The organism is Ensifer sp. CCNWLY38, from assembly GCF_037120565.1.
Taxonomy (GTDB): domain Bacteria; phylum Pseudomonadota; class Alphaproteobacteria; order Rhizobiales; family Rhizobiaceae; genus Ensifer; species Ensifer adhaerens_H.
Genome location: NZ_JBBBBO010000022.1, coordinates 1 through 56,101, shown reverse-complemented (window position 1 = coordinate 56,101; position 56,101 = coordinate 1). Strand labels below are relative to the sequence as shown.

Here is a 56,101-nt window from a genome sequence, read left to right as displayed (position 1 = left end):
GAGTAGCAGCCGCCAATTTCGCCGGGTCGGCAGCCCGTGTGGCCGTTGCGGCTCCGGTATCGGTCATCAGCGGCGATGCGCGTGAAGTTTTGAAACGCGAACTTTCTCCCTCGAGCGGGCAGATCGTGGATGGGAGGATCGCGTATTGATGACAAGGTCTGCTAGGCAGACCTGTTTTCTGCCTAGCTGCGGTTTGGCGCCCCTTTGCTCGCACGGTCGAGATCATCCAGTCGATCTGCGGCATGGAAGCCTGCAGACGCTCCCAAGCAGGAAACGACGTCGGTATGCGACGTCGTTTCCTGCAGCGAGGATCAAAACGAATACCCCACTTTGAAGGCGGCGCTGACGAGATCGTTGTCCGTAAAATTTCCAAACGAACCCGACGCATCACCGAACTGGTGGTAGCTGATGGCAGCGGTTATTTTCATCCCGTCCTTCGTATAGATGGCCCCAAGCGTGGCGCCCCACAAGCCGTCGGTTGCGTCGAGCGGCCCTTCAGCCGATACGTCGGTCGAGGGCTCATATGTCAGAGTTGTGAAACCCGACCATTGTTCACTGAACATCTGTGCCATGCCGAGCGTGTAGGTCGTCGTGTCGTTGAAGTGGACGAGTGATCCCAAAGGGTAGCCCGGCGGATTGATCGTGTGTTCGCTCCAATCGGCCCAGCGAACTGTCGCGAAGAGCAACGTGGAAAGGCTGATCGGCGCCTGGAGATGGACGTTGACCGATTGCGGGGTCTCGACATCCGTGGTCCCTTGATAGGCACCGGACGTGTCGAAATCGTAGTCGATCGCGGAATTGTATGTGAGTGCGATCCGGACACACCTCTCCGGGATTTCAAAGGCCGCCCCAACCACGTAGCCCGCCGCCCAGGTGTCGTCAAAGGTGACATTGCCAATACCGGCGGGCACGCCGCCTGCGAAAACTGAGATATCGGTGTCGCCACCCATACGTTGCAGTCTGGGTCCGCCGAAGACGCTGAAACGATCCGTGAGCTTGTAACGCAGTAAACCTGTGACTGCGATCGACTCGACTTTTCCCGACAGGCCGGACAGCGGCCCGCTATCATACTCGACCCTGCGCCCATAAGGATTGTCTACGATGACCGCTCCTGAGAATTGTTCGTTGATATCGCCCTTGAGGGCGCCATTGTAGAATGGAACCGAGGGCGCCGTATCGCCCGAAGCAAACGGGGGCCCGACGGCAATGATTTGTCCCCCCACGTTCGGACTGCCAAAGCCGAGCCCGAATTCGACATAGCGTCCCGTCTCGAAAAGGGCTTCATTCGGCTGCCCCAGGAGATCGAAGCCTCCTCCCATCGCCGGTGTGACGAAAAGACAGCTGAACAATCCGGTCAACAAATTATTAGATTTCATGCGGGTCTCCCTCCTCCGAGACGTGTCGCCTTTCCGCAAAGCCCAAGGAAATGCGCATTGCTCTCCTTGCCTGCAGCCCCCCTGCGCGTTGCCGGCTGCTCCAGGTCAAGGGTCTAGACCAGGAGGTGACACTCGAGCCCTTCACACCTCCGCCGATTAGGCTGTGGTGCGAGCGGCGAGGGCGTGCGCGTCCTGGTCTCGCCGAGATCAGGCGTCCAAGATTTCGAGCAACTGCCTGCCAAAATCGACGGCGCTGTCATCGGTGCGCATTTCGGCGCGCATAATGTCGCCCGGTGCGAGGTAACGTCCGTGCGCGGTCGCTTCCTGGATGATCGCTTCCTTGCGCTCCGAATCCTTGAAAAGCTTGGTCGTCAGGATTTGGGCGAGGGGGGCGCTAGCTTGCAGGATCACGCCGCCCGGCGTCCCCGTCAGGACCAGATCGCCCGCAGCCAGGTCCATCAGAGACGCAATGTCGTTGAGGCAGGTTTCCGGGCGAAAGACGAAGTCCCGGGAATGGGCCGACTGCCGCAGTTCGTCGTTCAGCCAGAGACGGATCTCAATCCTGTCGAGCAGATCCGCCACCTCGTCCGCTTCGGGAATGACCAGCCACGGGCCACAAGGGCAGAAGGTACGGGCGCTTTTGCCGCGGAACCACTGCAAGAAAGCTTCACCGAACATGACGTCGCGGGCTGATACGTCGTTGCACAAGACGAGTCCGCCGATGAAATCGCCGAGGGTCTCTCGGGTGACGTGGTCGCCTGCAGTTAGTGGTCGCTTCAGGACAAGACCAAGTTCCACTTCGTAGTCGAGCATCTGACATCCTGGCGGCCGGATGACGGGATCGAACGCTCCGGACAGCGACGAGGCGGCCTTCATGAAGAGCAGGTTCTTCTGGCGTGGCGCATGCCCCGATTGATCCGCGTGATCTGCATAGTTCAGACCCTGGCAGACGATCTGCGCCGGCGCTGTGACGGGGCTCAGAATGGTTGCAGAGCTGATCGGCAACCGTTCAGCGCCTGCCCGCTTCTTGAGCTCAGCGGGAGGAAGGCGCAGGATGTCGGCAGTTGAGACGAAGGTGCCCTCGAGCGGCGCGATCTCTTCTCCGTCCAAAATTCCCCACAAGGGTTCTCCGCCGATCGTAAATCGGGTCACTTTAACTACCATTTCATTTTCTTTCTCTGGAAGGGCCCCTTCGAAGCGGCTCGAATGTCCGCTCACGGCGCCTTTGAAGGTCGGTGCGGCGTTAGGCGCGGTCCTTGCCCTTGAGGTCCCCGTATCGCGCGCGATAGTTCTCGATTGTGTCCATCGCCCCGCAGAATTCGACATTGTGCCAGTCGGGGTCGTAGAGATAGCAGGCCACGTTGCCGCCAGTCTCGCCGTCACCCAAAGGCGGTTCGCTGTTGTGGCGGACTGGACCGTAGTTCAACTGGAATCCCTCGACCTGCTGTTGCTTGGCAAAGGCCAGGACATCCTCCAGTTGGTTTCCCTTCACCTCGAGCGCGAAATGGAAGAAGCTCATGCCCGAAGGTACGGTAATCCTGCCTGAGGGATCGTATTCCTCGACGAGCACGAGGCATTCCTCATGGTCAGTTGCACTCATGTAGCAGCAGCGAATGCGCCACCCTTCCTTGAACGGATGCGGCTCTGGCTCGCAGGTGCGGCTATGGATCATGCCGGCAACTTTCTCGTACCAGGCCCGGCTTCGCGCGATGTCGCGCACATAGATGGAGAGCTGCCCGATATGAGAAACGAGCGAAGGCTTGAAGACGCCGTAGTCCTCAGTCTTGTTGGAGAATCGCCGCTTCGTCAGCGTCGGCCACAACAGCACCATCTCGCGAAACCATTTCCGTTTCAGGAGGCCCGCGAAGCGTAGCTTGAATGGGGGAAGGACGTTCGGGGGAACGAAAGCGGTACCGCTCATCTGCTGGGCTCCTCAATGATCTCGATCCAGTGCCTGTCTGGGTCCTGGAGGCAAAAAGCACGCGATACAGGGCGCGCGGAGGCGACCATGCGCCCCTCGCGGATCGCTAAGTCCATGTCTCGTGCGCGGCGTCTGACCTCGTCGAATGCCTCTGCGTCCTTCACGGCTAGCGTGAAGTGCAGCATGGAATTGTTGTCCATCTTCAGCTTGTGATGCTTCACCAGGCAGATGTCGTGATGGTGGAAGCCGAACGAGAAGAAATGCATTTCCTGCTGCGACAAACGCATCGCGGCGCTGCTGTCCGGATGGTTGAGGGCGGAGAACTGCAGGTCGAAGACTTTGATATAGAAAGCCTTTGAGCGTTCCAGGTCGGTAACGTAGAAGACGTGGTGTTGAAGGTTGGTGACGGGGATCCCCGTTGGAGCGTTCATGACTGGTTTCCTGGCTGCTGGTTTACCCACGAGAGTGCTGGCGCCCCGATCTCGTAACGGGCAAAATTGATCGCCATGACTGGATTCCTTTTCTTCTCGCGGCTTCAGAGGAATTGCGCCTTAAAGGCGTAGCGACCCAGTTTTTCGCGGAGCGGTCCTGGATCGCCCTCGGCTGCAATTCTCGCAAGCAGCCCCAGCCGTGCGTCTTGAACGACCGAGAGCGATTCGAGCTTCACGCCGGCCGACGCCGCCTCCTGACGTACGACATCCTCGATCTCCAGCATCGACAATGCTGGCTTGAAGATCTTGCCGACGGGTGTGACGGGCAGCGCGGCCAGAATCCGGACCGATTTGGGATGCGCAGCGCGCTCGGGAATACGGCCGACGGCGTGGGCAAGCAGATCCGCCTCCGTTGCGGTCGCCGCCGGCTTCAACTGAACGTAGAGCACCGGCAGTTCTCCGGCGCGCTCATCGGGCCTTCCCACCGCTGCGGCGAGTTGTACCGCCGGGTGATCTTGCACTGCATTTTCGATAAGCTTGGGATCGATGTTATGGCCGCCGCGGATAATGAGCTCCTTCTTGCGACCCGTCAGCCAGAAGTAGCCATCGGTGTCCCGGCGGGCGAGATCGCCGGTGTTCAGCCAGCGCTCGCCGTCTATCTCAAGCCAGAGCCCCTTGTTGTGTTCGGCATTGATGTAACCGGCAAAGACATTTGGACCGCGGATCGCGAGCACGCCGACCTCGTCCGTCCCGGCGAACTCGGTGAAGCCTGCCGAATCGTCAAGTCTGACCACTGCCATTTGCTGGTAGGGGAGGCGTAGGCCGATCGAGCCGACACGTCGCTCGCCTTCCGGCGGATTGACGCTGGAAACACAGGCGCCTTCCGTCAGGCCGTAGGCCTCCAGAATGCGGATTCCGATCATCTCTTCGAAATTGCGGAACAGTTCCACGGGCATCGGAGCCGCGCCGCAAAAACCGTAGCCGACGCTCGAAATGTCGCGGCCGCCGACCGGCACCTGCAGCAGTGCCGAATATACAGTCGGAACGCCCGAGAAGGCCACGACACGATAGTGTTCGACGATCTCCCAAAAGGACGGAATAACTCCCTCTCCGCGATAGCCCTGCGGCGTGCCCATGACGACATGCCCGCCTTGCGACCACGGGATGAGGCCCGTCACAAGCTGTCCATTGACATGGAAGAGGGGCAGGCCGCAGAAGATGGTCTTGCCCGGCGCTAACACACTTCCGAGGAAGGCTTGGGTGGACCAGGCGTCGAACACTTCCGACAAATGGGTGCGCGCGGCGATCTTGGGCAGTCCGGTTGTGCCGCCCGTGCAGAAGTATGAAGAGATATCTCCGGGATTGGGCATCTCGAAGGTCAACCCGTCGCCGCGTTCCCCGGCAATTTCCTGACGCAGGCTGAGAACGGGGATAGAAAGGCTGCCGACATCCGGAGCCTGTGAGCGTACCTCAGTGGCTTCCTCAGCGGTGCCGCGGAGATACGGGGCGAAACTGACGGTCAGAATTCCTTGCAAGTCCGGCGCATTCGCCGCCGCCTTGATCACCTTCTGCCAGATATCGGTTCCGGGAAAGGGGGCCAGAGTGACGAGCCATTTTGCCTTCCCGGCAATGAGGAGCTCGGAGATCTGTCCCGCTTCAAGCAACGGATTGATCGCGAAGGCGATGCCCGCGGCCTCCCCGCCCCAGATCACGAAATGCGCTTCGGGCAGATTGGGCAGCACGAAGGCCACGACATCATCGCGGCCGATGCCCAGCCGCCGCAGGGCATTGGCTGTCCTCGTGATGTCAGCGAGGAGCTCGGCGTGCGTCCAGACGACGGGATCACGGAAGTTTTCAGACCGCAGAAAGAAGGACAGGGCAAGCTGATCCGGCGCGACAGCGGCGCCGTGCGCAAGCATCTCATAGGTGCTTGCCGGGAGGCTACGCTCCAGCAACGGGATTTGCTCGAATGCCTCAACATCGGGCAATGTGGCAATGGGGCGACCGCCGCCGCCATGGGTTTTCGCGAGCATAGTGATCTTCCTCCCTGTAGGTCCGCCGGCTCACTTGGACAGCGGCGGCAACTCTCAATTGGCGATGCGACGAGCTTCCTCCGGCTCGATCTCAAGTGCCTGGAGCACGAACTCCGCCGCGTCGGAGCCGCCATCCGCCCAGGTCTTATGGCCCTGCAGCACCAGTGGCACTGCAGCGAGACTGGTGCCGGCAATTGTCGCCAGCATTAACAAGGACCCTTCCGGAGGGCATCAACACCGAAGGAAATCAGGACTTCGGGTGTGATGAGCGGGTGCCTGAGATTGAAATTCTTTATCGCTTTGGGTTCCCAGAGTGCCGCAGTTGACGCGCAAAGGCATTCAGCGGCCCGAAGACTGTCCTGTTGTCGAAATTCCTGTGCATCAACGCCCTGTTCGACAAGTTCAGCGACGATGCCCTTAACGCGTTGTGCGTGTGCCTCGAAAGCGGGCCAGCGCTCATCATCGGCGATCGCTAGCAGCTCGAATATTTTGTCCTCATCCCGCATGAGAGCAAGGGCCCGTCCATGCAGCCCCAGCATGAACTGTCGGAGCGTTTCGGCACTTGTAAGGGTTCCGGAGTCGAGTTGGATGACAGGAAAATTGTCTTCGAGCACCCGCGCAACAAGCCTGTCATATATCGCCAGTTTGGAAGAGAAAAAACGATAGACGTTTGCTGGCGACATCTTGAGGTAGCTGGCGATGTCGCACACGTTCGTTTTCCTGGAACCATAGAGGGCGCACAATTTCTCTGCCGCGCTGAGAATACGGGCAACATTCATTCCTCGGCTCTCTTGCCGGCTTGTTCGCCGGTGGGGCATGCCCGAGCGGCAGTTATCACTCTCAAGCATCGGCGCCCCCTCGCGAATCTGTGTCGCCGGGACGGGTCAACCTCAGTTCGCCCAGATAGACGCTCTCGGACAGGACGCAGTCGCGCCAGACGCTGCCATGGGCATGGGACGCTTCGACACGATATGTGCTTCCGTCACCCCGCAAACCGTCGAAGCCAAAATCGCCGAAGCTGTTCGTCGTGGCACTCGCGAGACGCTTGCCTCCCTGGGATAGGGTCACCTCCGCCCCTTCGAGACATTCCACCGCCCCGGCGATGTCGGCGCTGACGCTGCCGCCGATGAAGCATGTCTCCCACCGTTCCAGACCCCGGTACCAGATGCGGGGTTTGGTTCCGAGCTCGGGCTTCTGCACCTTGAGCGCCTCGGTGGCCGCCTTTCGCTCCATGGCGGCGTCATCGAGTTTCACCGCCTCGAAGACGTCCGTCGGACAACTCTGTTGGCAGCGAGGTCGTTGCCAGCCCTGATCGAGCAGGTGGGCATCGAAGATCCAGGTCTGCGGCACCTGCTGCTCCTCGTTCCAGACGATTGCCCGGTACGGGCACGAGCCGAGAATGTCCTTGCGACCCTTAGCCTTCTCTGGATCGATGATAACGATGCCGTCGTCGCGTTTGCGGATGGCGTCGCCCGCATATCGCATGCAGGGCGCGTCATCGCAGTGGTTGCACATCACTGGCAAATAGGTGGTCTCCACCATCGGCGCACTGCCCTGTACGCGGCGCAGGATACGAATCGGGCTCTCTCCCACGGCAGCAGCCGGCGCCGCGTAGCCCGGAAAGTCGTTGCCGACATGTTCGTCCCGGTCCGCGATCACGCAATTGTGGCAGTTCTCGCAGCGGCCGACGTTGATGATCAGATTCCATTTGCTCAAGACTTCCTCCTACGCCGCGCAGCCATCTTGAAGGCGTCCGCGTTCTGCCACTTCTCGATTTGCACAAGGCAGGAATTGGGAGCCATGCTGCTGGTTCCGCGGGTCTGCGACCGGTCCGGGGTAAGGATGTTCAAGCAGCCGCCGACCTCTACGGTCTCTCCTTCAACTTCGATAAGCTGGAACTCGGCGCTGGCCTCATAGGACTTGACGACGCGCGGGGTCACCAGGGCCGAAATGTCGGCGGCGCAGATCACGGCTCCGCGATCGTTGAAGATTTTCACCAGGTCACGATGACCAATGCCGCGGGCGGCGGCATCGGCCGGGTTGATCCGCAGCAACCAGAAGCGATGGCCTGCAACCAAGGCACGGTGGTCCTCGACCTGATTGACCGCGCTGTTCTTGCCATCCATGCTGGTGTGGAAGCTGTAGCGGCTGTGCGTGGCGATCATCTGAAGCGGATAGCGCTCCGTCAGCTCTGTGGTGCGCAGCCCTTCCCAGGAGGGAATGTAACGATTGACCGGCGGTCGATCCGGATTGTCCGCCGTGTTCCGCTTGAGGATCTCGGGCACGAATTCGAGTTTGCCGCTCGGCGTTTGCAGGCCCATGCCGAACTCTTCGGCATACTGGGATGGCATCGGAAGTGGTTCCGGCAGATCCTTGCGCCTGCCCTCGGCGAACCAGCGCATGTCGACGGGCTGGCGCAGTTCCGGCTTTTCGGGCGGCACGACGTAATAGCCCTTGCGGCAGAATTTCTTCCAGGAAATTTCGCCGGGCAGATCTGACGAATCGAAAACCCGCTTAGCCCAGTCGAGTTCGCTGCAGCCTTCGGTGAAGACAGCGCCCAGGCCCAGCCGGGTCAGGATTGCTGTGAATATGTCGTAGTCGGACTTCGACTCGCCCAAGGGCTCGATGCACTTGTGCTGGAGGGTTATGACGCGATGGTTGACCACATTGACGCCGTGGTGGGCGTAGCCTCCGGAATTTGCCCATTCGCCGATGTCCCAGCGCTCCAATGAAGTGCAGGCCGGCAGGATGACATCGGCAAACTGGGCCTCGCCCTCCATCCAGATGGACTGGTTCACCACGAACTCGATGCTCTCGTGCCGATAGGCGTCCACCCAGCGTCCAGATCGTGTCACGGTGCCCAGGGACGATCCGCCGTAGCGGTAGATCATGTGAATTGGCGAGTAGCCCGGCATGGGATAGCTGAAGGGCGCGAACTGGGCCTCCTGAGCCAAGCCGTCCCAGAGATAGCCGGTGGCGTGGCCGTTGATGATCGCGTCGGGCAGTTGCTGGCGCGGCACCATCTGCTTGACGGGATTCATTGTCAGAATGTGCGGCATGCGCTGATAATTGTTGACCGCATTGCCGGTCCACGCCAGGTCCCCGGAAATCCCTCCATCTGCATAGCCCGGAAAATAGAAATGCAGGTCGTGCGGGACCCCGATCTGGAGACCGCCGAAGTTGATGCCCGGCTTGCCCCAGCCCTGCATCGCCATCATCATCACCATGCAGCGCGCCCATTGCGCACCGGTCGCGCCACGGCCTGCGCCGCCGAACCCCGTACCGGTCATGCCGACGGCTAGATAGACCTTCCTGCCGCCCCACTTGCGGGCCAGCGCGCGCACGTCCCTGGCAGGGATGCCGGTCTCGGATTCCTGCCATTCAGGGGTCTTTGGAACGCCATCGGTTTCGCCCTGCAGGTGCGCTTTCCATTCATCGAAGCCGGTGGTTCGGGTCGCGACGTACTCCTCGTCATAAAGGGCTTCCGTGACCCAGACATACATGATCGCCTGGGCCAGAGCCGCGTCGGTCTGCGGCCGGACGGGAAACCAGCGTCCGCCCAGCAACTGGGCTGTCGGATTGCAATGCGGGTCAACATGAACGAACTCGATGCCGAGTTCCTTGGCCCAAAGACGACGCGTCGTGCCCTCGAATCCTGCATAGGCTCCATTGGTGCTTTCGGGATCGCAGGACCAGAAGACGATCATCTCGGCTTCCTTGAGGCAGTCCTCCACCCCGCCATAGCCCGCAGGCACGCCGACCCGCATCGAGTTGCCGAAATGATGCATTGCGCCCCAGTACCAGCCTTCCCAACTGTCCGGATTTGCCGCGACCCGGGTGAAGCCGATCAGATTGGCAAAGCGCATCAGCGAGCTCAGGTAGTAGCCCACGTTTCCCCACTGGTGATGGGACGACATCGGGAACGTGATGGACCCGGGCCCGTGGACGCGCTTCTGCCGGTTAATCTCCGTGGCAACGATGTCCAGCGCCTCATCCCAACTGATCCGCACGTAACCGGATTTGCCGCGGTTATGGGGATTGCGTTCGCCATTGGGATCGAAATCCACCCGCTTCATCGGGTAGAGGATACGCTTGTCCGAATAGACCAGCGATTTCATCGTCAAGGCGTGCGGCGCCACCAGCGCCCGGCGAGGCGGACTGAATTTGCGGCCGCGAGCCTCGATCACCCAGGTGGACGGATCGGTTGCGTCGAACTCGATCGGCGTAACCCGCAGAATGCGTCCATCCTTGACATAGACGAACAGGGGACCGCCGTTGGTGCAGGTGGTGTAGCGGCGGCTGCCATCGGCCATCGGCATCCCCACGGGCAGGCCGGCGGTCTCGCTCATGTTGAGAGTCTGCATGAACCAGACAATCAGTTCGTCAGGCCCGGTGGTCACCACCTTAAAGTTCTTGGCCGCGTGGATGATCTCGCCCTGATCGCGATTGGGCAGCAAGAGTTTCAAGGCGGTCGCCACGTCCTTGAAGCACATGACCACTTCGCCCTCGGCCGCCGTGCCCGGACGGGAGCGGAATTTGCCTCCTCGGATTTCCACGATGCGGCCGATGCTGCCGTCCTGTAGGCCGATCCATACGATGACGTCGCGCTGCCTCAGCCGCTCCCGGAACGCAGGGGCGCGGGAGGCTGTGTGGTTGAGCACTTTGGGCAGGGCAACAAGGATGGTCCTGAGAACCTGCCGGTTCATCCTGGATTTTATGGCTGACATGTTGTGGCGGTCCGCGAGTCGGAATGTTCGATTTCGACGCCGTAGAGAAACGCCTTGATCGCAACACCGCGCGAAGCTTGCAGCTTCATTGGTTGTTCTCCTCCACTCCCATTCCCCGATATTGACCATAAAATCATAATGACTATAAAGTCAATTCGAAAATGTGATATCGAACGGAACTGGAGGGATGAGGGCGTTAGCAGGCCAATTGGTCAGGGGCACGCCAGGCTCGCCACTCCCTGCGTCGTCGCAATCGCTGAAAGCTATGCCGGCGTTTTCCAGGACCGAGCGAATGTCAGGGCGGCTGATCGAGGCCGGCGATCGAGAGGTTCAGTTCGAGCGGAACGTTGCTTATGTTGTTCCGTTTTTTGCGGTGGAACGCGCGAGCAACGAGCATATGACTGAGAAAATTGTTCCTCCGCCCAAGAAGGGCGCTACCAAACCACGGCCCGTCCGCCGTCCTCAGGACGCGACGCCCACGTCCGATGAGCGGATACATCCGCCGCGGGGTCGACAGTGGCTGCTGATCGCAAATTATTCGATGTTCATGCACGAAGTCGACTCGTAGACGAGCGATGACCCCGTTATGTGCTTCTAGCATCGCATAATGTATCGAATGGAACGCCCTAACCGGATCGACCCTCTTTCCTTTCTCCACGACGCGGCGAGGGCCAGGCGCGACCTCGCGTACAAATTCTTGGCCCTCGAAAGGCTCAGCGGATTCTAGTCCAGGAGAGGCAGAAGAGCATCGATGCTCTTCTTCGCGTCCCGTAGAAAGGCCCGGGATCGATGTTTCGGCGCCGGATGTGGCGGCGGCGGTTACGGCGGCGAAGACCGCCTCTACAACCGCCTTGCTCTGGACTTTGGTCAAGCCATGTTCGGTCGCGATCTTTTCTGCAATCTCAATGGTTGTTGTGAATGTTCTCCCCTCATGGTGAGGCGAGAAGTCTCGCCCGACGGGATCCCTTCTGTCATCTGGCGACCCAGCGAGCCGGGCCTAAATCCTGACGATTTCCACAGCGCAATCGTGGCCTATCGTCGAAGTTGTTCCGTCGGCCCTTTTGGGGCGTTCTTGGTCGATCGACGCAGGGACATTCAAAGGTGTCTGGTCATCTGGTGCAGCAAGGTATCGCCCGCCAATTAGAATGGCGAGCGTTGAGCAAAGTCGAATTCCCATCCACCACGAGCCACAGCTCGTTGCCCAAGGCGCGGACCGTGAGGGGTTTCCGTTTCTCCTGATTGCCTTTCGCCGCCGCCACCATATGACGGTTCGCATTGACGATGCCTCTTTCGCGCGCACGCGCGTTGACCAGCTGCTCGAGCGGAATAAGGAGGTGTGGTTCGCCAAGGTCGAAGTAGAGCGCAGGATCATCCGGAAGCCTCGCGAGCGCCGCGACGATTTCCTGGTTCAACTCACTCTCCCCAACAGCGCCGTTAGGCCGAAGAGTTGGATACTTTAGCGACACTTCTTCAGGTTTCATGCAGTGCCTCTGGGAGAATTCGTGATGCCTGGCTTTACACCGATGGCACTTCGCGCCCAATCCACGGTTTGAGCGGTGTGGAACGCGGCACGCCAATCGGCATCGGGACCGCGCTCTCATATGGGCATTTGATGCCTTCGTCGTTCTGGGTTGCTCAGTACCTATGTCGAAACGCACTGTCGGGCGCTGCGCAGATAAGATCCGACGATTGCGGTGGTTGGTTCGAGATCGAACTCAACTTCGCGCCAATGTGTTTTGCTTGCTGCTCGGTCAATCTGAACTGCAGTGACGACACGTCTGTTCGGTCCGGGTCGACGCTGAATTCGATCCTCAAGAAGACGTCACCGCTCCCGTCTGCGGTGACAGCCTCTGCCTTCCAATCGATGACGGCTGATGCTCGAATAATGCCTCGTCCGTCTGTGCTCCAATCGTTTATATGCAAGTTGACCCCCCTCTCGCTGCGCAAGCTGCTGGCAGAAACACCCCGCTGAGCGCGTAGCTCTCGTTCGGTGCCGACCACGCGCTGAGTGAATTGGTGCATACCAGTTCAGTGGTACTGGTTAATTTTTTGTCTGGCATTAAAATTTGCAAACCAGCGCATTAGCAAAACATGAAATCCTCTCCGGCCTTAGCGATCACGAAGTCAATCTCGTTGCCATCAAACGCTGATTTGTTCTCATATCCCTGCGCTCAACGACTGGTAGTCGTTGGCAACAACTGCCGAGGAGAGAGTTGGTCAATCAGCCCCAATCACCAATCGTTCGTTCCTCCTCCGTCATCGCTGCGTCTGCGCATGCTAGGAACGTAAATGCCGATGCCGCTAGTCCCGTGTCGGATGATCACTTGGACTGGCCTGTGAGGCGCGTGACCCATTTGCCTTGCTGGCGACCTTCGCAGAGAAGCGTGTCTTTGACGTTGCCGTGCTCAGCCTGACACGGGCTCTTCCCTCCGGAGATCGCTGAGAACCTCTATCAGGCGCGGGGCCACGTCACGGATTTCGGTCAGTTAAATGGTGCTCATGGCCGCAGCACTTCGTCAGCCTTGGCGGTAAGCGCAGACGTCTGGCGGCGCTTGTCGTTCGCATGGGCTCATAGTCGGCTCCCAGCGCCTGCGGAAGGGAACAAAGCTGCATTCTCGACGGTTGATGGGTCGACTGCACAGTGGAAACGAAGGCGTTGGATTGGACCGTTCACATGGAGGCGCCACCACTTGAAAGAAAGCTTGCAGCGATCCTTGCGGCCGATATCGAAGGCTATTCCCGCTTGATGAATGCCGACGAAGAGCAGACGCTTGCGACTTTGACGTCGCACCGCACTATTGTCGACGGCCTTATCGAAAGCGCCCATGGTCAAATCTTCGGGACCGCCGGCGACAGCGTGTTGGCGGAATTCCCATCAATCGTCCATGCCTTCAACTGCGCAGTCGCCATTCAACAAGCGATGTGGCGTGCCAACCAGGCGCTTGCCGACGACCGGAAGATGAACTTCCGCATCGGGATCAATATCGGCGACGTTCTGGTGAAGGACGGTGATATATTCGGCGATGGTGTCAATATCGCCGCCCGGCTCGAAGGCCTCGCCGATGCCGGCGGCATCTGCGTGACAAGAGGGGTACGAGATCATCTGCGCGATCGCGTCGATACCACTTTCGAGGATTTGGGTGAGCACCAGGTCAAAAACATTGCGCGCCCGCTCCGGGTCTTCCGTGTCCTTTTCGACCCCAAGGCCGAACCAAGCCTGAATGCGGAGCTATCGTCCGTCGACACCCCCGAGCGATCCTCGTCTGTCGAAGAGCCCTTCTCGGTAGACCGTGACAAAAATGACGAGGTGCGTCGGGTCGAGGTGGCCTTTTGGGAGGCGGTACAGGAAAGCGACGATCCGGCGGAGTATCTCCTTTACCTCAAGCGGTTCCCGGCGGGCCAGTTCGCCGAACTGGCAGCCGCGCGTGTTGCCCAAGGCGGGTCTGGCGAAGCCGATCCCGGTGTCGAGGTCTCATTCTGGGAAACAGTGCGTGAAACCGGTAACGTCGAGATGATTGAAGCGTATTTGTCAAAGTATCCGCAGGGCCAGTTCGTCGATCTCGCGAATATTTTGCTGGCAGACATTCGAGCGAAATCAAACGCATAACGATCCTCGCAACGACTTCACCCCCGCCAAACCGGGAGAATTCAGCCCTACGCGCCCGATCAAGATCATAGCGTTGGCCCAGTTGGTCGACGCTCAGTTGATGGCCGCGAACCGACAAACCCTCAACGCGACCTCGAATGATTTTTCGAATGCCTCGCACCGGCTTACAGCGCCTTAGCTATTGACCACCTTAGGGCACGGCTGCAGCTCTTCGGCTTCATTGCTGGCTGTTCGCAGTACATTCAAGACTCCGCTCTTTGATGTTCAAGACTCGTGCTCTTAAGCTGCGGGGTAGGTGGATGGAGACGCCACCCCGCCCAGGGGCTTTGCCGGACCTGCTGCTATCGCGAAGTAACCACGGGGGGCTTTGGAAGGACGGTGGCGATCGGACGGCCGCCGTCGCTCAAAACGCCCCCGACCAGCAGGTAAGCAGCGATTACCGCCATTGATAGAAGCATTACTCCGATTGGGAGGGCCGTCGTAAACTTCCTTTGTGGCGTTCCGTAAGTGTGTCGTTCGTACATTCGCAAATCCTCAATCGTCCAATCGGGCAACGACATCAAAGCTGGTCCTTGCTGACTGCAAGGGGGCGCTCCGGCGCCGTTGCCCGCCCAAGACAGTTAAGGGCTGTGCTGCTTGGGCTAAGAAAAAAACTAACGCGACGGTAGGGTGCGACAACGAACCTAAGACCTTTGCGTTGCCCGTCTGGGACTGAGGTCCCATGGCGGAACCTTTTGCGCCGCCCTAGGTTTGGATATGTCTCGATCCTCGACCCGATCGAGGCGCCTCCAGGCCCCGCTGCCATTAGTGTCCCCGCTAGATGTGGGGCCCATCGAGGTCGTTAATGCTCGCAATTCTTGACCGGCTCGCGAAAGCCGGGCGCTGGTTCACCTCAGGTCCCGCCTCAGCGGGGCCTTTTTTTACCCAGAATGGATGAGTTGTAGGCTGACCGCTGAGGTAGCATGGGAGAAGCGGCTGCATTCATCTCTTGCAGCCGCACTCATGCAGGAGCTCGGTTTCGGATGCACATTCAACTATCGGCCGATCGATCGCGGACAGGTGGTGATCTCCTGCCATAAGGATCGCGGTTGCCGTACTTCTCTGAAGGATCGGGAGCCTCGCATGTTGCGGGACAACCCGGTCGTCAACGCTGTCTCTTCCACTCGGGAAGGGACAGCCGCCCACCGCCCGAATTTACCCTCGCTGCAGCGGTCACACCCAAGCGGGCAGCAAGACTGGCGCCACCCGGTAGCGACCTCACGCAACCACGAGACAAATAGGTACTCGTTGGCAATTCCTGCCCACCGCGAGACGTAGGGCATCGTTCGTCCCGGTTGGTAGGTGCGGGCGGACCTCCACGCCAAGCTCCCGCAGGCGGATACCACATTGAAGCTATCGCGCCTGTTCAAGTCACTAGGAACCGAGGGCTTACAGCTCGTTGAAGTCTGGTTCGTCGAACAATCCGGACTGCGCCCGTATCAAAGGAACAATGATCATATTCGCTGGTTTGAAGTTCAATGGATCGGGCTCGCGTCTGATCGAAGAGGAGGCGCAAATGATCGACGACCCAAAGGACCGTAGACCACAGCAACAAAGCTTTTCACCGTCCGAGGAGCGCGGTCGATACTCGGAAGGTTCTGAAAATCGTTCTGCCGGGTGGCTGGATGAAAGCCAGGCTGGTGAAAACTCCCCCGGTGATGAGCAAGCCAACCAAGCGAAAAGAGCCGCAATGCGGGCTGTGGATGACGAAAAGAGCGCGCTGGCCCGCCAACTGCGCGGTCTAGCAGGCGCCATGGAAAAGGTCGGATCCGAGCTCCGCCAGTCGGAGCAACCGGCGCTTGGGCGCTACACGCAGCACATTGGGCACTCGATCGGACGGCTGGCGCGCGATTGTGAAAACCGAGAGCTCGGAGAAATAGCGGCTATGGCGGAAGATTTCGGGCGAAAGCAGCCTCTGGCCTTTCTCGGAATCGCAGCAATTGCTGGACTGGCGGCAAGCCGATTCCTGTCTGCCTCGGCCGAACGGTCCCACATCACCCCGAATGTTGCCCAACCGAATTCCACCGCGACACACGGCAAGGAAGGCGACTGGGACTTTGAAAAGGAATTGCGCGATGCTTGACCCTCGTGATGACCGCTCCTTATCCGACCTCATGACAGGATTGGTGACAGACATAGCCGGGCTTTTTCAAAAGGAAATCGACCTCGCGAAGGCCGAAGCAGGCGAGAATCTAAATCGAGCTATCGGCAGCATCGAGACGTTGGTCGTTGGGCTTATCTTCGCAATAGCGGCCGTTGGTGTACTCTTGGGCGCGGTCGTGCAAGGGCTCGGCGCCTTCCTCATTGCGCAAGGAATAGAGGAAGCGAACGCTGATGCCCTATCAGCGGTCGTCGTCGGTCTCGTCGTGGGTCTTCTCGCATGGGTGATGATCTCGCGTAGCCTCGCCAGGCTCGGAAACCGCAGCGTGCGCTTCGACAAAACGACGGCGTCCCTCCACCGTGACCTCGAAGTGGCTAAGGAGACAGTACGATGACCGTGGACACGCATTCGCCTGCTCAGTTGCAGCGCGAGATCGAAGCCGATCGCCAAAGGATCGAAGAAAAACTTCACGCTATCCAGGAACGGATGTCGCCTGGCGAATTGATGGATGAGTTTCTTGCCTATGCGAGGAGGAGCGGAGGAGCAGAATTTCTCAAGAACCTCGGCGGCGCGATGAAGTCGAACCCCATTCCGGTAGCCCTGACGGGCATCGGCCTTGCGTGGCTGCTTGCGGATCCTGCGTCCCGTGCACCGCAAGCTTCGGCCTCCGATAACGGTGTAGACAACTATCCACTCGCTTCCGTGAACGGCAGTCTTCGGCGTATTGGGCCGGTCGAGGCAAGTTTTGGCGAACGATACAGCCATTTCGAAGATCAGGGAGGCAGTCGCTTTCGCGCCCGAACCGATGCGGCCGGCCACAGGGCCGGTCATTTCGTGGATCCGAGTGGCGCCGTCTATCGCGGCTTCGCCGACGCATCCGGATCACCGATCGAGGACATCCGTGATGAAACGGGAAGGTCGTTCGACGAAGCCTCCGGCTGGGGGTCGGCTACCTGGCGAGAGATGAAGGGCGCAGCAAGCGGCATTTCCGAAACGATTGCAGAAGCCGGCCGATCGGCGGCGGAAGGTGCTCGAGGTGTCCGCCAGATCGCTCAAACTCAAGGAGCACAGCTGAACGCTGCCATCCTCAAGAACTTTCGCGACCAGCCTCTCGTTGGCGGTGCGCTTGCGTTTGCGATCGGTGCAGCCATTGGAGCAGCGCTGCCTGCAACGGCGCTGGAGGATGTTACCGCCGGCGAGGCCTCGGACCGCGTGCGCGACCATCTTGCGGCTACGGCGGATGCCGCCGCAGAAGGAGCGATCGAAGGTGCCAAGGGAGCCTTGGACGAGACCCGCAGAACGACGCCAGGCGAGACGCCGAATGGATGACGCCCCGGTTGCCGAGCATCTCGTCAGCGCGCAGTTCTGGTTCTAGTCTTTCCAGAACTGGCAAAGTGAGTTCCTTTCGACAGCCGTTATCGTCGTTTTCTCGATCTTCCTGAGATTCCGGGGCTCACCCGAATCGAAACCGGTCGCTGCGCCCCACGCGAAAACGGGGTCCGGTGCTTTCTGAGCAACCTCGCAAGATATCAAAGGCGGGCCTCGCAATTAATCAAACTCAATCCCCCCGGCGGTTGAGGGCGCTTCATTTCATCACTTGCTTATATTCAACCGGTGGGCGATCCTGCTGCCGGTGGATCATGGAGGGGGAATTGAGTGGCTTCACCGACAAGGAGATAGCGGCTGAGCTAAAGCGCCGTGCTGATGCAATGCAAGCGCCAGACCAACGCCAGAGAGCAGCGGCGCGCAGTGCCGAGCCACAACGGATGGATCTGATATGTCTCCACTGTCGCAACCCAATGCCCTCATGGGAAGCAACCGACCCAGAGAACCCGATCTGCGATACCTGCATGGGCTGGTGAAACATTGTCGTTGGAGGCGGATATGGAAAACCACTGGGCGTCACTTGAGGCGGAATATCAGGGCAACGACATTGAAGTGATCTCTACGGATCCGCTGCTTGGTCGCCTTCAACTCATAGCCGAGCAAGAAGAAGTCGTTGAGGTTATGCTGGATCGCGCGACGGCGGAACAACTCCTATCTGCTCTGGTGCAGTTCCTCGCCCACGGAGAGGGCGACGACGCCCCCAGCTTCTCCGCGGCGCAGTAGTAACATTGGTTCAGGCCCACCGCTCGAACGTGCGACGTTGGTACCAAAAACCGATGCCTTTCCGCTTGGCTAAGCCTGAAGAGATGGCAACTTGATAATGCCGGATGACGTAAGAAGTGAGAAAATGAGGGCTGCCACCCTGTCCGGGTAATCGTCGCGCGCCGGTGCCTCGTTATGCCCACATTCAAGGGCTGAGGTAGGCCATGGACAAAGCCGGCATCGCCTTCCTCGTACTCATCTGCATTCTCGTCGCCCTGGTATTGAGCATTCTGGCGCTCCGACCGGAAGTGGAGCCGGCACCACCGGAGGCGCCGGCAATCGTTCCTGGCTACTAGAGCCTCTCACATTCCCGGTCCCACGACGGAACAACGAGACGTCGAAGGTGTTGCTGTAGATCGCAACGACCACCGGAACAGCCGCATGCGTATAGTCGTGATTGCAATTGTCGCCTCGATCATGAGCATACTTGTTTTCAAGTATGTCGACGGCACGTTCGGCAACTCCGAGGTCGCAGCTACGGCAGAGCAACTTTCGGAAGATTAAACGCCCAGCAAAAAGGCCGAAGCGATCGCTTGCGGCGCGGACTTCGCCCTCACCCGGTTGACCTGTTCATCTCCGGTTTTGGTTGCCGTGATACAATTCGCCAGTCGGATGCACCCAAGAGGAGCCAAGCATGAGCCGAAATACCGTCCTTGGAATAATTCTTGCCGTGGTGGTCATCATCCTCGTCGTCCTCCTAATGCCAAAGAAGGAAACGACCCCGGAGACCGCAACACCGCCCGCGACCACGACTGAGCCGACGACATCGCAACCGTCGACGACCACGCCATCGACAACTACCCCGTCGACGACAGCACCGTCGACTGCTGAGCCGTCAACCACCCAACCGTCGACGACCACACCGTCCACTACGGAGCCGTCAACGACGACACCGTCGACTACTCAGCCGTCTACGACGCAACCTTCAACTACGACGCCTGCTCAATAGAGCTTTTTAGGGTCGCGACCACCCTGCGCATAGACAGCGTCCTTGCGTGGTCGCGCTTACCCAGTTGGGACGAACCTATCTGAAGAGCGCCTCGCCGACCTCGACAACGACCGGCCACTCCAGGGCACGTTGGAAGGAGCTGCTGGAAATCAGCCGAAAGAACCTGGTCCAGCGTCGGCGAGGGTCCGGTCTGCCTAACGCCTTCCGGGCGCGAATCCTGTTGGTGCCAGGGTTGAGGAATTGTGGGTGGGAACAAAGGTCAGCTCAGCCTGTTCGGCGCCTACAGCGACGAATGCGAGAGGAGAAAGCTGATGACCAAGGCTGAAACGACCCAAGATCATGACGAGATTCGACATTGGGCAGAGGCACGCAACGGGCGGCCAACCCGAGTGAAGGGCGGCGATGAAGGTGGGATTTTACGGATTGATTTTGGCGAACGGGATGAACAACTGGAGCCGATTTCATGGGAGGAGTTTTTCAGGATATTCGACCACAATCGATTGTTTTTTCTGCACCAGGACAAAGTCGCCGATGGCAGCTTGAGCCGGTTTAACAAGTTTGTTGATCGCGCCTAGGTCAGATATGAGCCGGGCCCGGCTGTGCAGGCTTCCGCGCCCACCAATAAAAATCGGCCCCGAGGGGGGCCGAAATTGAGTTTTAGGGGCTGGGTAATAAACGCTTCGCAGCCTCCCGGTTCCGGTCAAGGCCTGTAGCGGAGACGCTCTTTCTCGATCTCCTCGGGAGTGTAGGGATCGAGGTCTTCGTCGAAGCGTGTCCAGCCCTGCTCGAGGTAAGCTGCGCGGCGTTGTTCGGGATCTACCCAGCTGCCCCGGCGTAGGATGGCCTGGGCGTCCGCGTATAGGCTCTCGTCAACCCGGGCGGTGACAACAGCTCCGCCGCGGCGCACGCCCTCGGCATAGACATGGGCATGTTCCTCTGGGACGCCGGATTCGGTCATCGCGCCGATCAGTCCGCCCGCAGCGCCACCGGCGACTGCGCCAGCTGCTGCACCTGCTGCCGTTGCGGCAAGCCAGCCCGCCGCCACCACAGGACCGACGCCTGGAATGGCCATTACGCCAAGCCCGGTCAAGAGGCCCCCGATACCGCCAACTGCAGCACCTAGACCTGCGCCTGTGCCTGCGCCCTCGGCAGCATTGCTGTCTTTGGAGTACCAGTCACCGACATTGTTGGAAACGATACTGATATCGTCAGACGGCACGCCGCGATCTTCAAGCGCACTCACCGCCGCGCGGGCATCGGAGTAATCGTCAAAAAGTCCACTAACGGTTTTCATTGGGGTTCCTCGCTGCTGGGATTAGTTGGCGACCACGTTGCCCTGGTAGTCGACTGCGATCTGGACAGACTTTCCGTCCTTCATGGCGCTGCCTCGCCAGACGCCCTCGCTGTCGAGTTTGAGGCCCGCAACGTCGGTGTAACCGGCTTCAACGATGCGTTTCTTGGCCTGTTCTTCGGTGAAGCTGTTTGCCCCGGCGACCGGGGCGGTGGGATTGGTGGAGTCCGGCGTCGCGACGGCCGGCGTGTCACCGTTCGTAGTGGCCGGAGGCGTAGAAGTCTGCGCGAGCGCGCCAAAGGTCGATGCGCCGAGGAATACCGCGGCGAGCAGCAGTTTCTTCATGATGTCTACATCCTTGTTTTCAGCCCGTGGAAGGCACTACCCTCAAACTTCGCTCGAATTTTTTGGTTCCCGAGTTTTTTACCGTTCACGCAGTGGTTTCGACTTTTCGAAAAATACGTGTCGGCCTAGGGGCACGCGATGTGTTCATGTTCCCACCCCATCGCCACGTTCCATGATGCGGCTCTAGCGGCTGCGCTCCGGTCATCAGTCCAGGTGCTCTGGCATTTCTTTCAGCTGATCCTTCGTCCAGGTGGTGATGGCGTGAACGTCGCCGTCATCGTCGCGCATGAAGTCGAGATCCGCCAACGGCACGGCGACCGGTTTCGCGCCAATCCCGAGGAAGCCGCCAACATCAATGATCGCAGTGCTGCCGTGAAGGTGATCCACCGTTCCGACCTTGTCATCGTCTGCGCCGTAAACGGTCGCGCCTTCGAGGTTTGCCGGTATCAGTTCCGAAGGATCAAGGCGCACGTGATTGGTATGGTCCATATCTTTGGTCTCCGGTTAAGTCGGACTGAAAGAACCGGCTCAGCGGTAAACGGTTCCATTGATGAAGCTGCTTTCTGTCGGCCTCGGCCTGAGAGAGGTCTCCTCTGCCGCGATCAGTCGCCAGACGAATCGGGAAGGTGACCTGCGTCCAGGGCGAGGTCGCGCAACCTCAGCGAAATGCAAACAGTTCGCTGTCCGGATCGTGGTGCCCCAATATTGCTGCCGACACGATCTCCGCGGCGATCTGGCTGTAGGTGATGCCGTTTCCGCCATATCCCATCACAGCGTAAACGTTGTTGAGCCCTGGAACCGGACCGATTATCGGAAGCCCGTCGGCGGTCACGCCGAAGGCCGCTGCCCATTGATAGGCTGGCTCGGCGATCGGTAGTTTCAGGAGCGCAGACAGCTTCGCCCGCAAGGTCTCGGATTTGAACTTGAGTTTGATGGGGTCCTGAAATGCTGTGGGGCTTTCTTCGTCCTCACCTCCGACGATGAGGCGGCCATCCGCAGTCGAGCGAAAATAGAGGTAGGGGTCCGATCCCTCCCATAGCACATAATCCTTGAGCCAACGCGGCCTCGGATGATGCGGCTTGGTTGCAAGCGCCCAGGTGGAGAAGATCCGATGCTCTTGGTTGGCCACGACATCGAGCAACTCGTAGCCGGTACAAAAGACGACATGCCTGGCCTGTATGATTTCTCCTTTTGATGTCGCCGCGGCGTTCCAGTCATCGAGGCTGCGAATGTCGGTGATCTCAGTATCTCCTACGATCGCCACACCGTCTGCCTGCACCTTGCCCCACAGGCCGGCGGTTAATTGTGCGGGATTTGCGGACGCGGAGATGGCGGACTCGATCGCAGCGGTCCGCTCCAGTCCAAACTTTACGCGCAGTTGCGCGGCATTGAAAAACACTGCTGAAATGCCAGCCTTTTCGCGTGCCTCCGCCTCTGTGGCGAGCGCTCTTGCACCATAGGCATTTCCAGCGAGGTAGAGCGAATTCTTCCGCTCGAGATGGCAGTCGATCCCAAGATTATCGACAAGCGAAGTTAGCGTTTCCACGGCCTTGGCGGAGCGTTGCCAAGCGCGCCGCGCTTTTGCTTGCCCAAGCATCGCCGTGAGCCTATGCAACGGCATGTCGATCTCATGCTGGATCATCGCGGTGCTGGCCAGAGTGCTGCCTTGAACCGGTTGCCGTCGATCGACAACGAGGATTGTCATGTTTCGTTTGGCAAGGGACAGCGCCATCAGCGCCCCTCCAATGCCGGCGCCGACAATCAGCACGTCGACGACGTTGGTAGGGATCCGCTGTTGCGCCGCGACCTGGATATTCCGAGTGGTTGCCCACAATGGCCGGAAGGACCGCAGTTTGCGCTTGCGCGTAATTGTCTCCAACTCGTTGCTCTCCCATGTGCGTTGTACTTCGGGCAACAAGCGGCCACGATCAGCCATGAATTCTCCCCCATGCCGCGTCAGGCAGGGAAGACATGAGAAGGACATGGGCGGGGTGGTCGACTAGTCAAGGTGCTCAGTCCAACGCTCGCCGGTCGAACCCGGCAGAGCTCCGACTGAGGCACCCCACCCTGAGCCTTTGCAAATCGGGCGAGACGCACGGGAAAAATCTCATGAGTTGCCTCGCCGGATCTCGTTTCTCGCGCGTTAAGCGATGCGGCGGCGTTGCAAGAGGTGTTTGGCATGCGGCTCTACCAATGCGATATCAGCGGATTTCCGCTCTATTTCGACAATCATTTCAGCGTCGGGGCCAACAATGCGCCGGTCGGGTTTGTTGCAGACACATTGACGCTGCACACTCTCCTGGAAGCAGGTGAGGGTTTGTGGAGCATTCCCTCACGGCCAGGCGAAACCTGGCGGTTCTGTGCCAACGCAGCCATAGATGGGAGCAACTGGTTGGTTGCGGCCGACGATCCAATTCTTCTTGCAATTCCTGCACGTTACAATCGGCTCATCCCCAACACCAATACCCCGGAGGGCCTCGCAAGGTTTCATAAAATAGGCGCGGCCCAGCGCCATCTGTTCTATTCCATTCTGCGCTTTGGCCTTCCGTGTCCCGGAAGAGACGTCGACCCGGAGGGCGGTCTGGTCTTCGACTTTCTGGAAGATGCGATCAATGAAGGCGGCGGTGTCAGCCCTGCGATGACTGGGCACCGGAGCGGTCTGATCAGTCTTCGAGCGGCCGAGGCCGATGACATCGTTCGCGAGACCGTTCGTGTTTCGATGGGAGAGCCCTACCGAACCCTGCTTGGACACTTTCGCCACGAGATCGGTCACTTCTATTTTCAGCAATTGGTGCGAAAGGGCGCTTTGCTCGAGGAGGCACGTGCTCTCTTTGGTGACGAGCGCGAAGACTACGCAGCAGCGCTCCAAAAAAGCTACGACAACGGGCCAGTTGCGGACTGGCAGGATACCTTCATTTCCGCTTACGCAAGCAGCCACCCATCTGAAGATTTTGCCGAATGCTGGGCCCACCTGTTTCACATTGTCGATACGCTGGAGACGACCAGATCATTCGGGCTATCCATAGAGCCGTTAAGTCACCACGGCGTTGAGGTCGAGGTCGATTTCGACCCTTATCGGGCGGAGAATGCTCAGCAACTGGTGGACGCCTGGGTTCCGATCAGCCTGGCCCTTAACACCTTCCAGCGATCCATGGGCGAACGGGACATTTATCCGTTCGTTCTTTCGCCACCGGTCATAGCCAAACTCGATTTTATCAATCGGCTCATTGCAGAAGCGCGCCTTCAAACAGGTCGCCTTTAACCCGGATGCAAGGGCCGGGCGGGACGTTGCGACGAAACGATATTGAGACCCATGCTCCTGGCCTACGGAATCGGGATTTTTCTTGTCTCCGTCACCATGCCAATAACTGATCTGCGGCGCGCGGACTTTGATCAGCATAGGGCCAGGTGTGCCCACCCCTTGCGGGAACCAGCGTTCGAGATCGCTCACCCTGTGCTTCTTGAACATCTCTTGGTCCTTGACGAGAGAGGCGTTCCCCTCAATTGCAATGAATGTGCCGGGCTTGCCGAGCAGGCTTGGACGGGCAGTATAGGTGAGACTAACCTGGGTTCCCGAACAATGTCGCCATAAGCTACGGTTCGCTAAAGCCGGTGGCAAAAATCCGGGATCGCCCCGCGGGCTCGTTGCGAAAGATCAATCCAGCACGCGTCCTTGAATGCATCGGGACATAGTCGAGTGTAATCTCGACCGTTTCGACAACAGTGTTTCCGGCGGTGATCTCGCCACGCACGACGACGTCGGCGGCAGTCCGGTCGGCCGCGTTTTCGACGTCGAACATGACAAGATATCCGCCGTCCCGGCTTGCGCTGCTGATCGTCTTGACTGACAGGTCCGGCGCTCCATCGCTCTGCGTCGCAGCTTCGAAGCCAACCCACCCGATCAGGGCTATCACACCGATGGCTGAGACCGACCCGGTGAGCCATTCGATCCAATGGCCTTCGCCACTTTCGATCGAGCGGGATTTCGACGGTTTTGCCATAGATCACCTAGAGAATGAGCCGCGCTGCCGCGGCGCCGATTGCGCTTGGAAATGCAAGCACCACCGTGCTCATGATCGCCTGGGTCAGTTCGATGCCGTCCAGCCGATGAAACGTCCAGAGACAGTAGAAGCTGATCGCAAAGGCGACGGCATAGCCGGGGAGCGTGAAGCGGATAAGGGCATGCCAAACGGGTGTGCCTTCTTCCAGTTCGTGTCCGCCCGAAAACGACAGCGCGTAGACAAAACCATGCATCAGCACGATGGACGAAACGATGAGTGCGATTGCGTGCCAGGGTGACATCTTGAAGGAAATCAGGATCATTTCCTCGGTCGGGGCGACATTCAATCCGAGAAACAAGGCGCCGACGGCCATCATGAAGAGCTCGCCGCCGTAGCCACTTTGCGTATCATCGTCGACGGGGTCCTGTGCGTCCTCGTCATCATCGTCGCGCCCGCCCAGTTCGCTGCGACCTAGCAATGCACCGATGCTGGCCGGAACCGTCTGAATGGCGATCATGCCTGCCGCCTCGGGTAGAGCCTGCCCGACGCTCAGAACGCCTAGGGCAGACAGCACGAAGGTGCTGGCCAACAGACCCAGGAAATAGGCAATGCTGGCATCGCGCACTGCCTCATGCCAAGTCGAGATGTTTTCAAACCCGATCCGGCGCGCCAGGAGGATGAGCAAGGGAATGTTGACCAGGAGCAACAGAAGGAGCCTTGATCGGTCGATATAGAGCCCGAGTTCCCACATCTCCATCGTCAGGAACATAGGCAGCGCAAAGAGCAGAGCGCCAGCCAATCCGCGCGCAAGGCCCTTGGAAAATCGACTGTGGTCGAAATTGACACGCGTTTGCTCGATCGCCATTCCGGTCCCCCTTTCGGCTGCCATCTCAAAACGTCGACAAGCTCCGCAAGTTCCTGGTCTTGGCGGAACGGAGCCCCTTTTGCGGCCGAAGCTTAAAGGGTCGAGAGGATGCGGTTGCTCAGCGCGCCTTGATTGGTTTCCTGATCTGGAACTTGTTCTCCAGCGAATCCAGCATGTCTTCGCAGAAGTCGACATCACAAAGTTTCACGAATGGTCTGAAGCCCGCCGGGTGTAGACACCTTGATCTCCAGCAACTTGTCCCCGACGATATCGAGGCCGACCAGGAACATGCCGTGATTGTCAGCATCTCTTTCGTGACTTTGTTGACGAGAAGGGCGATGCGCACGGCTGCTCCTAGCTAGGGTCGGTCATTCCCGGATCACGCCGGCTCAGCCGGCATACCAAGCCTACGGAACATCGCACCAATCAGAGTGTTGGGCGCAGGAAAGGGGGAGGCTGGCGATGGTCTTGATCCTGCCGGAGTTCAATTGCCGAGGCGGCGAGGGAGCCGACATCTCGGGCCTCGCTGCGTCAATCAAAGGTGCCTTGAATGCGGCGTCATCATTGGAGACGCGAAATCTCACATTCAGGGTGCTTGGAAACAGCGTCGTTATTGAAGGGGCAGTCGATCTGCCAGGGGGCGCAAACGTTGTTCAGCGGCTTGCTGAAAGTCTCGCCGACCCCGGCCGCGTTATCGTCAGGATCAGCTGTCCGTGCGATTGAGCCGCGGCGGATGACATTCGAGCGGCCGGTGCTGCCGAGCAGAGCCCGGCAGCCTTTGCAATGAAAGTTACCGGTCGAAGGCCTGACGATCGTACCAGTCGTCCACCTCGCGGCGAATGCGGTCCTTGTCATCAATGAGGCATTCCGCCGGCCTCATTGCGGCAGAATATTCTGGTTCATGTGGAAGAGATTGTCTGGATCGTAGTCGCGCTTGACCTTCTGAAGCCTCGCGTAGGTTTCAGCACCGAACGCGTCGCGAACCAGAGTCTCACCTTCTCCAAATCCGGGAAAGTTCAGATACAGGCGGCCGGTGGAATAGGACTGCATATCCTGCCAGACGTCGCGAACCCACTTGATGTTGGTATCGTCCTCCGCCGGATCGGACCAGATTGCATCGAGACTGAGCATGAAGGGCCGAAGGCGAGGCCGCCCGAGATGCCGCCGACAGAGATGGGATAGCGGCGACCATGGAAGGTCAGCGTGCCCTCGCCTCCAGAACCACCCACAAAGAAGGCAGCCTTGTAGACTGAGAAGCTGATCGTACCGCTGTCGGCATGCGCGGAGCCGGCAAAGCTGAATCCTGCTGCAGCGATAACCGCAGCCGCGACTGAACGAAATCTGGACGAAATCTTCATGATGCGAGTCTCCTCAAAATCGAGGCTTACCCAGCCAGCAGGGCACGTCAGCGTCATGCCAAAGTCACATCTGAAACAGTCTCGCCCGTCATTAGTTCCAAGCACGCGGCCGGAATCCGGCTGCGAGACGGTCGCCACGAAACGAGGCGGATGGCAAACATAGTCGCGGTGGCAGGGCCGGTGGCAGCCAACACTCGGCTGACTTGGCGACTTCATCAAGAAAGCCGTCAGCGTCGTCGGCCGGGCGGCGAAGTCGCCCATCGGCCAGGCGATCGGCACCGGCCTTGCGAATGCGGCCGGCAAGGCGATCGGCCTCGAGCTCGAATTCGGCGAGAACGAGGAGTTGGAGTCACCGGCAGGGCCAATTCTACGAGCTGCCGCCGGTCGTGTGTCACCTGGAGCGCGGGCCTGGCGCCGCTATCCGCCGGGCGCGCACGCGGCTGCCCGGCGGCCGCACAAGTCCCGTCGCGGTCATCCGTGTCCCGCGCGAGCGAATGGTCGGCAGCGGCATCGCCTCTTCGCTCATTCACGAGACGGGGCATCAGGCGGCTGCGCAGAGGCATAAAGCAATCGGGGCAAGGCCGAGAAGGCTCGAAGTACGGCATCCATGGCGCCCCTGAATAGGGTTAGATCATTCGGTTCGCCGAACGCACCACCCAACCTCCATTCGGAAATCCGAACACGGTCGAACGGCTCGGCGAAGCGGAAGGTTTACTTTCAATGACTTAGCGGCGCGACTTGGGCCCGCTCGAATTGGCATGTGTATTGCTCTCTACAGGTGACACTCGCTCGGCAGCGGGTGGATGGAGAGGAGTAAAACGCCTGATGACTGTTGCCTTGAGCCGTACAGAGCATGATCTGCTCGGGAACCGTGAGGTCCCCGCTGACGCCTATTACGGCGTTCACACGCTGCGCGCCGTCGAAAACTTTGCGGTGACCGGCATTCCGATTTCACACTATCCGGATCTGATCCGCGCGCTCGCGCAGATCAAGATGGCTGCGGCGCGGGCGAACATGGAACTGGGACAGCTCGATGCCGAGAGGGCCGAGGCGATTGTTGCCGCCTGCCACGAAATTGAGGCCGGCGCGCTCAACGATCAGTTCGTGGTGGACGTAATCCAGGGAGGAGCCGGTACGTCCACTAATATGAATGCCAACGAGGTCATCGCCAATCGAGCGCTTGAGATCCTGGGCCACGCCCGCGGCGACTACGGGCGCCTGCACCCGAACGAGCAGGTCAATCTCGGCCAGTCGACCAACGACGTCTATCCGACGGCGCTGAAGCTTGCGACCTACAGCGGGATATTCCGCCTGATCGATGCAATGGCCTATCTCCGGGCAGCCTTCGAACGCAAGGCAGACGAATTCCACGACATCCTCAAGATGGGGCGGACCCAACTGCAGGATGCGGTGCCGATGACGCTGGGGCAGGAGTTCTCCACCTACGCGGTGATGCTGGGCGAAGACGAGCAGCGGCTGCGCGAGGCCGCCCTGCTGATCCGCGAGATCAATCTCGGCGCCACCGCCATCGGCACGGGCATCACCGCCCATCCCGATTATGCGGCTCTGGTTTGCCAGTTGCTCGCGGAGGATAGCGGCGTGCCCGTGATCACTGCGCCCAATCTTATCGAAGCCACACAGGATTGCGGTAGCTTCGTCCAGCTTTCGGGCGTCCTGAAGCGCGTCGCGGTCAAGCTTTCCAAAGTCTGCAACGATCTTCGCCTGCTCTCCAGCGGACCGCGGGCGGGCTTCGGTGAGATCAACCTGCCGCCGCGCCAGGCTGGTTCCTCGATCATGCCCGGCAAGGTCAATCCCGTGATCCCAGAACTCGTCAACCAGATCGCCTACGAGGTGATCGGCAACGACCTGACGGTGACCTTTGCGGCCGAGGCAGGTCAGCTCCAGCTTAACGCCTTCGAGCCGATCATCGCCCATAGCCTGTTCAAGAGTATCGGTCACCTCAGTAAGGGATGCCTGATCCTCGCCGACAAATGCGTCGACGGCATCACCGCAAATCGCGAGCGCCTGGAAGCAAGTGTGCTGGGTTCAATCGGCATCGTCACCGCGCTCAACCCCATCATCGGCTACGCCAATGCGACCGAAGTCGCGGCGGAGGCGCACCGGACCGGAAGAGGTGTCGCCGAACTCGTGGAGGCGCGCGGGCTAATGACCGCCGAAGCGCTCGCCGAAGTCTTGCGCCCCGAGGCGTTGACGAAGCCGCGCCCGATCACGGCGCGCAGCTGAGCCACCAATCTGTTGACTGAAAAACCGCCCGGATGGACCGGGCGGGGGAGGAAGGAGATTATCATGAAGATTAACAAGCAGACGACCTGGATCGTCATCGCAATGATCCTGGGGGTTGTCGTCGGCTACGGCTGCAACGTGCTCTCGGGCAGCCCGGCGGTGGCGAAGGATATCGCCGGCTATTTCGCGATGGTGACCGACATTTTCTTGCGGCTGATCAAGATGATCATAGCGCCGCTGATTTTCACGACCCTCGTCGCCGGCATGGCTGGCATGGGCGATGCCCGGACCGTCGGCCGCATCGGCGGCAAGGCGCTCGGCTGGTTCCTGATGGCGTCGCTCGCGTCGCTGGCAATCGGCCTCGTCTTCGCCAATCTTTTCCAGCCCGGCGCCAATGTTGGCGTGCCCTTGCCCGATGTCTCGGCCTCGGCCGACCTGAAGACCTCCTCGCTCAATCTCAAGGACTTCATCACCCACGTCTTCCCCCGCAACATCTTCGAGGCGATGGCGAATAACGAGATCCTCCAGATTCTCGTCTTCTCGGTATTCTTCGGTCTCGCCCTCGGCAGCTTGAAGGACACAAAGGCTCGAGCCCTGATCGAGGTCATCGAAGGCGCCGTCCCGGTCATGCTGAAGGTGACGGATTATGTGATGCGTTTCGCACCGGTCGGCGTCTTTGCTGCCGTCGCCAACGTCGTCACCGTCCAGGGTCTCGGCATCCTGATGGTCTACGGCAAGTTCGTCGGCAGCTTCTACGCAACGCTCGTCGTGCTTTGGGCCGTGCTAGTCGGCGCAGGATTCCTGGTGCTCGGCGCGAACGTATTCCGCCTGGTCAGGGAAGTGCGCCAGCCGATGCTTGTCGGTTTTTCCACCGCTTCCAGCGAAGCAGCCTACCCGCGCGTCATGGAGAAACTGGAAGACTTCGGCGTGAAGGAGCGTGTCATCGGCTTCGTCCTGCCGCTCGGCTATTCGTTCAACCTCGACGGCTCGATGATCTATACAGCCTTTGCCGCTCTGTTCATTTCGCAGGCCTACGGCCTGCCGCTCACAATGGAACAGCAGATCATCATGCTGCTGGTCCTCATGGTTTCGAGCAAGGGCATCGCCGGTGTGCCACGCTCCGCGCTGGTCGTTGTCGCCGCCGTTCTGCCGATGTTCAACCTGCCAGAGGCGGGCGTGCTGTTGATTATGGGTATCGACCATTTCCTCGACATGGGGCGCACCGCCACCAACGTACTCGGAAATGCGATCGCCACCACGGTTGTCGCCAAGTGGGAAAACGCGCTCGACATTCCTGACGAAACGGAAGAGCGCACACGCGAAAGACTGGCCGCAGCCGAATAGCAGGACGCCCAAGGACAGTCTGCCCGCTTTCCCTTAAGAAGGCGGGCAGATGACCGCATACTCGCTCCGCTACATCGGATGTGGTAGGGAGCCGGATCAACAACAACACTGTTGCGGCGTGCGCATCCGCTTCCATTCGTTCCCATGTCGATCGCCTCTTTCATTCGCAAATACGGTTTGCTGCTGCCCGGCCTAGTCGCTGTAGCGTTCGCCGCCGGCATTGCGGGCTTTCGCGTCAGCGAGAACCTGGGGCTCGCTGAGTTGCAAAGAACGGGAACCCAACGCCTCGAAGTCTACGCCACCAGCCTGAACAGGCAGATCGACAAATACGCCTACTTCCCGGCGACGCTTGGCCTGGAGCGGGACGTAATCGACCTGGTCGCGCGCCGAAAACCGCTCGCCGACACCGTCAACCGCTACCTCGAACAGCTCAACCACCGGGCGGGCACGCTGTCTATCTATCTGCTCGACCGGCAAGGACATGTGGTTGCTGCCAGCAACTGGAACCGACCTGACAGCTTTATCGGAGAGGACCTATCCTACCGCTCCTACTTCACAGATGGCATGCGGGGCCGGCCCGGCCGGCTCTTCGGCATCGGTATCACCCGCGGCGAGCCGGGCTACTATCTCTCTTCGCCTTTGCTCGCGAATGGCGAGGTTGTAGGCGTTGCCGTGGTCAAGGTCAGTCTTGAACAATTGGAGCAGTCCTGGGCGACCGTCGAAGTGCCCGTCATCGTCACTGATCAGAACGGTGTCGTCATCCTCGCGTCCGTGTCATCCTGGAAATTCACGACGCTGCACCCGTTGCCGGATCAAGAAAGGCGGCGGCTGGAGCGCAGCCTGCAATATAACGCCCGCCCGCTTCCCTCGCTCGGCCTGACACGTGAGGAGGCTTTCGATGAAAATGCTGTCCTCGTGCGGCTTGCTCCGCCGGCGGACGTCGACGGCGGCTCCAAGTTGTCCGGCAATTTTCTGGCGCAGACTGCTCCCATGGGCGACACTGGCTGGTCGCTGACCGTGCTCTCGCCCGCCGGCGAAGTCAGGGCTATCGCCTGGACACGCGCCGCGCTGGCGGCGATCGCCAGTGCCTTCGTTGGCATCTTGCTGGTGCTGCTCGACCAGCGACGGCGGCATCTTCGCGACCGGCTGCGGGCGCGAGAGGCGTTGCAGCGCGCCCATGACGAACTCGAACGCAAGGTGGAGGAGCGGACACGGACGCTGCGCGCGGCGCAGGACGAGCTCGTCCATGCTGCCAAGCTGGCAACGATCGGTCAGATTTCCGCAGGCCTTGCCCATGAAATAAATCAGCCTCTGGCAGCGCTGCGCACGCTTTCCGGCAATGCGGTCAAATTCCTCCGTCGCGGCGACGTCGCGACCGCCGAGCACAATCTGGACCGCATCGGCAGCATCGTCGATGGCATGGGCACGCTCACCAACCAGCTCAAGTCCTTCGCCCGCAAATCCTCCGGCATGCCGGGCCCGGTCGATGTCCGACGCGCCGTCGACAACGCGCTTTTCCTGCTCGACCAGCGCCTGCGCGGGGCAAACGTCATCGTATCCACCGAGATCGGGGCGGACGAAATGACGGCGCTCTGCGACGCCAACCGCCTGGAGCAGGTCATGGTCAACCTGATTGCCAATGCGCTCGATGCGATCGAGGGCATTGCGGGACCTATGCTGCGCCTTCACGGCCGGCGCGAGGCGACGCGCGTGATCGTGGAGGTCCATGACAATGGGCCGGGTCTGCCGGAAGACGTGCGCGAGCACCTCTTCGAGCCATTCTTCACGACCAAGGAAAGCAACAGGGGCCTGGGGCTCGGCTTGGCCATTTCGTTGGAAATCGTGCACCATTTCAGCGGAACGCTGTCGGGGGCGAACCATCCTGAGGGCGGCGCGGTTTTCACCGTCGCTCTTCCCGCAGCCGATATCGGAGAAACGCCATGGGCGACAACCTCAAGGTCCTGATCGTCGAGGACGAACCGAACGTCCGGCTCGGCTGTCAGCAGACGCTCGAGCTCGAAGGCATGGAGGTCTTGGCGGTCGAAAGCGCCGAAAAGGCACGGCAGCTCGTTGCTGCGGATTTTCCGGGTGTCGTGGTCACCGACATCCGCCTGCCGGGCGATGACGGCATGGCCCTGATGCATGACTTCCTACGGCAGGATCGCGACCTACCGGTGGTCCTGATGACTGGCCATGGCGATGTTTCTCTGGCGGTCCAGGCGATGAAGGACGGAGCGCACGACTTCATCGAGAAGCCGTTCTCGCCCGATTATTTCGTCGAGATCGTGCGGCGGGCGCTGGAAAAACGCACGCTGACGCTGGAGGTGCGCGAACTGCGCGCGCGACTTGAGAACAGGCAATCGACCGCCAGCCGCATCATCGGAGATTCTGCTGCCATCGAGCGCGTACGCCATCTCATCGGCGAGCTTGGAAATAGCGCAGCCGACGTGCTGATTCAGGGTGAGACCGGGACCGGAAAGGAGCTCGTCGCGCGCTGCCTGCATGATGCGAGCCCAAGGAGGAGCGGCAATTTCGTCGCGATCAATTGCGGCGGCGTGCCTGACAACCTGTTCGACAGCGAAATCTTCGGGCATGAGCCCGGAGCCTTCACCGGCGCTGCCAAGCGCCGGATCGGCAAGATCGAGCACGCCAATGGCGGCACGCTGTTTCTCGACGAGATAGAGAGCATGCCGATAGCCATGCAGGTCAAGCTGCTCAGGGTGCTGCAGGAACGCACGCTTGAGCGCCTCGGGTCAAACACCCCGATCCTCATCGACTGCCGTGTCATCGCGGCGACGAAAGTCGATCTGGCAGGACTTGCCGAAAAAGGCGAATTCCGCGCTGATCTCTATTATCGCCTGAACGTCGCGACACTGCCCTTGCCGCCCTTGCGCGAAAGGCGCGAGGACGTCAGTCTGCTGTTCGAGCATTTTGCTGTGCAGGCTGCATCACGCCACGAGCGCCCCGTGCTCGCGCCTGACGCCGAACGCACGCGCCTTCTGTTCGCTTACAACTGGCCCGGCAACGTGCGCGAGTTGCGCAACGTCGCCGAGCGCTGCGTGCTGGGGATCGCAGCCGGCTTCCCGCCCTTTGGTGGGCCGGCTGAGATCACTCCACGGTCGTTGGCGCGAACCGTCGAAGCCTTCGAGCGTGCCCTCATCGCCGAAGCTCTCGGCCGCAGCGGTAACAGCCTGGCCCGCGTCAGCGAGGAATTGCTGGTGCCGAAGGCGACCCTGCACGACAAGATCCGTAAGTATGGCTTGTCGTGATTGCTAATCCATCGGTGTTGGGTTGCGGTGTGGCTATATCCTTTCCTGGCGTGAACTGCCGGAAGGCGATCTGGACCGCGTCTGGGTCATCAACCCTTCGTATCCGATCTCCGGGGGCACAATCTCTCCAACAATCGCTACATAGGGCATCCGTTTGTGGTGGCCGACGATGTCAGTCCTGCTACCCATGACATCCCCCAATGTCGCAGACGATTTCCCGCGCGTTGTTTGATGCTGGGGAAATATCAAAGCGAACAGGCCGACTTGATGGTCCAGGGTTCTTCGAATGTGGTGGCGTCTTCCTAGACCTCATAGATAGGAATTTTCGTCTCATCGTCATTGGACGACATGTAGGCCGATTGCAGCGGAGGCGAAAAGCTTTCGCCTCCCTCAACTGATTGCGTCATGCCGATTTAGGAGCGAGCCATTTGATCGAACTGATCATAGCTTTGCATTCTCTGAACTGGAGGCCTTTGGCAGCGCCGCGATCAGTTCGGCTGTCGTCAGGATAGCGTGAGCGAAGGTAGGCCCGCTCAGTTCGTGTGCGGCGTGCGTCAACTCGTGCGAGAAGGCGGCCGTCGCGTCGCGCACCAGGGTCACGTGATAGCCGAGCTCCATGGCGAAGCGGGCGGTGTCGATGTCACATTGATCGCCGCCTGGTGCGAGCTTCGCGGGGACTATCGCCATTTCCGGGCAGACCGTATCGTGCAATCAGAAGTGCTCGAAGAGCGGCATGCCGCCGATGGCAGCCCTATGATGGTCGAGTGGATGGCCAAGCGTTCGCAGAATTCCTAAGTTTAGCGACAAAATCGTCGGCGCTGATTTTGCAGGGGAATTTCTGTCGCAAAACTCGCACGCAGAAGTCAGCCTTTTGCAAGGAAATTTTGCGACTTTAGCCGCTGCTTGGCATCCTCATTGCTATTGTTGCACGCTTTAAAGATGAGACGCCGGATGCTGATCTCGACATTGGCCGGATCGAACTGTGCCTTCACCTTGGCGATCCTTTCCTGAAAATCCTCGGCCGGCCGCTCAGCGCCGGCGCGTTCCTGGACAAGCTTCTCGCGTGCGACCTCCAGTTCGTCGAGCTGATTGTCAAGGGCGGGAAGGGCGCGGGCGTCCTTCGGCGGCACGATCGTTGATCTGCTGGATGACGCCCTTCTGGCGCGGATGCTTCGCCGCGCGCTCCGGCATTGTGGTTGCCTAATCCTGTCGAGATCAACGTATTATGATAAGAAGCCAATTTGACGGGCGGGTCGGAGGACGGGTCAGGGCATGGCAACGAGCGAGACGATTATGCAGCAACGCGACTTGCGCGAGGAAACCGCGCCCCTTCGGGCGCGAATTCTCGACATGCTCTCGCAACTGCCATGGGACGGCGTTCGCTACGGCCACCCTGTTCCGGGGCTTTCGCTCTATCGCATCATCGAGCCAGCCGGCCCGTTTTCCAGCGTCTCCGAACCAAGCATGGCGCTCATCATCAAGGGAAGCAAGCGTATCCATGTCGGAAACGAAATGCTCGTTTACGATGAATCCTGCTTCTTCATGACCGCCATCGGCCTGCCGATGACCGGCCAGATCTGCGAGGCGAGCGAGAGTGAGCCCTATGTGGCAGCCACGCTGCGCCTCGATCTCGAAAAGCTGCGTCGAATCATCGCCGATTACGACATCCAGCCGCCGGATGCACCCGAACGCGATCTCGGCGTCGCGGTTGGCGCTGCCACACCGGAGCTGTTCGACGCCTTATTGCGACTGATTTCGCTCGCCAACGCGCCAGCGGACATCCCGTTCCTGGCCAATCAAATCCAGAGCGAGATCCTCTATCGGCTGCTCACCGGCGAGCAAGGTGCGCGGCTGCGGCGTTTTGCGCTGGCTGGCACGAACAGTAACCGGGTGGCAAAGGCCGTCGCGTGGCTGAAAGAAAACTATGCCCGGCCGCTTCGCGTCGAGGAACTTGCGGAGATTGCCAACATGGGGATATCCACGTTGCACCACCATTTCCGCGCCATGACAGCCATGAGCCCGCTGCAGTTCCAGAAGCACCTACGGCTGCATCATGCGCGGGAACTGATGCTTTCGGAATCGCTCGACGCCGCAACAGCCGCGCTGCGCGTCGGCTACGAAAGCCAGACACAGTTCAACAGGGAATATCGGCGCGCCTTCGGTCATCCGCCGCTCAGAGACATCAAGGCAATCCTGAACTCCAGCGACTCGAAAAGACGCGACTCCATCGGTTGACGGGCTGCCGAACACAAGTGGAGCGCCCGTTGGTGCGCTGGCGCATCTTTTGTCATGATCACAATTTCGTCAGGCCGAGAGGAATAGGCAATAATCTGACAGGATCGAACCTACCAGCGTGCAGGATGGTCTTCTAAGCTGCAGCCGCGGTCTGGCGAATGGCCGCGGCGCGTGAAGCGGGGTTTCCGGATAAGCATCCCGAGACCACGCGCCCGAACGCGAGGAGAGCATCATGGCAATTGTAACGATCAACGGCGTCGAACACACGGTCGAGGCCGAGGCGGATATGCCGCTTCTTTGGGTGATCCGCGATCTGGTTGGACTAACAGGGACGAAGTTCGGCTGTGGCATGGCGCAGTGCGGTGCCTGCACGGTCTATGTCGACGGTTCGCCGGTTCGGTCTTGTCAGACCTTGGTCGGTGACATCGAAGGCGCAAAAGTGACGACCATCGAGGGCCTGAAGGGAAAGGTCGCGGAAACGGTTCAGGCAGTCTGGGCCGATCTCGACGTCCCGCAGTGCGGCTACTGCCAGTCGGGGCAGATCATGTCGGCGACAGACCTCCTGGCGAACAATCCGAAGCCAAGCGACGAGGACATCGACACGGCCATGTCGGGCAATCTCTGTCGTTGCGCCACTTATCACCGAATCCGAGCCGGCATTCACGAAGCCGCTAAGCGTCTGGAGGCTTGAGCCATGCTGCCCAAACTCATGAACTCGGTTTTCCTTCCGGCCGCGAAAGCGCAGGGATCGCGGCGACAGTTCCTCATTGGTGCCCTTGCTGCAGGTACTGGTATGGCCGTCGGCTTTCGCCTCCTGTCCGCGTCCCCGGCGGTAGCGGGCGAGACAGCGACGACCAGCGCTTCACATGCCTTTTCCCCCTACGTGACAATCGACGGCGATGGAAAAGTGACCGTCCTTTCGTCGCAGTTCGAGATGGGCCAGGGCTCCTATAACGGTATTGCCACACTGGTGGCGGAAGAACTCGATGCCGACTGGTCGACGATCGAAGTGAAGGGGGCCGCCGGCGATGTGAAGGCCTATGGCAACATCGCCTTTGGAGGCGCCTTTCAGGGCACCGGCGGGTCGACGTCGATGGCGTCCTCCTGGGAGCGCTATCGCAAGGCGGGTGCCGCGGCCCGCTCCATGCTGGTCGCCGCCGCTGCCTCCGAATGGGGTGTTGCCGCGGCAGAGATCACCGTCGAGAACGGCATTCTTGCCCATCCGTCAGGCAAGAGCGCCGGCTTCGGTGTCTTCACCGCAAAGGCGGCGACAATGCCGGTGCCCACGGACGTGGCACTTAAGCAACCGAGCGACTGGAAGCTGATCGGCAATGCCAGACTGAAGCGCTTCGATAGCGCCCGTAAGGCAAACGGGACGGAGCAGTACACGATCGACATCAAGCTTCCGGGCATGCTGACCGCCGTGATGATCCATCCGCCGCTGTTCGGAGCGAAGGTAAAGTCCTTCGACGCCTCGGCCGCGCGCGCCGTCAAGGGGGTGGTTGACGTCGTCGAAACCCCTCGGGGCATTGCCGTCGTCGGCGAAAACATGTGGGCGGCGATCAAGGGCCGCGAGGCGGTCACTGTCAATTGGGACGAAACGGCGGCGGAGAAGCGCGGCACGGCTGAGCTGATGTCCGCGTATCGGGACCTTGCGAAGAAGACGCCGGCCGCGCTCGCGCGCAACGATGGCGACGCCGAAACCGCCATCGCCGGCGCAACGAAGGTCATCGAGGCAAGTTTTGAGTTCCCCTATCTTGCGCATGCCGCGATGGAACCGCTGAATGCCGTGGCACGCATGAACGAGGACGGCACTCTCGAGGTCTGGGGTGGGCATCAGTTCCCGGACGTATACCAGATGCTCGCCGGCCAGGTGGCCGGCGTTGCCCCCGAAAAGGTGCGCCTCAACGTCATGAAGACCGGCGGCAGCTTTGGCCGGCGGGCCGTGTTCGACGGTGATGTCGTCGTCGAGGCGGTGCATGTGGCCAAGGCCCTCGGTTTCCGCGCGCCGGTAAAGGTGCAGTGGACCAGGGAGGACGACATGCGCGCGGGTCGCTATCGACCCGCCTATGTGCATAGCCTCAAAGCCGGTATCGACGCGAATGGAAAGCTCGTTGCATGGAGCAACCACATCGTTGGCCAGTCCATCATGGCGAAGACTGCGTTCGACGGAATGGTCAAGAATGGGGTCGACCCGACCTCGGTCGAAGGGGCCAACAATCTGCCTTATGCCATTCCGAACCAGATGGTGGGCTTGACCACCACTGAGGTTGGCGTTCCGGTTCTATGGTGGCGCTCCGTCGGCTCGACCCATACCGCCTTTGCAGCCGAAACCTTCCTGGACGAGGTCGCCGAGGCAGTAGGACGAGATCCGATAGAATTCCGTCTTTCGATGCTTGAGCCGCAGTCGCGCCACGCGACCGTCCTCAAGCTAGCGGCGGAAAAGGCGGAATGGCAGAAGCCCTTGCCCGAGGGTCGCTTCCGAGGGGTTGCCATCGCCGAGAGCTTCGGCTCCGTTGTGGCCGAGATCGCCGAGGTCTCGACTGACGGAAATGGCCAGATCCAGGTCGAGCGCGTCGTAGCCGCTGTCGATTGCGGTCTGGCGATCAATCCGGACCAGGTCCGCGCCCAGGTGGAGGGCGGCATCGGCTTTGGGCTGGGTGCGATACTCGGCGAGGAGATCACGCTGACGGACGGCAAGGTCGACCAGAGCAATTTCGATCTTTACACGCCCCTGAGGATCGATGCGATGCCAAAGGTCGAAGTTCACATCGTCGCCTCCGCCAATCCGCCCTCCGGCATAGGCGAGCCCGGCGTTCCGCCCATCGGCCCGGCAGTCGCCAATGCCGCCTACAGGGCGCTCGGCAAGCGGATCCGCGTCATGCCATTCGTGAGATCGCTCAACACGTGATCTCGTATGCCCGGCCGGCCGCATGGCCGGTTGGGCATGGGGCCAGACCTTCGGCGGTCACATAAACCGCGTGGTCACCGTCCAACACATTTGATGCGACAGTTTGGTGTTCTGGGATCGAACCTGAAGGGTATTCCCGCTCGCGGGTGCCGCTGTCCCCTGCGTGCCAGGGAGATCGGTGGCGATCACGCCCTACTTCTGCCAAGAATTACCCATCTTGCGCATCCGATGTTCACACTTTTCGAAGATCGCATAATGTATCGTCCGGAACTAGCTCTCGGGGGGACGGGTCGGGCACGGCCGGCCGCTCTATGCCTTCGATTACGATTTCAACGACGATCTCCTGACATCGGCGCGCGGCTCTGCATAGAGCTTGATTGCGCTCGCCTCGGAGCCGATAAGAGCGGGAAACCATAGGGAGAGTCGTTGCCGTGAGAGCACTTATCCAGCGCGTTTCATCTGCGCGTGTCACCGCCAATGATGCGGTGACCGGGCAGATCGGCAATGGCCTGGTAGTCTTCGTGTGTGCGATGAAGGGCGACACTGAGAAGGAAAGCGAATGGCTGGCGCGCAAGATCGCCAACCTGCGCATCTTCAGGGACGATGCGGATCGCATGAACCGTTCGCTTGTCGATGTCGGCGGCTCAGCTCTCATCGTCAGCCAGTTCACATTAGCCGCCGAGACGAAAGGCAATCGACCGGGCTTTTCTACGGCTGCGCCGCCGGACGAGGGCAAGCGCCTATACGAGAACTTCTCCGCCAATGTCTCGGCCCTTGGCGTTGCCGTTGCAAATGGCGTCTTCGGCGCGGACATGCGGGTGGAATTGGCCAACGACGGTCCTGTGACGATCTGGCTGGACACGACATCCGGTTAAGCGGCCTTCCTGTTCCGACAGCTCGATTCCTTTCAAAACCAACCTGGTCGCTATCAGCCCTCTGCGGACGTAACCGCAAAGACAGTCGTGTTTTTCACGTTGGCCACGACCAAGTTCTGCGGGCAGATCAACACGTTGCGTTACCCGATAGCCCGCTGAAACGGCAAACTACCTGGTCTGTTTCCTGTCGTCGGAGTTATGGGCAATCACCGCGTCGCGCACTCGCCCTAGTCGGTCACGGATATCTTCGATCTCGCTTGCAAGCCCCCCGTCCGTTTCAGACTTAAGAGCGAAGGACCTTTCGAGACGTTCAACAATCTCTGCGGTAATTGATCGCGCATTATTGCGAGCCGCTGCCTCGATTTGGTCCTTGAGCGCCTCAGGAATGCGAAGTCTGAAATGTGGGTCTTGGCGCGCCATCTCACATCTCCACACTTTTCACTTGCATGAATGACGCACCGTGTGCTACCGGAAGAAATGACGCACGGTGTGTCATAGAAAAAGGGGAGGCACCTAGGCAGCCGGAATCTAATGTTTTCAATGTCGGCATCTCCACTAGTCACCGCTGCGGTCGCAGCCTTAAGCCGCTCGCGTTAAACGCGAGCGCCCCACTCGTTCTATACCGCGGCGGGCCCTGCGTGCGCAAATTGATAAGCTGCTCGACGGCTTCCTTTTCCACGACCCATCAATCGTTCTCCTGACAGGCAGGATGTAGTCGCAATGGAACTACGCCAACTCTCATTCTTTGTTGCGGTAGCAGAGGAGTTGCACTTCAATCGGGCTGCTGCGCGGATGCACATCGCCCAGCCGGCGTTGAGTTCGCATATCCAGGCGTTGGAAAAGGAGCTCGGTGTGCGGTTGCTCGAGCGATCGACCCGTCGCGTTGAACTGACGCGGGCAGGGGAGGTGTTCTACGATCGGGCCGTGCGGATCATCGGCGATGTTGGGCTATCCGCCGAGGTGGCGCGCTCGGCTGCGGGAAAGGCGGCGCGGACGATCAAGATCGGAACCGTCTATCCCGCGACGATAGGCGTGCTGCCGGCGTTTCTGGCGCGCATCGGCCGGAAGTTTCCAGATGTTGCCCTGCATGTTACGAGTGGATCGACCAGCGACATCATCCGCGGACTGGAAAACGGCCAGATCAATCTCGGCTTCATCCGGCCGGTCGAAAACATCGGATCCTTGCGTTTCTTCTCGATCGCCCATGAGCGCTATCTGCTGGCCGTCGAAAGGACGAGCCCGCTGGTCCTTCGCAGCGAGATCGACATCGAGGACCTTCGCTCCGAGAAGATCATCGCCTTTTCCCGTCAGAACCTCTCCTATTCGGAGCGCTATTTCTCCGAGATGTTCGAGACCCACGGTTTGACCGGGAACATCGCCTATAGCTGCGACGATACGTTCTCACTGGTGTCGCTGGTTTCCGCTGGCCTCGGCATCGGCTTTGCGCCGGAATGGACGAAGGATCTGCCGAACCGGAACTTCGAGCTCCGGCCCGTGCGCGGTGTCGATCTCAAGATCGGGCTCGGGGTCGCCTGGAACAAGGAAGATCCGACCGCGGCGCGGGACGACATCATCGACATTGCCCGCTCGCTGGCGCGGCCGGGAAGGTGCGGGGAGGGAGGTGCTTGACTGCAAGTGGTGGCATCCCTCGATCGAGCGGAACGGCTTGCCGGGGGTAGTCGGTCCCGGTTCCCGGCTATCGCCGGCGCGATGCTGAACCTCCTGCGGCGACCCTTTTTACCGGTCAAGCCGCGCGCGAACTGGCTCGGCCGCTCACGCGGCCGCCGCCTGGTACGCTCATTTCCCTCTGGCTCCCAAACCTAACAGCTCGGCTGCCACTCAGCTCTTCCAGGCAAGGAAGACACCATGCCCGACTTTTCTGGTGAGAACTTTCACGCGGCCGCCTTCGATGTGAACGTGTAGACGGTATCCATCCCACTCTATCTTCCATCCCCAATCGCCGCTTATAGGCGGTCTCTCGGTTAAGAGGGCGAGCGCCGCTCGACGTGATCGGGGATCGAATCGAATGGAAGTTTTGGCTGCGCAGGATCGCGCTTGCGGATGCGACTGCTCTGCCCGGCAATCGCTTCGCCACGCTCCAGCGGCCTTGATCGAGGTGGGCGAGGGCGTTTGGTCATGCCGTTAGTGTATCAGCAAAGCCTAAAATTCCTTCCGCATCAGCAAATTGCCACGGCCAAGGTGCTCGCCTTTGGCCCGCGTTGAGCTATGATCTTCTCGGCTGGGGGGCTGGTTTTTGCTGAGCGAAGTCGAGATCACCTATTATCGCAGTCGTATAGACGATGTCCTGCGTGAGGGGCGGCCGACCGCCTGGCAGCGCCAGTTCCTCATGGACATACGCCAGAAGATCGAGCGTTACGGTCCGCGCACGCGGCTCACCGAAAAGCAGATGGCGACACTCAGGAAGCTGACAAGGCTGCCGGGTCATGCCGATCTTTCGTTCATCAAGCCAATGGAAGCGAACCAGGGAACGCGAACCTACGGGCGCCCCCATTGGCGAAGGACCGGCCGTCGACGCTGGAGTTATCGCGAGATCAAATTCCTTGCGTTGTTGCTGGTGGTGATCACGATTGGCGGCGGCCAGATGCGAACGGAATGGCTGCGGAAGGGCGGTCTCAGCTCTTTTCAACCGGCAGCGTCATCTGCCGATTTTCAAGGTCAATCCTTCACGGTCACCGACGGCGACACGGTTCGCATGAGCGATGGCACGCGCGTTCGACTTGTCGGCTTCAACACGCCGGAAAAGTTCGAGCCCAGATGTTCGCGTGAAGCCGCGCTTGGAAATCGGGCAAGTGAGCGCCTGAGAGAGCTCATTGAGTCCGGCACGCCGATAGTGACCAAGGTTGCCTGTTCCTGCAAACCCGGAACGGAAGGTACGAACAGGTGCAATTACGGCCGGAGTTGCGGAACGCTTCCGGTTGATGGTCGCGATGTTGGAGAGATCCTGATCTCCGAAGGCCTGGCGGTTTCGTTTGTCTGCGGCGACACAAGTTGTCCTCCGACGCCGCGCCCGTGGTGCAGGTGAGAGGCGGGGCTTGGACTAGGACGGCTCAACCGCCTTATGCGGGAGGCGCCGGCGCCCGGGATGGCGCAGAATTAGGATTTCCCATTGAGTGTCATCTCGACCATCGTCGGGCGAAAGCCTGCTGCAGCAAACAGCCGTTGAGCAGCTTCGTTTCGGTGCGCTGCGGAGAGCACGAAAATGTCTGCGCCTCGCCCTTGCAGCTCTGCGATCACCGCGTCGAGTAGCATCCTGCCGACGCCCTGATTGCGCTTTTCGGGCTCAACGAAAAGATCGTGGATGACCCCCGCTGGTCCTCGAAGCGACATGTAGTCATATCCCTCGAGCGCGGCATACGCGTAACCAACGATCATTTCTTCCTGCTCGGCGGCGAGGACTACAACATCGGGCTTTTCAAGCTGACTTCGCAGCCATCGAGCATAGGAAGCCTTCGTGCCGGTTTCCGTCGCGATGAAGCGCTTGGGATCCCATTGATGATGAAGCGCCATCAGCTGAGACCCGTACCTGCCAAGCACAGGCACATCTTCATCGTGGGCGGCTCTGATCGTGATCGTTGATGGCATTTCGCGGCATGATCCATCGAGGGTGTTGTCGAGCCATCATCCCCGATCTGCCCGGCCAAGCAACGTTCTATCGTAAATGAACTGCGCCGTGGCTCAACGCTCGGAGTTAGCGACAGCTCTGTCTTTCCCGCCAGGCCTTCTCTGCCGAATTTAACGACGCGGTCGCTGACACGCCGCGCGGCTGGCTGCGGGCTTTCGGGGGATTGGGCGGTTCAGGTTGGAGAGTCTGCGGGGTCACCGATCCGGTCGCTCCGCCATGCCAATGTTTCCAGGTTATTCGATTGCCGCTCGCCGAGACGCTTCCCCGCTTTCGTCGAGATCGACGGCATCGCTGAGCGGGACGGCCGCGATTGTTTTAATTTGTTGAGCGAGGGCGGAAAGCTTGCTCGCAATATCCTGAAGCTCGGACGGTGAGCTTGAGCTCACACGGGTGTCCTTTACGCCATGTTTGTCCACGTTGTCGTCCCTTGCGATTGAACTTGGGTGCTCAGTATATTTGCAAGTTCGAATATTGGGCCACCACGTTCCGCGCGTTTTTGCCTTGCCGCACAACTGGCCATTTGGGTCGGAGTGCTGGCACATGCTTGGCTTCGGCCGGAGGTGGGTGGCGAAATAATGCTGCTTATCGGCCACACCGGTGTGTCGATCGTTACAAAGAATGCTGCACGTGCGAAACAATCTGACCTGGAGGATCGCGGAGCGGGTAGTCGCGTCTGTTAGTGCGTGCTAAATCACGGGAATGCATCGATCTGATACAGAAATCGCTACGAGCGTCGCCGACCTCGTGACGCAATTCAAGGCGGCCCAGTGCCAGCTGGGTGAGACGGCTGGCGAGTATGAGACTGAGCGGTTCCGCTCACTCGAACAGACGATCGAGCAGTTGTTTCAATCGATCAAACGACGCGTGCCGCGCGACGCGGCCGAATTCAGGACGATTGCGGCATTCTATCTCGACCTGCTCGAGGACAGTGACGGCGGCTTCAACAAACGGCTTCATGATTGCCTGCGCCAGTTGGTCGACTGGCACACCACGGATAGGCATCCAAACGGTGTTGGATTTGCAAAGGGCGGGCGACCGCAAGGGATGGCAGAGGGTTAGACGGAGCAATGAAGGAGGACGGAGAGCGCACGTTCCTTGTTGAACTCACCGATGCGGATACGACGGACTCCGGGATCTTCACCTGGGATATCATTCGCGACCTCGTCTATGGAGATTCGGCCCTGGCCGAACTTTTCGGTCTCGCCGCGAACGAGACGAGCCAGGGATTACCGCTCAAACTGTACCTCGACCGGGTCCATCCAGAGGATCGCCAGGGTTGGCAAAGACAATTACGGAAACGATCGTGAGCGGACGAGCCCAGCAGTCGTTCTACCGCGTCAAGACGCGGGGTGGCTTGTATGTCTCGGTCGTTGCTTTTGGTCGGTGTTTCCAGGATCGCGATGGAACACCGGTCCTGTATTCCGGCATCGTCGTTCTGGAAAGCGCAATCTCGACAAACGACAACCGACGGCATTAGCGCCGAAGCAGGATTTTCCCGACGCGGACGCTGGTAGACTGGCCGGACCTTCGCCTGATCGTCGCCGGTTCGCGGGACGACCTCAATCGTCAATTTATGCCCTCTGACACCACACGATCTGACGCAACAGGCCGTCCTATTCTCGGTGGTCTTTGTGCCAGGGCTGTCCGTCGATAGCCTATGATTTGCGAAAATCGGTGGAGAACCAGGTAGAGTCGCTTCGATAGCTCTTCTGGATTGTTCGCATGGATAGCTTATTGCGGAATGCGCCGGGTTCAGCCCGGTGAGTCGATCAATGGTGGTTCCGAGCTAAGCGAATGACGCAGCAATTCGATCTGTTCGTCGCTGAAGATGCGACAAATCAGAAGGCGGTTGGTTCGCCGGCGAAGCGACATCCTCCAACCGCGCTCAGCGAAGAGGATATGGTGCGCGTGCTTCGTGAAACCGGGCGCTACCGCATCCTGAAAAAGCTTGAACCGCGTCCAGTCACGGCGTCGCCGCACCCCGGGTTTCCGTTAAGAGGCGTGATCGTCGATACCGAGACGACTGGCCTCAACCATCGCAAGGACGAGGTCATCGAAATTGGTGTCGTCGCGTTCACATTTGACGATACCGGCGCTATCGGCGATGTCACGGGCGTCTACGGCGGTCTGCAGCAACCAAGCATCCCAATTCCGGCCGACGTCACGCGCCTGACCGGTATCACTGATGAGATGGTGGCCGGACAAATGATCGATCTGGCGCAGCTTCGGACCATAGTCGAGAACGCCGATCTCGTGGTCGCGCACAACGCCGGATTCGATCGACCGTTCTGCGAGGCCTTTTCGCCGGTTTTTGCCGGGAAGGCATGGGCCTGTTCGGTCTCCGAAATCGATTGGTCGGGGCGCGGCTTTGAAGGCACAAAGCTCGGCTACCTGATCGGCCAGGCGGGATACTTTCATGAAGGGCATCGGGCGGTCGACGATTGCTTCGCCCTGCTCGAGGTGCTTGCGCAAGAATGCGCCCAGGACCAGCGTACGCCGTTTGCCGAGCTTTACGAAGCGAGCCAGCAATCGCGCGTGCGCATCTTTGCTGAAAACAGCCCGTTCGACATGAAGGATCAGCTAAAAGCCCGCGGCTACCGTTGGTCGGACGGTAGCGACGGGCGTCCGAAGTCCTGGTGGATCGAGCTTCAGGAAGATGCGCTGGACGAGGAACTGCGTTATCTGCGCTCTGAAATCTATCGCTGGGATGCAGACCCGCCGACCAGGTATCTTACCGCCTTCGACCGCTTCAAGACCTAACGGTCGACTAGCCCGGCCTCCCTGCTCGTCGGTGGGCGGCGGTTTTTGTGCGCAAATTGGCGTTGTCAGGTTAATGGCTTGTTGCCGTGAGATCCCGAGCGCGCATGGTAGTGGGCGGCAACCGCTGACGTTGCCATGCCAGCCTCCAAGCACGCGCCGATGAAGGCCTCGCGCGCGACTGCAGATGGAACCGAGTGGCTCAACGCACCCCGGCACGTCGTCACGGCTCGTTCATAGCCTTGTCCGTGTCGTAACGGCCATTCGTGTTCCAGAAAATCCAGCGCGTCGTAGACCGATGCGAAAATGCGGTTGGCTCCTGACTGTAAACGAACAGATAACGGAACCGTCCAAGGTATCTCAGGAAGGCGCATAATGTCCTCCTTCCGCAGGCTAACGGTTTGAAAAAATTAAAATAAATTATAAGGGAAACTATACAACGATAGGCCCCGTCCTTCAACTGTTGATACAGTAGTCATCTCGGGAGGCAGGCCTAGTACATTCGCCGTACGGACTGCGAGAACACGGTGAGGGAACCTGGCGCCGGCCTCCGGCCATGGGCATCGCGAGGTGTCCGCGGCGGACTTCGGAAGGACCTTGGAGCTTGTCTGATCGCTGCCGCGCAAAGCGTCTCGAAACTGCAGGTAGCAACGATCCGGAATACTCAGCGCTTTTGTGGCGGGCACCAAGCGTCAAGAGATCCAGGGGCGTCATTGAGCAGGTTGATATATTAGCAAAGCCGTACCGAAATTGCCGAAAACGACCTTCCTTGCCGGGGGCTTTGTTCGTATCGGAGTGCATCGGCTTGGCCGATGGAGTTTTTCTTCCCCGCGTTCAGAGAGCCATCTGGGTGCGAACCTTGCCCCGCCTTCCCCGGCGGGGCCTTCTTTCCAATCTTTCCGCTTGGCGATTGTCGGAGCGCGAAGATTTCCGCCTCGGTCGGCAGCGCCAAGGCGCGAGGAACCTGATCAACCGCGAGGCGTGAAAAAGCATGAGAAAGCTGGTCGCAGGGAAGCTCCATGGCATTTACGTCACCGAGGCGAACCTCAACTATCATGGGTCGATCACCCTTGACCCGGACCACTGTGAGGAGGCCGGCATCTTGCCGATGGAGTTCGTCGAGATCTGGAACAAGAATTCCGGGGCGCGCATCTCCACCTACGTCATCCTCGGTGAACGCGGATCCAGGTGCTGCATCCTCAATGGCGCGGCCGCAAGGACCTGCCAGCCCGGCGACCAGATCATCATATGCAACTCGGTCTACCTCGACGATAGCCGGCTTACCTCGTTGAGGCCGAAGATCCTGACTTTCGACGAGAACAACCACGTGCAAGATCGCCTCAGCTACTCGGTTGGGGTCGATGCGTCTGGCAAATACACCTTCGAAATCCTCGACGAGGCCGAGACGGCATTGCCGATACCGCTCATGGTGTCCGGCAGCTGAGAGTCCGCAAGCATGTTAGGCCGGCGGTCGCTGACGCGGCCGGCCTTTTGCGTCTTCCTCAAAGCGCGAATGAGAACTGCGGCGCGCTTTCGCGTTTGGCTGGTTCAAGCGACGACAGCGTCACGCCCAGCAACCGGATGCCTTTCGCAGCAGGGAAGAGTGGAGACAACAGCATCGTCAGGACCGCGGCGAGCTCGGCGGCGCTCGCGATCGGTGCTGCAGTTGTCTTGCTCCTGGTGATCTGCGTGAAGTCCGCCCATTTCACCTTGAGCGTTGCGGTCTTGGCGCGAATGCCGCTCGCCTCGCAATAGCGCCAGACCTTTTCGATCAGCGGTTCGAGGCCAGCTTGGGCGGTTTCAAAATCATGGACGTCCACTAAGAACGTGTCTTCCGCGCCGATGGACTTGCGCACCCGGTCAGCCTTCACTTGGCGCTCGTCGATACCGCGGGCGATCCAGTAGAAGTAAGGTCCTGATTTTCCGAAGTGTTGCTGCAGGAAGGCGATATCGCGGGCCTTCAGATCGGCGCCCGTTTCGATGCCGAGCTTGTGCATGCGCTCGGCGGTTGCCGGGCCGACACCATGGAATTTCTTGACGGGTAGGGCCTCCACGAAAGCCGGACCGTTTTTCGGGGTGATAACGAAGAGGCCATCCGGTTTTCTCTGGTCGGACGCCATCTTGGCGAGAAACTTGTTGTAGGAAACGCCGGCCGACGCCGTCAGGCCCGTCTTTGCCTTGATCTTTGCGCGAATCTCCTCGGCGATCTCGGTCGCAAGTTCTATTCCCTTGAGGTTCTCGGTGACATCAAGGTAGGCCTCGTCGAGCGAGAGTGGTTCGATCAGGGGCGTGTACTCGGCAAAGATCGCATGGATCTCTCCCGAAACCGCACGATAGGCGTCGAAGCGCGGTCTCACGAAAATCAGCTCCGGGCATTTCCGCTTGGCCGTGACGGACGGCATGGCCGAATGGACGCCGTATTTGCGCGCCTCGTAGCTTGCGGCTGCCACCACGCCGCGGGCCTCGCCAAAGCCAACGGCGATCGGGAGCCCGCGAAGCTCGGGATTGTCCCGTTGCTCCACCGATGCGTAGAAGGCATCCATATCGACGTGGATGATCTTGCGCAGTTGCCTGAGTGTGTCTGTCACGGCTCGCTCACAGCAATAGTTCCTCGCCCGGCGATGGCGCAGGCGGCTCGACGACAACGAGCATATTGCCGGGAAGCGACCGCTGCAGGTGCTTCACCTCGTCCCAGGATCCGGTGAGCCAAAGGTCGACCTCTTCAGGGGTGGTCAGGATCACCGGCATGGCCTTGAGATGGATCGGAGCGACGATCTCGTTCGGGGATGTGGTGAGGAAGCCGAAGAGCTCGTATTCGAGCTCACCATCGCGCACACGCCTCACACCCTTCCATGGTGTCCAGAAGCCCGCGAAGAACATGAGCGGCCGTTCCTTGTTGCCGGCAAACCAGGCGTTCGGGACTTTTCCGCCGGGAACCTTAACTGCCGGATCCGGCTCGGCAAAGGAGGTGAAGGGCACGACGCAGCGGCTGGTCGGCCCGAGCCAGCGTCTCCAGTGCGGAGAGGTGACGTTTCGGATGTTGGTGACGCCTGGATCGTAGTTCTTCACGAAAGCCGGCGGCGAGGGCATGCCCCAGGTGACCCGCGTGATCTCGCGTTGACCGTCGTCGCCGACGCGAACAACCGGCGCCTGATAGCCTGGATAAACATCATAGGACGGCTGGTTCCAGCCGGCCTTGTCGCGAAAGGCCTTGGTGAATGCGATCACTGCATCGCGTGTCGTCGTGATGTTGTAGAGATTGCACATCGGCTCCGGTCCTCCGCTTTTCTCATCCGTCTTTCATACCAGCGCCCGCGCGCCTCTGTCGCCGTTCCCGGCGGCCGACGCATCCGTCTGCGCGAGGCCGCGTCTCCGTGCTGGCCGTCCGGATCGCAATCAACAGGCTCTTTTCTGAACTTCGTTGACTCGCAACCCAAATAGGAACAAATAGAGAACATATCAACAGGAAGCGCTAATGCATAGCCCTGAGGAGTTGTTCCTTCCAAAATGTCCCGTCCAGTCGACAATATCGTCGTCTCAGCACTTCGCGAGCGCATCCAGAGCCTCGAGGGCACAAGCGGCCGTGGACGGCAGGTCCTGCCGTTTGGTGTCGTCGAGATCGATCGGCGCTTGCCGGGCGGTGGGCTCACACTCGGTTCGTTGCATGAGGTCGCCGGCGGCGGCAACGGTGCAATCGACGGCGCTGCAGCTGCCCTGTTTTCGGCTGGTATCGCCGCCCGCTCGAAGGGCAAGGTGCTCTGGTGCGTGACGCGGCCCGATCTCTTCGCACCGGCGCTGGCCCAGGTGGGACTGGCGCCGAGTCGCGTCATCTATGTGGAGGCTGGCGACGAAAAGGCGCTTCTCTCCTGCATGGAAGCGGGGCTTCGCCACGGCGGACTTGGAGCCGTCGTCGGCGAGCTCGCACGTCTTCCGATGACCGCCTCGCGCCGCTTGCAGCTTGCGGCCGAAGGGTCTGGCACAATGGGCATTGCGATCCGCCGCTGGCGGCGCCAGGCCGAGGCCTCGGATTTTGGGCAGCCGACGGCATCGGTCACGCGTTGGCGGGTGTCCGTCTTGCCGTCGGCCCCCTTGCCGGTTCCAGGCGTCGGCCGCGCGCGTTGGCTCGTCGAACTCATCCGCTGCCGCGCCGGCGAAAGTGCAGATTTCGAAGTGGAGGCCCCAGATGCCAAGGGTCGTATCGCTCTTCCTTCCGAGCTGGTCCACGGATCGCCTGAGACGCAAGCTCGGCGACGCAGCGCCGCCGGTTGAGACGCCTCTCGTCCTCGTCGGCCGCGAAAAGCGCCGGCGGGTGGTGCTCTCGGCGAATGCCGCGGCGATAGCCGCAGCCTTGCGACCCGGCATGGCGGCCACGAAGGCCCAGGCGCTCGTCCCAGATCTTGTCGTCATGGACGCCGATCCGGCGGCCGATGCAGAAGCGCTCGAACGCCTGGCGCTCTGGGCGCTGCAGCGCTACGCGCCGATCGTTGCCGCGGATCCGCCTGATGGCTTGGTGATCGACACGACGGGTGCCGATCATCTGCATGGCGGTGAAGACTTGATGCTGTCGGGCATGGTCAACCGGTTCTTCGGATCGGGCATCGAAGCGCGGGCTGCGGTTGCCGATACGTGGGGGGCGGCCCATGCCGGCGCCCGGTTTGTCGCTCGTCCGACGCTTGTCATTGCGCCGGGAGCGCAGCAGGACATCATCCGCAACCTGCCGATCTCAGCCCTTCGCCTCGATCCCGCAATTGTCCACGGTCTTCGTGTGCTGGGCTTCAACACGCTGGGCGAGGTCGCCGGCGTGCCGCGGGCGCCGCTTGCCCTCAGGTTTGGACCCGAGCTTGGCCGTCGCCTCGACCAGGCAATGGGAAAGGTTTCTGAACCGATCGACCCCGTGCGCACGCCCGATCTCATTGACGTTCGCCGCTCCTTTGGTGAACCGATTGCTGCTGCCGAAACGATTGCGCGTTATGCCGGCAAGCTGGTGAGCGCGCTCTGTCGAGCACTGGAAGACAGGGGCCTTGGTGCGCGGCGCGTCGATCTTCTCTTCCATCGCGTCGACAACACCTGCCAGGCGATCCGCGCCGGCACCGCGACCCCTGTTCGCGACGCCAAGCGCCTGACACGGCTCATCACCGATCGGATCGAGACGATCGACCCCGGCTTCGGGATCGAAATCATGTCGCTGACGGCGACCCACGCCGAGCCGCTTATGGCAAGCCAGGTCATTTCCTCGCTGGTCGAGGAGCCGGAAGCCGATGTTTCCGGCCTGATCGACATCTTGGGAAACCGTATCGGCGCAAGTCGGCTCTTTCGCTTTGCACCGGTTGCAAGCGACGTGCCCGAGCGCTCCATCAACCGCATCGCGCCGATGGCGCCGGACGAAGGCCAGACCTGGCCCGGCCAATGGCCAAGACCGGTGCGCCTGCTTGTTCGTCCCGAACCGATCGAGACGATGGCGCTGCTTCCCGATCATCCGCCGGTCAGTTTCACCTGGCGCGGCGTGCGCCGGCGGGTGAGACGAGCCGATGGGCCGGAGCGCGTCTTCGGCGAGTGGTGGAAGCGCGACGCCGAGCTCGTCGCCGTGCGCGACTATTTCCAGGTCGAAGACGACGCCGGCGAGCGCTACTGGATTTATCGCGCAGGCGACGGCGAACACAGCGAGACCGGCAGCCACCAATGGTTCCTGCACGGGATCTTCGGATGACGACGCCACGTTATGCCGAACTGCAGGTAACCTCGCATTTCTCCTTCTTGCGCGGTGCGTCGTCCTGCGAAGAACTGTTTCAGCGAGCTGTTAAGCTCGGCATCGAAGCGCTGGCTGTGGCCGACCGCAACAGTCTCGCCGGCATCGTGCGCGCCCATCAGGCGGCTAAGGATGTCGGTGTTCGGCTGGTCGTCGGCTGCCGCCTTGATCTTGAAGGCGATCTCCCGGTTCTCGTCTATCCGACCGACCGGCCGGCCTATGCGCGGCTTTGCCGGCTGCTGTCACTCGGCAAGAAACGCGGCGGCAAGGCGAAATGCCGGCTCGATTGGTCCGATCTCGTTGCCTATGGCGAGGGCCTGATCGCGGTCCTCCTTCCCGATGCCGCTGATGAAGAGTGCGCGCGGCAGTTGCGTCGTCTGAGGCAAGCATTCGGGGATCGCGCCTACCTGGCGCTGACGCTCCGCCGGCGGCCGAACGATCAGCTGCGGCTTCACCAGCTGTCAAATCTGGCGGTTTCACTTGGGGTGTCGACCGTCGTCACCAACGACGTGCTGTTTCATGTCCCGGAGCGGCGCATCCTGCAGGATGTCGTTACCTGCATTCGCCACAACATCATCATCGATGAGGCCGGTTTCCGCCGCGAGCGGCACGCCGACCGCTACCTGAAACCGCCTGAAGAAATGTCGCGGCTCTTTGCGCGCTACCCCGAAGCCCTTGCCCGGACCGTCGAGATCATGGAGCGGTGCCGCTTTTCGCTCGACGAGCTCGCTTACCAATATCCGGAGGAGCGCTTCAATCCGGAACTGACGGCACAAGAGACGCTGGCGCAACTCACCTGGGAGGGGGCCGCCTGGCGCTATCCCGAGGGGTTGCCGGCAAAGGTCCGAAAGAACCTCGAGCACGAACTGCGGCTGATCGAGAAGCTTCAATATGCGCCCTACTTCCTGACGGTGAATTCGATCGTGCGTTTTGCCCGCTCAAGAGACATTCTTTGCCAGGGCAGGGGGTCGGCCGCCAATTCTTCCGTCTGCTATGTGCTCGGTATCACCTCGATCGACCCTGAAATCAACGACCTTCTCTTCGAGCGCTTCGTTTCGGAGGAGCGGCGCGAGCCGCCGGATATCGACGTCGACTTCGAGCACGAGCGCCGCGAGATCGTCATGCAATGGGTGCTCGAAACCTATGGCCGCGATCATGCAGCTCTTTGCTCGACCGTCATCCGTTACCGGTCGAAAGGCGCCATCCGCGATGTCGGCAAGGCGCTTGGACTGCCGGAGGATATGACAAAAATGCTCTCCTCCCAGGTCTGGGGCTGGGGCGAAGACGTCGGCGAAAAGCATGCCGAGGAGCTCAATCTCAATCTTTCCGATCGGCGTCTTCGCCTGACGCTGGATCTTGCCCGCCAGCTGATGGGAGCGCCCCGCCACCTGTCGCAGCATCCAGGCGGTTTCGTTTTGACCCACGATCGCCTCGACGAGCTCGTCCCGATCGAGCCTGCGGCCATGGCTGACCGGCAGGTGATCGAATGGGACAAGGACGATATCGATATCCTGAAGTTCATGAAGGTCGATTGCCTGGCGCTCGGCATGCTCTCCTGCATGAAGCGCGGTTTTGATCTTCTTGCTGAGCACAAGGGCATCAATCTCGATCTCGCCAGCATTCCGGCCGAGGATCCGCGCACCTATGCGATGATCCGGCGAGCCGACACGCTCGGCACCTTCCAGATCGAGAGCCGCGCGCAGATGTCGATGCTGCCAAGGATCAAGCCGCGCACCTTCTATGACCTCGTCATCGAGGTGGCGATCGTTCGGCCCGGGCCGATCCAGGGCGACATGGTCCATCCCTATCTTCGCCGGCGCGAGGGCAAGGAGGCGGTCGTCTACCCGAAGCCGGAACTGGAGCAGGTGCTTGGCAAGACGCTCGGCGTGCCGCTCTTCCAGGAACAGGCGATGCGGGTCGCGATCGAGTGCGCCGGCTTCACGCCCGGAGAAGCCGATCAGCTCAGGCGCGCCATGGCGACCTTCAAGCATACCGGTGGTGTCTCGAAGTTCGGCGAGAAGCTTGTCCGGGGCATGGTTGCCAACGGCTATGAGCCGGACTTTGCCATCAAGACCTTCAAGCAGCTCGAAGGTTTCGGCAGCTACGGGTTCCCGGAAAGCCACGCCGCCTCCTTTGCGCTGATTGCCTATGCTTCTTCCTGGCTGAAATGCTGGCATCCGGACGTCTTCTGTGCGGCTCTCCTCAACGCTCAGCCGATGGGATTTTACGCCCCGGCCCAGATCGTGCGGGATGCGCGCGACCATGGCGTCGAAGTCCGCCCGGTTTGCGTGAACGCCAGCCGCTGGGATTGCACGCTCGAGGCAACGGAGGATGAAAGTCGCTTTGCCGTCCGTCTTGGTCTTCGCATGGTCAAGGGGCTGGCGAATGTCGATGCTGCGACGATCGTTGCCGCGCGCGACGAACAAGCTTTCGAAACCGTCGACGATCTCTGGCGCAGGGCGGGCGTGCCGGCCGCCTCGCTCGTCGAGCTTGCCGAAGCCGATGCCTTCCAGCCTTCACTCAGACTTGCGCGTCGCGAGGCGCTTTGGGCGATCAAGGCGCTGCGCGATGAACCGTTGCCGCTCTTTGCTGCCGCGTCTGCCCGTGAAAACCGGACCGTCGCGGAACTGGATGAGCCGTCGGTCTCGTTGAGACCCATGACGTCGGGCGGCGAGGTGGTCGAGGACTACGGCCATGTCGGGCTGACGCTGCGCAACCACCCACTCTCGTTCCTGCGCGCGGATCTTACGGAACGCCGCATCGTCACCTGCCGGGAGGCGATGCAGTCGCGCGACGGAAAGTGGCTTGAGGCTGCGGGCCTTGTTCTCGTCCGCCAGCGGCCGGGCTCGGCCAAGGGCGTGATGTTCATCACCATCGAGGATGAGACCGGCATTGCCAATCTGGTTGTCTGGGCCAAGACCTTCGAGAAGTACCGCCGCGTCGTGCTCAGTGCCGGCATGCTCGGCGTCTATGGCCGTATTCAACGGGAGGGCGAGGTCGTGCATCTCGTCGCCCATCGCTTGACCGATCTATCCGCCGAGCTCGCAAGCGTTGGTGACCGCGATGCCGGCTTTCCTCTTCCGCATGGACGAGGCGACGAGTTCCATCATGGGTCGCCGGCGCCCGACCCGCGCGGACTGCCGAAGGGGCCGCGGCCGCGCGACATCGTCGATCCCTACTTGCATCTCGATGCGATCAAGGTGAGGACGCGGGATTTTCGGTGAGGCGTGCCGCAATTCCCTTTGATTTCTACGGAAAGTTGTTCTTACCCTTGCATGCAAGGGGAAAAGAAAAACACGGTGTGATCGCGAGTGAGCTGGGGGAGAACTTGGTGACGGATAATGTCGAAAGCGGTCCAATCCGTGCCGGATTTTGGCGTCGAGCGGTTGCATTCCTCGTCGACGTTGTGATCGTTGCTGTTCCCATGCAGGTAATTGTCATTATCATGTTCGCGCTGACGGGTGGCGCCGTGCAGGGCAACTTTGGTATTCGCGCCACTCTGTGGTTTCACTGGTCTCGGCCGGCCTTGGTATCGGTTTTGCGCCGGAATGGAAGAAGGATCTGCCGAACCGCAGCTTCGAGCTCCGGCTCGTTCGCTAGGCGACCATGCTTGGTGTCGTACCGAGGCAAAATGCGCGCCATTCAACAAACGCTCTTTTGGCTCAATGGCTTATCGCTCATGTGTGGATTTCTTGCTGGCGGCAAAAAACGCCTATTGACGTCCGATCAACGGTTCCCCTATAAGCCCGATCACTGACGAGGGCGGCGGCGCTGCTGGCGACGACGACCTTCGCTCTAGAGTTTCCTTGGTTGGCTGAGGCTGATTTGAGGGTCTGGGACGGAAGTTTCGGGCTTGTTGGAAACGGTTTGACGGACGGTGAGTTC

Annotated in this window: 54 protein-coding genes, 1 tRNA gene and 4 pseudogenes (1 of these 59 cut by a window edge); 30 read left to right on the top strand and 29 right to left on the bottom strand. The window is 60.3% G+C overall.

The window, feature by feature from the left end; genetic code table 11:
- A protein-coding gene (locus V7S54_RS31480) for an alpha/beta hydrolase (protein WP_336409813.1) crosses the window boundary here: on the top strand, window positions 1-149 show its final stretch. 1,150 nt of this gene lie to the left of the window's left edge; 149 of the gene's 1,299 nt are visible here — the last part of the coding sequence; its start codon lies beyond the left edge, outside the window; its stop codon occupies window positions 147-149.
- Window positions 150-311: 162 nt separating this feature from the next.
- On the opposite strand, the gene V7S54_RS31475 is transcribed toward V7S54_RS31480, so the two are convergent.
- The 11 genes from V7S54_RS31475 to V7S54_RS31425 all read right to left on the bottom strand — a co-directional run bounded on the left by V7S54_RS31475 (window position 312) and on the right by V7S54_RS31425 (window position 11,900).
- A complete protein-coding gene (locus V7S54_RS31475) occupies window positions 312-1,376 on the bottom strand; it encodes an OmpP1/FadL family transporter (RefSeq protein WP_336409814.1) in 1,065 nt (354 codons plus the stop codon).
- Between the two features lie 207 nt (window positions 1,377-1,583).
- Complete coding sequence (locus V7S54_RS31470) at window positions 1,584-2,594, bottom strand: fumarylacetoacetate hydrolase family protein (protein WP_336409815.1); 1,011 nt, start codon at window positions 2,592-2,594, stop codon at window positions 1,584-1,586.
- Window positions 2,595-2,619: 25 nt separating this feature from the next.
- Window positions 2,620-3,297, bottom strand: coding sequence for a VOC family protein (locus V7S54_RS31465; protein ID WP_336409816.1), 678 nt, complete (start codon window positions 3,295-3,297; stop codon window positions 2,620-2,622).
- On the bottom strand, window positions 3,294-3,728 hold the full coding sequence (locus tag V7S54_RS31460) for a VOC family protein (RefSeq protein WP_065377167.1): 435 nt from the start codon (window positions 3,726-3,728) through the stop codon (window positions 3,294-3,296). Before V7S54_RS31460 ends, V7S54_RS31465 begins: the two co-directional genes overlap by 4 nt.
- A 104-nt stretch (window positions 3,729-3,832) precedes the next feature.
- Complete coding sequence (locus tag V7S54_RS31455) at window positions 3,833-5,761, bottom strand: acyl-CoA synthetase (RefSeq protein WP_336409817.1); 1,929 nt, start codon at window positions 5,759-5,761, stop codon at window positions 3,833-3,835.
- Window positions 5,762-5,815: 54 nt separating this feature from the next.
- The gene (locus V7S54_RS31450; RefSeq protein WP_336409818.1) at window positions 5,816-5,968 is read right to left on the bottom strand and encodes a hypothetical protein; all 153 of its coding nucleotides are present in this window, start codon (window positions 5,966-5,968) and stop codon (window positions 5,816-5,818) included.
- Window positions 5,968-6,609: a TetR/AcrR family transcriptional regulator gene (locus tag V7S54_RS31445; RefSeq protein ID WP_336557538.1), complete on the bottom strand. Its 642-nt coding sequence runs from the start codon at window positions 6,607-6,609 to the stop codon at window positions 5,968-5,970. The genes V7S54_RS31450 and V7S54_RS31445 overlap by 1 nt, the downstream gene beginning before the upstream one ends.
- Window positions 6,602-7,477, bottom strand: coding sequence for a 4Fe-4S dicluster domain-containing protein (locus tag V7S54_RS31440; RefSeq protein WP_336409820.1), 876 nt, complete (start codon window positions 7,475-7,477; stop codon window positions 6,602-6,604). The genes V7S54_RS31445 and V7S54_RS31440 overlap by 8 nt, the downstream gene beginning before the upstream one ends.
- The gene (locus V7S54_RS31435; protein WP_336409821.1) at window positions 7,474-10,617 is read right to left on the bottom strand and encodes a molybdopterin-dependent oxidoreductase; all 3,144 of its coding nucleotides are present in this window, start codon (window positions 10,615-10,617) and stop codon (window positions 7,474-7,476) included. The genes V7S54_RS31440 and V7S54_RS31435 overlap by 4 nt, the downstream gene beginning before the upstream one ends.
- A 166-nt stretch (window positions 10,618-10,783) precedes the next feature.
- A complete protein-coding gene (locus V7S54_RS33380; protein WP_442892638.1) occupies window positions 10,784-11,359 on the bottom strand; it encodes a hypothetical protein in 576 nt (191 codons plus the stop codon).
- Between the two features lie 238 nt (window positions 11,360-11,597).
- Window positions 11,598-11,900, bottom strand: a complete 303-nt coding sequence (locus V7S54_RS31425; protein ID WP_141679587.1) for a hypothetical protein — start codon at window positions 11,898-11,900, stop codon at window positions 11,598-11,600.
- Window positions 11,901-13,162: 1,262 nt separating this feature from the next.
- Here V7S54_RS31425 and V7S54_RS31420 point away from each other — a divergent pair.
- The 6 genes and pseudogenes from V7S54_RS31420 (at window position 13,163) to V7S54_RS31395 (ending at window position 18,344) form a co-directional block, all read left to right on the top strand.
- Window positions 13,163-14,095 (top strand): adenylate/guanylate cyclase domain-containing protein, encoded by a 933-nt coding sequence (locus V7S54_RS31420; protein WP_065377161.1) that lies wholly within the window; start codon window positions 13,163-13,165, stop codon window positions 14,093-14,095.
- 1,489 nt (window positions 14,096-15,584) lie between these two features.
- The gene (locus tag V7S54_RS31415) at window positions 15,585-16,217 is read left to right on the top strand and encodes a hypothetical protein (protein ID WP_083203857.1); all 633 of its coding nucleotides are present in this window, start codon (window positions 15,585-15,587) and stop codon (window positions 16,215-16,217) included.
- Window positions 16,210-16,629 (top strand): phage holin family protein, encoded by a 420-nt coding sequence (locus V7S54_RS31410; protein WP_065377160.1) that lies wholly within the window; start codon window positions 16,210-16,212, stop codon window positions 16,627-16,629. Before V7S54_RS31415 ends, V7S54_RS31410 begins: the two co-directional genes overlap by 8 nt.
- On the top strand, window positions 16,626-17,564 hold the full coding sequence (locus tag V7S54_RS31405; protein ID WP_065377159.1) for a DUF3618 domain-containing protein: 939 nt from the start codon (window positions 16,626-16,628) through the stop codon (window positions 17,562-17,564). Before V7S54_RS31410 ends, V7S54_RS31405 begins: the two co-directional genes overlap by 4 nt.
- Window positions 17,565-17,580: 16 nt before the next feature.
- A pseudogene (locus V7S54_RS31400) lies at window positions 17,581-17,748 on the top strand (DUF6766 family protein); the annotation flags it as partial.
- Window positions 17,749-18,119: 371 nt separating this feature from the next.
- Entirely contained in the window at window positions 18,120-18,344 is a 225-nt protein-coding gene (locus V7S54_RS31395) for a hypothetical protein (protein WP_065377158.1), read from the top strand.
- A gap of 6 nt (window positions 18,345-18,350) precedes the next feature.
- Here V7S54_RS31395 and V7S54_RS31390 read toward each other — a convergent pair.
- Window positions 18,351-18,423: transfer RNA gene (locus V7S54_RS31390), tRNA-Gln, on the bottom strand.
- 124 nt (window positions 18,424-18,547) lie between these two features.
- On the opposite strand from V7S54_RS31390, the gene V7S54_RS31385 reads away from it, so the two are divergent.
- The 3 genes from V7S54_RS31385 (at window position 18,548) to V7S54_RS31375 (ending at window position 19,907) form a co-directional block, all read left to right on the top strand.
- Window positions 18,548-18,679: a hypothetical protein gene (locus V7S54_RS31385; protein ID WP_268753081.1), complete on the top strand. Its 132-nt coding sequence runs from the start codon at window positions 18,548-18,550 to the stop codon at window positions 18,677-18,679.
- 85 nt (window positions 18,680-18,764) lie between these two features.
- The gene (locus tag V7S54_RS31380; protein WP_268753080.1) at window positions 18,765-18,887 is read left to right on the top strand and encodes a hypothetical protein; all 123 of its coding nucleotides are present in this window, start codon (window positions 18,765-18,767) and stop codon (window positions 18,885-18,887) included.
- 756 nt (window positions 18,888-19,643) lie between these two features.
- The gene (locus tag V7S54_RS31375) at window positions 19,644-19,907 is read left to right on the top strand and encodes a hypothetical protein (protein ID WP_336409822.1); all 264 of its coding nucleotides are present in this window, start codon (window positions 19,644-19,646) and stop codon (window positions 19,905-19,907) included.
- A 125-nt stretch (window positions 19,908-20,032) separates the two neighbouring features.
- Here V7S54_RS31375 and V7S54_RS31370 read toward each other — a convergent pair whose 3' ends face one another.
- From V7S54_RS31370 to V7S54_RS31355, 4 genes are all read right to left on the bottom strand, one after another.
- Complete coding sequence (locus V7S54_RS31370; protein WP_336409823.1) at window positions 20,033-20,626, bottom strand: general stress protein; 594 nt, start codon at window positions 20,624-20,626, stop codon at window positions 20,033-20,035.
- Between the two features lie 21 nt (window positions 20,627-20,647).
- The gene (locus tag V7S54_RS31365) at window positions 20,648-20,968 is read right to left on the bottom strand and encodes a PepSY domain-containing protein (RefSeq protein ID WP_065377155.1); all 321 of its coding nucleotides are present in this window, start codon (window positions 20,966-20,968) and stop codon (window positions 20,648-20,650) included.
- 204 nt (window positions 20,969-21,172) lie between these two features.
- Window positions 21,173-21,457: a PRC-barrel domain-containing protein gene (locus V7S54_RS31360; RefSeq protein WP_336409824.1), complete on the bottom strand. Its 285-nt coding sequence runs from the start codon at window positions 21,455-21,457 to the stop codon at window positions 21,173-21,175.
- Window positions 21,458-21,626: 169 nt separating this feature from the next.
- Entirely contained in the window at window positions 21,627-22,904 is a 1,278-nt protein-coding gene (locus tag V7S54_RS31355; protein ID WP_336409825.1) for an NAD(P)/FAD-dependent oxidoreductase, read from the bottom strand.
- Window positions 22,905-23,147: 243 nt separating this feature from the next.
- On the opposite strand from V7S54_RS31355, the gene V7S54_RS31350 reads away from it, so the two are divergent.
- Window positions 23,148-24,230, top strand: a complete 1,083-nt coding sequence (locus tag V7S54_RS31350) for a zinc-binding metallopeptidase family protein (RefSeq protein WP_336409826.1) — start codon at window positions 23,148-23,150, stop codon at window positions 24,228-24,230.
- Between the two features lie 90 nt (window positions 24,231-24,320).
- On the opposite strand, the pseudogene V7S54_RS31345 reads toward V7S54_RS31350, so the two are convergent.
- The 4 genes and pseudogenes from V7S54_RS31345 to V7S54_RS33375 all read right to left on the bottom strand — a co-directional run.
- Window positions 24,321-24,533, bottom strand: a pseudogene (locus V7S54_RS31345) (pyridoxamine 5'-phosphate oxidase family protein); the annotation flags it as partial.
- A 28-nt stretch (window positions 24,534-24,561) separates the two neighbouring features.
- Window positions 24,562-24,768 (bottom strand): hypothetical protein, encoded by a 207-nt coding sequence (locus tag V7S54_RS31340; RefSeq protein WP_162764787.1) that lies wholly within the window; start codon window positions 24,766-24,768, stop codon window positions 24,562-24,564.
- Between the two features lie 208 nt (window positions 24,769-24,976).
- Entirely contained in the window at window positions 24,977-25,834 is an 858-nt protein-coding gene (locus V7S54_RS31335) for a TIGR02587 family membrane protein (RefSeq protein WP_065377149.1), read from the bottom strand.
- Between the two features lie 194 nt (window positions 25,835-26,028).
- On the bottom strand, window positions 26,029-26,124 hold the full coding sequence (locus V7S54_RS33375; protein ID WP_442892637.1) for a hypothetical protein: 96 nt from the start codon (window positions 26,122-26,124) through the stop codon (window positions 26,029-26,031).
- Window positions 26,125-26,296: 172 nt separating this feature from the next.
- On the opposite strand from V7S54_RS33375, the gene V7S54_RS31325 reads away from it, so the two are divergent.
- Complete coding sequence (locus tag V7S54_RS31325) at window positions 26,297-26,557, top strand: hypothetical protein (protein WP_336409827.1); 261 nt, start codon at window positions 26,297-26,299, stop codon at window positions 26,555-26,557.
- Window positions 26,558-26,710: 153 nt separating this feature from the next.
- On the opposite strand, the gene V7S54_RS31320 is transcribed toward V7S54_RS31325, so the two are convergent.
- Together V7S54_RS31320 and V7S54_RS31315 are read right to left on the bottom strand one after the other, a co-directional pair.
- A complete protein-coding gene (locus tag V7S54_RS31320) occupies window positions 26,711-26,965 on the bottom strand; it encodes a BBE domain-containing protein (RefSeq protein ID WP_336409828.1) in 255 nt (84 codons plus the stop codon).
- Window positions 26,965-27,192, bottom strand: a pseudogene (locus V7S54_RS31315) (hypothetical protein); the annotation flags it as partial. The gene V7S54_RS31320 and the pseudogene V7S54_RS31315, both read right to left, overlap by 1 nt.
- 825 nt (window positions 27,193-28,017) lie before the next feature.
- Here V7S54_RS31315 and aspA point away from each other — a divergent pair.
- The 4 genes from aspA to V7S54_RS31295 all read left to right on the top strand — a co-directional run bounded on the left by aspA (window position 28,018) and on the right by V7S54_RS31295 (window position 34,049).
- On the top strand, window positions 28,018-29,436 hold the full coding sequence (aspA, locus tag V7S54_RS31310) for an aspartate ammonia-lyase (protein ID WP_065377365.1): 1,419 nt from the start codon (window positions 28,018-28,020) through the stop codon (window positions 29,434-29,436).
- A 63-nt stretch (window positions 29,437-29,499) separates the two neighbouring features.
- A complete protein-coding gene (locus tag V7S54_RS31305) occupies window positions 29,500-30,780 on the top strand; it encodes a dicarboxylate/amino acid:cation symporter (RefSeq protein ID WP_065377366.1) in 1,281 nt (426 codons plus the stop codon).
- A 144-nt stretch (window positions 30,781-30,924) separates the two neighbouring features.
- Window positions 30,925-32,745, top strand: coding sequence for a sensor histidine kinase (locus V7S54_RS31300; protein ID WP_065377367.1), 1,821 nt, complete (start codon window positions 30,925-30,927; stop codon window positions 32,743-32,745).
- Window positions 32,721-34,049: a sigma-54-dependent transcriptional regulator gene (locus tag V7S54_RS31295; protein WP_336409829.1), complete on the top strand. Its 1,329-nt coding sequence runs from the start codon at window positions 32,721-32,723 to the stop codon at window positions 34,047-34,049. Before V7S54_RS31300 ends, V7S54_RS31295 begins: the two co-directional genes overlap by 25 nt.
- 441 nt (window positions 34,050-34,490) lie before the next feature.
- Here the strand turns inward: V7S54_RS31295 and V7S54_RS31290 are convergent.
- Window positions 34,491-34,694: pseudogene (locus V7S54_RS31290) on the bottom strand (isochorismatase family protein); the annotation flags it as partial.
- Window positions 34,695-34,912: 218 nt separating this feature from the next.
- Complete coding sequence (locus tag V7S54_RS31280; RefSeq protein WP_065377370.1) at window positions 34,913-35,179, bottom strand: hypothetical protein; 267 nt, start codon at window positions 35,177-35,179, stop codon at window positions 34,913-34,915.
- 142 nt (window positions 35,180-35,321) lie between these two features.
- Between V7S54_RS31280 and V7S54_RS31275 the strand changes: the two genes are divergently transcribed.
- The 4 genes from V7S54_RS31275 (at window position 35,322) to dtd (ending at window position 40,070) form a co-directional block, all read left to right on the top strand.
- Window positions 35,322-36,284 (top strand): AraC family transcriptional regulator, encoded by a 963-nt coding sequence (locus V7S54_RS31275; protein ID WP_336409830.1) that lies wholly within the window; start codon window positions 35,322-35,324, stop codon window positions 36,282-36,284.
- A gap of 232 nt (window positions 36,285-36,516) precedes the next feature.
- Complete coding sequence (locus tag V7S54_RS31270) at window positions 36,517-36,975, top strand: (2Fe-2S)-binding protein (protein ID WP_336409831.1); 459 nt, start codon at window positions 36,517-36,519, stop codon at window positions 36,973-36,975.
- Between the two features lie 3 nt (window positions 36,976-36,978).
- A complete protein-coding gene (locus V7S54_RS31265; RefSeq protein WP_336409832.1) occupies window positions 36,979-39,195 on the top strand; it encodes a xanthine dehydrogenase family protein molybdopterin-binding subunit in 2,217 nt (738 codons plus the stop codon).
- 431 nt (window positions 39,196-39,626) lie between these two features.
- On the top strand, window positions 39,627-40,070 hold the full coding sequence (gene dtd / locus V7S54_RS31260; RefSeq protein WP_065377374.1) for a D-aminoacyl-tRNA deacylase: 444 nt from the start codon (window positions 39,627-39,629) through the stop codon (window positions 40,068-40,070).
- 168 nt (window positions 40,071-40,238) lie between these two features.
- Here dtd and V7S54_RS31255 read toward each other — a convergent pair whose 3' ends face one another.
- Window positions 40,239-40,490, bottom strand: a complete 252-nt coding sequence (locus V7S54_RS31255) for an Arc family DNA-binding protein (protein ID WP_065377375.1) — start codon at window positions 40,488-40,490, stop codon at window positions 40,239-40,241.
- Between the two features lie 300 nt (window positions 40,491-40,790).
- Between V7S54_RS31255 and V7S54_RS31250 the strand changes: the two genes are divergently transcribed.
- The gene (locus V7S54_RS31250; RefSeq protein WP_065377376.1) at window positions 40,791-41,699 is read left to right on the top strand and encodes a LysR family transcriptional regulator; all 909 of its coding nucleotides are present in this window, start codon (window positions 40,791-40,793) and stop codon (window positions 41,697-41,699) included.
- Window positions 41,700-42,324: 625 nt separating this feature from the next.
- On the top strand, window positions 42,325-43,113 hold the full coding sequence (locus V7S54_RS31245; RefSeq protein ID WP_336409833.1) for a thermonuclease family protein: 789 nt from the start codon (window positions 42,325-42,327) through the stop codon (window positions 43,111-43,113).
- A 71-nt stretch (window positions 43,114-43,184) separates the two neighbouring features.
- Here V7S54_RS31245 and V7S54_RS31240 read toward each other — a convergent pair whose 3' ends face one another.
- The gene (locus V7S54_RS31240) at window positions 43,185-43,673 is read right to left on the bottom strand and encodes a GNAT family N-acetyltransferase (protein ID WP_065377377.1); all 489 of its coding nucleotides are present in this window, start codon (window positions 43,671-43,673) and stop codon (window positions 43,185-43,187) included.
- A 784-nt stretch (window positions 43,674-44,457) separates the two neighbouring features.
- On the opposite strand from V7S54_RS31240, the gene V7S54_RS31235 reads away from it, so the two are divergent.
- The 3 genes from V7S54_RS31235 (at window position 44,458) to V7S54_RS31225 (ending at window position 46,473) form a co-directional block, all read left to right on the top strand.
- Complete coding sequence (locus V7S54_RS31235) at window positions 44,458-44,772, top strand: hypothetical protein (protein WP_336409834.1); 315 nt, start codon at window positions 44,458-44,460, stop codon at window positions 44,770-44,772.
- A gap of 8 nt (window positions 44,773-44,780) precedes the next feature.
- Window positions 44,781-45,020 carry a hypothetical protein gene (locus tag V7S54_RS31230; RefSeq protein ID WP_336409835.1) on the top strand — a complete coding sequence of 80 codons (240 nt, stop codon included), beginning with the start codon at window positions 44,781-44,783 and terminating at the stop codon, window positions 45,018-45,020.
- A gap of 487 nt (window positions 45,021-45,507) precedes the next feature.
- Entirely contained in the window at window positions 45,508-46,473 is a 966-nt protein-coding gene (locus V7S54_RS31225; protein ID WP_336409836.1) for a 3'-5' exonuclease, read from the top strand.
- A gap of 65 nt (window positions 46,474-46,538) precedes the next feature.
- Here the strand turns inward: V7S54_RS31225 and V7S54_RS31220 are convergent, their stop codons facing one another.
- Complete coding sequence (locus V7S54_RS31220; RefSeq protein WP_336409837.1) at window positions 46,539-46,844, bottom strand: DUF982 domain-containing protein; 306 nt, start codon at window positions 46,842-46,844, stop codon at window positions 46,539-46,541.
- A gap of 617 nt (window positions 46,845-47,461) precedes the next feature.
- Between V7S54_RS31220 and panD the strand changes: the two genes are divergently transcribed.
- Window positions 47,462-47,914, top strand: coding sequence for an aspartate 1-decarboxylase (panD, locus tag V7S54_RS31215; protein WP_336409838.1), 453 nt, complete (start codon window positions 47,462-47,464; stop codon window positions 47,912-47,914).
- A 58-nt stretch (window positions 47,915-47,972) separates the two neighbouring features.
- Here the strand turns inward: panD and dinB are convergent, their stop codons facing one another.
- Both dinB and V7S54_RS31205 read right to left on the bottom strand, forming a co-directional pair.
- Window positions 47,973-49,058 carry a DNA polymerase IV gene (gene dinB / locus V7S54_RS31210; RefSeq protein ID WP_442892636.1) on the bottom strand — a complete coding sequence of 362 codons (1,086 nt, stop codon included), beginning with the start codon at window positions 49,056-49,058 and terminating at the stop codon, window positions 47,973-47,975.
- A 7-nt stretch (window positions 49,059-49,065) separates the two neighbouring features.
- On the bottom strand, window positions 49,066-49,737 hold the full coding sequence (locus V7S54_RS31205) for an SOS response-associated peptidase (protein ID WP_065377383.1): 672 nt from the start codon (window positions 49,735-49,737) through the stop codon (window positions 49,066-49,068).
- A 240-nt stretch (window positions 49,738-49,977) separates the two neighbouring features.
- Between V7S54_RS31205 and V7S54_RS31200 the strand changes: the two genes are divergently transcribed.
- From V7S54_RS31200 to V7S54_RS33370, 4 genes are all read left to right on the top strand, one after another.
- The gene (locus V7S54_RS31200) at window positions 49,978-50,739 is read left to right on the top strand and encodes an ImuA family protein (RefSeq protein ID WP_065377384.1); all 762 of its coding nucleotides are present in this window, start codon (window positions 49,978-49,980) and stop codon (window positions 50,737-50,739) included.
- Complete coding sequence (locus tag V7S54_RS31195; protein ID WP_065377387.1) at window positions 50,654-52,177, top strand: Y-family DNA polymerase; 1,524 nt, start codon at window positions 50,654-50,656, stop codon at window positions 52,175-52,177. The genes V7S54_RS31200 and V7S54_RS31195 overlap by 86 nt, the downstream gene beginning before the upstream one ends.
- The gene (locus V7S54_RS31190) at window positions 52,174-55,440 is read left to right on the top strand and encodes an error-prone DNA polymerase (protein WP_336409839.1); all 3,267 of its coding nucleotides are present in this window, start codon (window positions 52,174-52,176) and stop codon (window positions 55,438-55,440) included. The genes V7S54_RS31195 and V7S54_RS31190 overlap by 4 nt, the downstream gene beginning before the upstream one ends.
- A 107-nt stretch (window positions 55,441-55,547) precedes the next feature.
- A complete protein-coding gene (locus tag V7S54_RS33370) occupies window positions 55,548-55,973 on the top strand; it encodes a hypothetical protein (RefSeq protein WP_442892639.1) in 426 nt (141 codons plus the stop codon).
- The last annotated feature ends 128 nt before the right edge of the window (window positions 55,974-56,101 follow it).

Excerpts from the sequence above, each read along its gene's own strand:
- V7S54_RS31475 (WP_336409814.1), bottom strand. The coding sequence starts at position 1,376 with ATGAAATCTAATAATTTGTTGACCGGATTGTTCAGCTGTCTTTTCGTC.
- V7S54_RS31465 (WP_336409816.1), bottom strand. The coding sequence starts at position 3,297 with ATGAGCGGTACCGCTTTCGTTCCCCCGAACGTCCTTCCCCCATTCAAG.
- V7S54_RS31460 (WP_065377167.1), bottom strand. The coding sequence starts at position 3,728 with ATGAACGCTCCAACGGGGATCCCCGTCACCAACCTTCAACACCACGTC.
- V7S54_RS31455 (WP_336409817.1), bottom strand. The coding sequence starts at position 5,761 with ATGCTCGCGAAAACCCATGGCGGCGGCGGTCGCCCCATTGCCACATTG.
- V7S54_RS31450 (WP_336409818.1), bottom strand. The coding sequence starts at position 5,968 with ATGCTGGCGACAATTGCCGGCACCAGTCTCGCTGCAGTGCCACTGGTG.
- V7S54_RS31445 (WP_336557538.1), bottom strand. The coding sequence starts at position 6,609 with ATGCTTGAGAGTGATAACTGCCGCTCGGGCATGCCCCACCGGCGAACA.
- V7S54_RS31435 (WP_336409821.1), bottom strand. The coding sequence starts at position 10,617 with ATGGTCAATATCGGGGAATGGGAGTGGAGGAGAACAACCAATGAAGCT.
- V7S54_RS31420 (WP_065377161.1), top strand. The coding sequence starts at position 13,163 with ATGGAGGCGCCACCACTTGAAAGAAAGCTTGCAGCGATCCTTGCGGCC.
- V7S54_RS31415 (WP_083203857.1), top strand. The coding sequence starts at position 15,585 with ATGATCATATTCGCTGGTTTGAAGTTCAATGGATCGGGCTCGCGTCTG.
- V7S54_RS31410 (WP_065377160.1), top strand. The coding sequence starts at position 16,210 with ATGCTTGACCCTCGTGATGACCGCTCCTTATCCGACCTCATGACAGGA.
- V7S54_RS31405 (WP_065377159.1), top strand. The coding sequence starts at position 16,626 with ATGACCGTGGACACGCATTCGCCTGCTCAGTTGCAGCGCGAGATCGAA.
- V7S54_RS31395 (WP_065377158.1), top strand. The coding sequence starts at position 18,120 with ATGGAAAACCACTGGGCGTCACTTGAGGCGGAATATCAGGGCAACGAC.
- V7S54_RS31385 (WP_268753081.1), top strand. The coding sequence starts at position 18,548 with ATGGACAAAGCCGGCATCGCCTTCCTCGTACTCATCTGCATTCTCGTC.
- V7S54_RS31380 (WP_268753080.1), top strand. The coding sequence starts at position 18,765 with ATGCGTATAGTCGTGATTGCAATTGTCGCCTCGATCATGAGCATACTT.
- V7S54_RS31375 (WP_336409822.1), top strand. The coding sequence starts at position 19,644 with ATGACCAAGGCTGAAACGACCCAAGATCATGACGAGATTCGACATTGG.
- V7S54_RS31370 (WP_336409823.1), bottom strand. The coding sequence starts at position 20,626 with ATGAAAACCGTTAGTGGACTTTTTGACGATTACTCCGATGCCCGCGCG.
- V7S54_RS31365 (WP_065377155.1), bottom strand. The coding sequence starts at position 20,968 with ATGAAGAAACTGCTGCTCGCCGCGGTATTCCTCGGCGCATCGACCTTT.
- V7S54_RS31360 (WP_336409824.1), bottom strand. The coding sequence starts at position 21,457 with ATGGACCATACCAATCACGTGCGCCTTGATCCTTCGGAACTGATACCG.
- V7S54_RS31355 (WP_336409825.1), bottom strand. The coding sequence starts at position 22,904 with ATGGCTGATCGTGGCCGCTTGTTGCCCGAAGTACAACGCACATGGGAG.
- V7S54_RS31350 (WP_336409826.1), top strand. The coding sequence starts at position 23,148 with ATGCGGCTCTACCAATGCGATATCAGCGGATTTCCGCTCTATTTCGAC.
- V7S54_RS31340 (WP_162764787.1), bottom strand. The coding sequence starts at position 24,768 with ATGTTCGACGTCGAAAACGCGGCCGACCGGACTGCCGCCGACGTCGTC.
- V7S54_RS31335 (WP_065377149.1), bottom strand. The coding sequence starts at position 25,834 with ATGGCGATCGAGCAAACGCGTGTCAATTTCGACCACAGTCGATTTTCC.
- V7S54_RS33375 (WP_442892637.1), bottom strand. The coding sequence starts at position 26,124 with ATGTTCCTGGTCGGCCTCGATATCGTCGGGGACAAGTTGCTGGAGATC.
- V7S54_RS31325 (WP_336409827.1), top strand. The coding sequence starts at position 26,297 with ATGGTCTTGATCCTGCCGGAGTTCAATTGCCGAGGCGGCGAGGGAGCC.
- V7S54_RS31320 (WP_336409828.1), bottom strand. The coding sequence starts at position 26,965 with ATGCTCAGTCTCGATGCAATCTGGTCCGATCCGGCGGAGGACGATACC.
- aspA (WP_065377365.1), top strand. The coding sequence starts at position 28,018 with ATGACTGTTGCCTTGAGCCGTACAGAGCATGATCTGCTCGGGAACCGT.
- V7S54_RS31305 (WP_065377366.1), top strand. The coding sequence starts at position 29,500 with ATGAAGATTAACAAGCAGACGACCTGGATCGTCATCGCAATGATCCTG.
- V7S54_RS31300 (WP_065377367.1), top strand. The coding sequence starts at position 30,925 with ATGTCGATCGCCTCTTTCATTCGCAAATACGGTTTGCTGCTGCCCGGC.
- V7S54_RS31295 (WP_336409829.1), top strand. The coding sequence starts at position 32,721 with ATGGGCGACAACCTCAAGGTCCTGATCGTCGAGGACGAACCGAACGTC.
- V7S54_RS31275 (WP_336409830.1), top strand. The coding sequence starts at position 35,322 with ATGGCAACGAGCGAGACGATTATGCAGCAACGCGACTTGCGCGAGGAA.
- V7S54_RS31270 (WP_336409831.1), top strand. The coding sequence starts at position 36,517 with ATGGCAATTGTAACGATCAACGGCGTCGAACACACGGTCGAGGCCGAG.
- V7S54_RS31265 (WP_336409832.1), top strand. The coding sequence starts at position 36,979 with ATGCTGCCCAAACTCATGAACTCGGTTTTCCTTCCGGCCGCGAAAGCG.
- V7S54_RS31255 (WP_065377375.1), bottom strand. The coding sequence starts at position 40,490 with ATGGCGCGCCAAGACCCACATTTCAGACTTCGCATTCCTGAGGCGCTC.
- V7S54_RS31250 (WP_065377376.1), top strand. The coding sequence starts at position 40,791 with ATGGAACTACGCCAACTCTCATTCTTTGTTGCGGTAGCAGAGGAGTTG.
- V7S54_RS31240 (WP_065377377.1), bottom strand. The coding sequence starts at position 43,673 with ATGCCATCAACGATCACGATCAGAGCCGCCCACGATGAAGATGTGCCT.
- V7S54_RS31230 (WP_336409835.1), top strand. The coding sequence starts at position 44,781 with ATGAAGGAGGACGGAGAGCGCACGTTCCTTGTTGAACTCACCGATGCG.
- V7S54_RS31225 (WP_336409836.1), top strand. The coding sequence starts at position 45,508 with ATGACGCAGCAATTCGATCTGTTCGTCGCTGAAGATGCGACAAATCAG.
- V7S54_RS31220 (WP_336409837.1), bottom strand. The coding sequence starts at position 46,844 with ATGCGCCTTCCTGAGATACCTTGGACGGTTCCGTTATCTGTTCGTTTA.
- panD (WP_336409838.1), top strand. The coding sequence starts at position 47,462 with ATGAGAAAGCTGGTCGCAGGGAAGCTCCATGGCATTTACGTCACCGAG.
- V7S54_RS31205 (WP_065377383.1), bottom strand. The coding sequence starts at position 49,737 with ATGTGCAATCTCTACAACATCACGACGACACGCGATGCAGTGATCGCA.
- V7S54_RS31200 (WP_065377384.1), top strand. The coding sequence starts at position 49,978 with ATGTCCCGTCCAGTCGACAATATCGTCGTCTCAGCACTTCGCGAGCGC.
- V7S54_RS31195 (WP_065377387.1), top strand. The coding sequence starts at position 50,654 with ATGCCAAGGGTCGTATCGCTCTTCCTTCCGAGCTGGTCCACGGATCGC.
- V7S54_RS31190 (WP_336409839.1), top strand. The coding sequence starts at position 52,174 with ATGACGACGCCACGTTATGCCGAACTGCAGGTAACCTCGCATTTCTCC.